This is a genomic window from Candidatus Cloacimonadota bacterium (assembly GCA_019429305.1).
GTDB lineage: Bacteria > Cloacimonadota > Cloacimonadia > Cloacimonadales > JAJBBL01 > JAHYIR01.
Genome location: JAHYIR010000010.1, coordinates 1 through 55,363 on the forward strand (window position 1 = coordinate 1; position 55,363 = coordinate 55,363).

Consider the following 55,363-nt stretch of genomic DNA (forward strand, 5'->3'; position numbering starts at 1 on the left):
CTAGTGGGGAATTTAATACAGCAATTGGAACTAATGCTCTTTATACTTCTAATGGTTATGGTAATACAGCCATTGGGAATGCAACACTTTTTGAGAATGAAACAGGCAACTACAACACAGCTGCAGGTATGTGGTCAATGTATGAGAATATCAATGGTAATTATAACACAGCCCATGGAGTTTCCGCTGGAGATTGGCGTACCAATATTACTTATGGTACTTTTGTTGGTGCAGATGCATATGCCAGCGCAAATAGCTTAACGAATGTTGCCGGTTACGGCTATAATGCAAGACCTACAGCCAGTAATCAGGTTCGTATTGGTAACAGTTCTGTTAGTTCCATTGGTGGCTGGGCTGGTTGGACTAATCTATGGGATAGCAGATACAGTAGAAATATAGAGGATGATGTAGTTGGCTTAGAATTTATTACTAAATTGCGTCCGGTGACTTATCAGCTTGATGTGCATGGATTGGCTAATGAACTGGATGAAGACTGCCGTCGTGATGCAGATGGAAACAGCTACATTGATACCCCCGGTATTAAAGACCAACAGGGAAGATCAGAAAAAAGTACCATCCGTTATAGCGGCTTTGTTGCTGAAGAAGTGGAAAGAGCCGCCCGGGAAAGTGGATTCGATTTCAGTGGTGTTGACGTTCCTAAGAACGATAGTGATTTCTATGGTTTGCGTTATGCTGAATTTGTTGTACCTCTTGTCAAAGCTGTTCAGGAACAGCAGGAGATAATTGATAGACAACAGAGACAGATTGATGAGTTACTACATCGAATAATGATTCTGGAAAGCAGGGGTAACTAATAGGGAGTAAAGAATGAAAAAGACAACCTTATTGTTCTTAATAGTTATGTTCTCAATCTTTCTATTAGCTGATAACCCAACCAGTGAGAACTATGTTTTAAAAGCTCATACTCTGTCGAGTGGTTCGGCTTTTAACAATGCACCTTCCTCTGTAAACTATATCCTGCAGGGATCTGTATTGGGAATCATAAGCGGAGATGTGGCAACCAGTGCTAACTACAGTCTGCTTCCAGGCTATTATTTGGGAATAGATGACTTAGGTGAACTATTGACACCAACAATCGTGAATATTTGGGTCTCATCGGGAAACTTCTTTATGGAATGGAGCGAGATACCTAGAGCAAATTCCTATAAAATATATGCCTCTGATGATCCATATAGCTTAGATTGGGGAGCACCTATAGCAGTTGTCGGTGTTACATCATACTCTGAACCTGTCAGTGTGATGAGAAGGTTTTATAGAATTGTAGCTTCCACAGAATTACTACCCAGTAGAGGATTACTTAGAGAAACAAGAAGATAAAAGCAAATAAATCAGGTATGAGTAATAAAAACTCTAGATAGTGCTAGCCATCTAAGAATTGGGAGGTTATTTTAAAAGAGTAGAATTGATATTAATCAAATAATTTGACATCTGCATATACTTACCATAAGTAGTATATTTACTTATAGTTAAAGGAGAGGTCTATGCGGATATATATATCACTCGATATGGAAGGAATGCCCGGAACGTGGAACTGGGAGCAGGAAAAGAGAGACCGGAACAGCGTCAAAAAAGCCATTTACAATCACACCAAAGATGTTATAGAAGCAATTTTAGGAAGCGTCGAGAATAGTAAAATCAGCGAGATAATAATAGCTGACAGTCACGGGATGGGAGATAATCTTGATTATGAAATTACTGCACTTGACAAGAGAATTAGTTTGGTGTCCGGTTCTCCCCGTCCTTTTTATATGATGCCCGCCTTCGATAAAGATATTAGTGCCGTTATCTTTCTTGGTTATCATGCCGGTTCCGGAGCTGCTCACGGTAACATGGACCATACCTATTCCAATAGCCGGGTTCACAGACTTTGGATCAATGATATTCCAATGAATGAAGCTTTTATCAATGCGGCTTATGCCGGTCATTATGATATCCCGGTGGTTTTGATAACAGGTGATCAGACGTTGAAAGAAGAACTACAGAATACACCACTCTCGGAAGCAGAATATGTTGTTACTAAACAATCGATCGCAAAATTTGCTGCTATGAACTACTCAATGCTGAAAGTACAGGAAGAGTTAAAAGAAAAGGTTAAGATCGCTTTGCAAAAAATCGAACAACCTCTTCAAAGATATAAATTCACATCGCCTATTACACTCAAGATTCTTTTTAACAGCTCTTCCATGGCTGATGTAGCAGCTTTAGTACCATGTACTACCCGTCTTGACGGGAGAACAATCGCTTTTACTCATAATGATTATGCGGTTGTCTTTGAAACAATAGTAGCTTTGACAACTATTGCTTATACCGTAAATCCATGATTTGATTAGTTAGTAATGATATGAAAACTGTTCTATTGATTTTGGTAGCAATCTTAGTTGTAATATTTATTACCCTTGTTCAGGCGTGTTCTGATAACCCTCTGGCTAATTATCCTGATATTGACCGGCTTGATAAACTACCTCCCGATATTATCAAAAGAACTCCTAAAATAGATCACCACCCCCCTATCCTGCATTCCAGTGATTATGAGGAACCAGTACCTTTAGGTGCAGGAGTTAACACATCAGGGGCTGAGGATTCTCCATATATTTTACCAGACGGTAATACTCTCTATTTCTTCTTCACACCGGATGTAAGAGTGCCGCCGGAACAACAAATATTAGATCAAGTTTCTGGTGTTTGGATCTCATATAAAATTAACGGTGAATGGCAATCTGCAGAAAGGGTTTGGTTGCAAAAGCCCGGAAAATTGGCTTTAGACGGCGCCGTTGCTATCCAAGATGATGAAATGTGGTTTGCCTCAGCAAGAGAAGGTTATACCGGAGTTAATATGTTCACTGCAGAGTTGGTAAATGACAGATGGGTCAATTGGACTTAATGTGGGGATCGACTTATGAAAGAGATCCAAATAGGCGAAGTACATATTCATAATGATGATCTCTATTTCCATTCAGATAGACCGGGTGGGTTTGGTCTTTATGATATTTGGATGACTACCAGAAGCGAAGGTGAATGGTCAGATCCGATTAATATCGAAGCCGTTAACACACCTGCCAATGAAAGCCTCCCTTTTGTAACAACAGATGGTAATGAACTCTGGTTTACCAGAACCTACTTGGGTACTCCCGCTATCTTTCGTTCAATCAAACAGGGTGATGATTGGGGTACACCTGAATTGGTAATATCACAATTTGCGGGAGAACCTACACTTGATGAAGTGGGTAATATCTACTTCGTGCATCATTTTTATGAGTATGGAGTAATGATAGAAGCTGACATATATGTTGCATACAAAAAATAGGAGATAGATATGTGGAAAATGATCAACCGTATCCTCTTCTTTTTATCACTATTTGTATTATATATCATCTTCAAAGAACTGCTTTTCCTGATCCATTATACCCAATCAATCCATCCCTATCTCATGTATGTAATCCTGGGAATATTTACGCTATTATTCATATTCCTAGTAGTTCTCCCTTTAGTTAGAATTTTTGCCATTTCCAAGATTTATGTAGTGACTGATAAACTGCATAAGACACCTGAATTACGACGTAAAAGAATAGAAAACTTTCGCAAGAACAATTATTTATTACAAATAGGTTATGATGTTGATTCAATTCAAGATAGCGAAGAGAGTTATGAACAGGTTATTGCTACGCTTAGTAAACAATGCGACCTGATCAGACGAAAATATGTCTTAAGAATCTTTCTCTCCACAGGTCTTTCTCAAAACGGTTTCTTAGATGCTTTTTTCATTCTTTCGGGTAGTATTAGCATGATCAAAGAGATATTTGTGCTTTACCATGGCAGAGTACCCGATAGAGAGTTGTTTAGTATACTCAAGAAAGTCTATTATTCAATGGCAATAGGTGGTTCAGGTTTAGTTGAATTTGCTGTTGAAGAATTTATGAGCAAGATGGCAGGAGATTTTCTGAAGAGCGTTCCCTTTGTGAATAAGATTTTTACTTCTTTAGCAGACGGCTATGTGAATGCAGCAATTTTTACTTGGGTTTCATTAGTAACTGAAAACTATTGCAAGAAGATTTATATATCATCTGATAGAGATTTATATCCGTCTTCAAAGTTCTTTTATGATACTTTCAGAAACATTGTTTCTGAAGCTATGGGGTTGGTAAAGAAGCGGGTCTTTGCAGGGAAAGCAACTCCTGATGACTTTAAAGAGAATAAAAGACGAAATATACTACATAAAATTCTGGGAATTAACCCTATTGTTTCCTAAGTAATTATGTAGCGAGTTCTAAGATTGATCTTTCTTTAACTTCTTTGCTTTTTTTTAATTTCTTATGGAATTAGACCATACATAGTAATATCTAACATAGTATTTTTGAATTTAATCATATCTACTTCATAATCACTTATAACCCAGATTCGAGCAATGTAGTCTAATATACAATGTGTGTAATAAGCTAATGCTCCGCTATCTACTTCCCTTATAAAACCTTTATCAATGGCTGTTCTACAGATATCCTGTATATACGCCATAAAATAGCGAAAACTCTGAAAAGTAGGATCTTGTAATGAGATTCGTGGTAATCGAAAATTATTACTGACTATATAGGCTATTATTTCTGGTCTTTTTTGGAAAACAGTTATAGCAGCATCAAATATACCATAAAACCTTGCTAGAGGGTTATCTATTTTTTTTAGTATAGCATCAATTTCTGCTAACATTATATCAATAGCTAAGTTATATGTCTCTATAAATAGATCTGTTTTATTGTGAAAATATAAATAGATAGTTCCATCACCAATACCTACGCTTTTAGCTATGTTTGAAATGGTAGTATTATCTAAACCATATTTTGAAAACATTTCGAAAGCTGTTTCAATAATTCGTTTCTTTAATGCTTCTCGTTTCGGAGAGAGTTCTTTTGTGTGTATGATCATATCACCTCTTCACTTACTATAGACTATATGTTGTTGATTATAAACTTTGGTGTTTGTCAATAAATGATTTCAATTTTTGATATAACTGTCATATTTCTAACAAAGATGGATAAAGCAACAAAGTAATTCTGCTACTCGTTTGTTTGCTTAACAACATTATATGGGTTATATTTTTATATAGATAAGGTTTTTGGAGGTAAGTCAATGATAGTACCTAAACCACTAAACGAAAAGATTTTATACTATCGTAAAGGTAGTAGAGAAAGAGAACTGTTAGTCAGTGAATTAAATAGAATTAGAAATGAGTTTGTTGATATACCAGCATTTATTGGTACTAAAGAGATCAGAACAGGAAAGATCTCTAACATAATTGAACCACATAATCATTCTCACAAAATTGGGCAATTTCATACTGTAGATAGAAAAGAAATTGAACAGGCAATGAAAGTAGTCCAAAATGCTTGGATTGAGTGGTCTTCGTTCCCTTATCAACATCGTGCAGCCATTTTTTTAAGAGCTGCTGAACTACTTAGCGTTAAATACCGTCATCAATTCAATGCTATAGTTATGTTAAGTCTGAGTAAAAATGTCCATCAGGCAGAGATAGATACTGCTGAATTAATTGACTTCTGGAGATTCAATCCTTACTATGCTGAGCAAATTTGGCGTAAGCATACTCTCATATCTCCACAGGGTGAATGGAATTACCTTGATCCAAGACCTTTAGAAGGTTTCATCTTCGCTATTACACCTTTTAACTTTGCCTCTATAGCCGGAAATCTACCAACGGCTCCGGCTATATTAGGAAATACGGTAATATGGAAACCAGCCAGTAATGCTGTCTATCCGGCATATTTCATAATGAAAATTCTAAAAGAAGCCGGATTACCCGATGGAGTGATTAACATGATTCCTGGATCAGGCAATGAAGTTGGTGATATAGTCTTAGAGAGCCCGAGTCTATCAGGAATACATTTCACCGGTAGTACAAAAGTATTTAATCACATCTGGAAAACGATAGGCAGCAATATCGATAAGTATAGAACTTATCCCCGTATAGTAGGTGAGACAGGAGGTAAAGATTTCATCTTTGTTCATAAATCTGCTAATATAGATAGTCTTATCACAGCAGTCGTTAGAGGAGCTTTTGAATATCAGGGACAGAAATGTTCTGCTGCCTCAAGAATGTATATCCCGGAGAGTGTCTGGGAAGAATTTAAAGAAAAACTGATAACAACATTGGATTCGGTAAAAACAGGAACTCCTCTTGATTTTCACAACTTTCACAATGCTGTAATTGATAAGAAGAGTTTTCAAAAGATAGTTAGTTATATTGAAGATGTGAAGCAAAGCAAAGTCACTGAGATCATTTTTGGTGGCAATTTTGATGATAAAAAAGGCTATTTTATTGAACCTACGGTAGTAAGAACTACAGACCCTAATTATATTACAATGCGAGAAGAGATCTTCGGTCCTTTATTGACAATCTTTGTCTATCCTGATGATGAATACAAAAAGACTCTTTACTTATGTGAATCTACTTCGGAGTATGGTTTAACCGGTTCAATATTTTCTAATGATCAACAGAGCATAATACTAGCAGAAAAAATACTAAGGCATAGTGCCGGTAATTTTTATATAAATGATAAACCGACAGGTGCTGTTGTCGGTCAACAACCTTTTGGCGGCAGCAGAAAGTCTGGAACAAATGACAAGGCAGGATCAATAGCTAATCTTCTTCGGTGGATTTCGATGAGATCAGTAAAAGTTAACTATCTTCCTCCAATAGATTATAAGTATCCTTTTATGGAGTAAACTTCATTATAATCGGATAGAAGACTTTACTACAGTAATGGCACCGAGACCGATTAATCTTAGATAATTCATCAACTTAGTACTATACTTTATTATTCCTTTGTATATACTCTTTAATAAAAGAGATCTCTGCTTTCCTATCAGGAAGCAAGTTATTCACCTTATATTTCCATAGTTCATCAAGAAGGCGACCAATTACTTTGCTTTCAGGTATACCTAAGGAAATGAGATCATTACCTTTTAACTCTGTACTTACAAAACGTGTTTTTGTTAAATACTGGACAAACTTTTCTTTTATCTCCGGTTTATTTGAATATGCTGTGAGATAAATTACCGATGGGAGATTATAATTCTTTAACAATAAACCAAACTCACCACTATCTCGTAATTTCTCGATATTGGGAAGATAGTTTTCTATGAAATATACAGTTTTTCTAATACTGTCGGTGAACAGATTCGAATATTTTAGCTGTCGTGCTATCTTAAGCTTAATCCGGAGACTTACATCTTCAAAAAGAGCCAGATGATAGCAGATCCATGTTTCTAACTCTTCTGTTGGAAAACTATTAGTAAACCAAATAGATAGCTCGTAAACTCGCTGACATATCTCTCTTTTCATTGTGGTAAAGACAAGATTTATATTGATATCCTTGAGTATGCCCAACTCCTCTAAACGCATAAAGAAAGTACCTGCTGACCCTTTTTTACATGATATGACCAATTCTGTTCTTATCCTTTCAACAGAAACATTTTTTAAACTCTTCAGTTTCAAGCTGCTGGTTAAAAGATGTAGAGTTTTAGTCTCTATGTTAAAACCAAATCGCTGTTCAAAACGAACTGCCCTAAGAATCCTTATCGGATCTTCAATAAAACTCATATTGTTCAAGACTTTTAAGACTCCCAGTCTTATATCTCTTCTTCCACCGAAATAATCTAATAAGAATCCAAATTGTTTCGGATTAATACAAACAGCCAAGCTATTTATTGTGAAATCACGACGATATAGATCATTTCTTATACTGGAATATTCCACTTCTGGTAAACTACCAGAACCTGCATAAAACTCTGTTCGAGCAGTGGCAACATCTATCTTGCGACTATTCTTTAAAATCACATAAGCAGTCCCAAATTGAGGGAAAGGTCTGTATCTCTTGCCGAATTTTTTGGTATATTCTTGAGCAAATAGCAATCCATCTCCCTCAACTACAATATCTATATCGTAGTTATAGCGTTGCATGATAAGATCCCTAACGAAACCACCGACTACATACGCCTTCATCCCTAAAGATTCTGCTACATGTCCTGCTTGTTTTAACAGGGTAATGATTTCTTCGTCCAGATTCTTCAGTATCAACCCTTTGATATTATCAAAATCAGTAGGGATCTCCTGCTGTTGGAAATGAAAATGGAAATGATAATGTAATAGATCACTACGGGTAATTATACCACGTACTATACCTTGTTCATTAACAACAGGTATCCTGCCAATATTGAAATCAACCATTGTTTTGTAAACCGTATAAATAGATTCATTATCTTTAACTGTAATAACATTCGTTGACATAGAATTTTCTACTGACATTTTACCCATGTTGTGATGTATGGCACGACTAACATCCTTTTTTGTTAATACCCCTTGAATCTTTCCTTTATCACCAATGACTAGAGTGCTGTAATTTTTGTTCAAAAGAAAATCTCGGGCTTCATATACCGTCATTTCCGTTTTTACAATGTCAACCGGGACAGTCATAATATCTCCTGCAGTACCATAATCTAAGACCTGATTCTCCACTAACTCGATGATAGATTTCTTCACATTTTGACCATCTTCTCTTATCATCGAAGCAAAAGCTGCAGATTTATGACCACCACCACCCATTGATTGCATTAATCTGTCTAAGTAAATAAAATCATAATCATTTCTGGCAATAACCTGTACTTTGTCTTCACGATAGCAAATACAAAAGATAAGTTTAAGATTTCGGCTCGCCTTTACTGTCTGTAGAAGATACGCAATATCATCCTGAAATCCTTCTGTCTCTATCTCAATGAAAGAGATCTCAATACCTTTGATTGATATAGTTTCACAGATAGCTAACATATGATTGATTAATTCCAACTGTCTGGCTGTAAACTCCTTTGGCAAGAATTCACGAATGAGATTGAGAGAAGCTCCTAAGGAGAACAGATATGATACTGCTGCAAAATCTTTTGCAGTAATATTAGCATTAGTAAAATTCCCTGTATCTTCATAGATTCCCAAAGCAAATATTGAGGCATAAAAGGGACTGATCTGAATGCCGGCATTTTTTAAGAAATCCAGCATTATGGTTGTACAAGCACCTGTATTGTCAAAATGCATATAATCGCCAATTATATCTGTTTGAGAATCAGGGTGATGATCATAACATATTACAGTTACTCTCTTCCGCTTCTGTTCACTTTCGGTTAGATATTGACCAAACTTACTCATCCTGGTTACATCTCTATTATCAACTGAGATAATCTTTGTCACTTCTTCCGGATTGACGTTTTTTTCCTTTAAGAGATCAAATTTGTTATGATAACGTTCTAAGAAGCTTTTCAAATTAACCTCTACTGATCCGGTCAAACAGAGTTTTGCCTCTGGATAAAGAAGTGAAGCTGCTAACATAGAAGCAAACCCGTCAAAATCACAATTTGTATGGCTGATGATTATTTCCATAAAGCAACTATTTATAGTCAGATAAGCTATTCAGATGAAATTTCTTGTTATAATGGTTACTCAAATGAATCAAGAAAACATTCTTGATCTCATCAATAATCTCTTGGGAAATAGTTTTTTCTTTAGTCTGTTTCAAACTGTAGATATTACACAAAGCATAAGAGGTTTCCTGTTTTAGTTGAATAAGACTCTTGTATTGAAGTGGTTTGTAACAGTTTGCACATAAAAAACCGTCTTGTTGTGGATAAAAATAGGTAAACTCTTTTGTCATGCAATTACTGCAACACATCTCTATAGATATCCCCAGAAGAGAAAAAAACTTCAGAACAAATCTTGAAAATATCAGAAAGTAATGATATTCGGATTTTGTTAGGTAGTTAAGAAAATCAACTAACAACTCATAAAAATCTATGCTTTCTCCAATCAGAAACTCACATTGCAATAGTAATTCTCCCGCCGCATTGACAAGTAGTGTGTTCTGATAATCTACTCCATAAAGATATGATTTAACTATATTAGCAGAGCGGAGTGTATATATTTGAGTTTTCTGTGTTTTATATAACTCCATTTGAACCTGAGAAAAGGGTTCCAAAATACCTGTTAAGCTACTCTTTTCTTTATATACTCCTGAAGCAATGATACTGATAATACCAAAATCTTTAGTCAAGCACCGACAAAGAACAGAGTTTTCCTTATAGGGCTGTCTCTTCAACAAGATACCCTCAGTATGAAAAAAATTGGTATTTTCACTAACCATCTGCTCTACCTCAATATAATCTTAAGGTAGTGTTATCAGCTATGCTGTCCAGATATTTCTTAAAAGGCGGCTTGTAGTTTAGTTTCTAAATAGGTTGTTCCTTTAAAGACAGCGGATCGTTCGTTTTATTAAATACCTTGAAAATCAAAATAAGAATGATAACTGCAGGAACAGCAGTCCACCAAGTAATCATATCATCTTTAATTATGTACTGGATACCGGGAATATAATCTCCATATCTGGCGACTATAAGAGCAAGTGCATTATTGGCAGTATGGGCTAAAATAGGAATAAAGATGCTTCTTGTCCTTAAGAGAGTATATCCAAGCCAGAATCCAAGTATAGCTACCGGAATGAATCTAAACATATCTAGATGTAACACAGCAAAAAGTATTCCGCTGGCTAATATACTGTTCCAGACCCCTTTCTCACGAAATGCTTTGATAAAATATCCTCGAAACATCACTTCTTCAGTTATACCTGGTAATAGAGCAATCACAAATAATGAATACCAAAATGTTCTCCCCTCAAGGAAAAATAGCTGCTGAAAACTCTCGAGGTAGTGTTCAGGAAAAGGATAGATGATATTGATGATTTGAGCAAGGAGATTAACTAAGATAAAAATGGGAATTGATATGAGAAGAATTGTGATATAATTTAGTGGTTTTGTTCCTCTTATACTCAAAGTTTCTTTCATATCAAGCTTTCCGAACCTTATGACAATGAGAATAGGAAGGAATACTAGGAAAATTAAAGTTCTGATCAGTCCCTGTTCTAAATCTCGAATTTGCCAACTCAAGCCAACATAATAAAATAGTAACAGAATAACAATAAAGAATAGCATGGCAAAGCCAGGTGAGAGTACTTTCCAACCCCCTTTTTTCCCGCCTGTGATAAGAGAATCTTCTGTTGTTCTAAACAAAACCTCTTCTTTATAAAATAATCTTATAGAGAAAGCAACGGCTAAAACTACCAAGATACAAGTCGATATTAAGGTAGATAGATAAAGAGCAATATTTAGATCTCCGAGCATGATCTCTTTTATCATGAGAGATACATTGATCACTGGAATCAATGTCATCCCAAAAGTAGTATCTATTGCCGGCAAAGCACTAACAAGAGATAAGAGCATTGCTACTATCATCAATGGTTGGGTATAGCTATAGCTCTCTTTCATGTTGCGTGAATAAGTAGAAAATGAGAAGACTATTGCGGCAAAGAAAATGATCATGGGAACCATTAGTATAAGAATAAGGAAGAGACTGCCAAAAGGTATTTGGATAGCCACAGTCTGAGCAGCTTGAGATACAAGATGACGAAAAGAAAAGAAGATACTCGCTAAATTCAACAAAACAGTGATTAAAGAAATACTAATAACTGCAGAAAACTTACCGAGTACTAATTCGCTTCTTTTGGCTGCACTAACCAGTATCGTTTCCAGCGTTCCTCTCTCCTTTTCGCCAGCTACAAGATCAACAGCTGCTACTGATGCTCCACTAATTGATATCAAAATAAGAAAGTAAGGTAGAATACGAGCTAATATCATTCCTAAAGTTTGTTGTTCAGTCGCTACATCTTCTGCTTCTATTTCAATCACTTTAAGAATATCTTCTGAGATATTGATGGCTCGTAGTCTACTGCCGATCATATCTTTCTCAAGGTCTCTCAAAACCCTGCTTATTATACTATAAGCCAGTTCACTCTTTTCATCTACTCGGTTATAGGTTATCTTTGCATTTAGATATGTAAAGTCATCACTAATATCTTCAGAATCAAGAGTTACTAGTGCTTGGATGAGTTTCTCATTAAAAAGTTGTTCATAACTCTCTACTGGTTGCAATATCTGCAATCTTGGTGTCTCTTCAAGTTTATCATAAACCAATTGAGAGTATTCATCTTGAGCATTATCAATAATATAGATTATGACTTCTTGTTCATGTAGTTTAACCGTTTGGCGAGATAACAGAGTATTGAAACCTATCATAAGGACAGGGTATAGGATGATCGGTATTACTATTGATGAAATTATTGTTCTTCTATCTCTGAAAAGGTCAAGCATCTCTTTACGATAGACAATAAAGATCTTTTTAATACTCATCTGCTTTAACCTCTTCATCGAGAATTTTGGATGCATTGACATAATGTACGAAGATATCATCAAGATCAGTTAATCCCGTCTTCTCTCGCATGTTTTCTATTGTACCTTCAGCTAATAGTCGACCTTGATGGATCAATTCAATTTTATCTGCAATACGTTCGGCTTCTCGCATAATATGGGTCGAAAATAGGATACACTTCCCCTCTTCTTTACATTTATAGATAAAAGATACGATTGTTCTTGCAGTTAGAATATCAAGTCCTGCAGTCGGTTCATCGAAGATCATGATTGGTGGATTATGAATGATAGAGCGGCAGATAGATACTTTTTGCTTCATACCAGTTGAAAGAACATCTACTTTCCGGTCTAAAAAGTCATGCATATCAAGAAGTTCCGCCATTTCGGCAATTCGGCTTTTGATATCATTCAAAGGAACATCATAGAGTTTGCCAAAGTAAGTAATGATCTCTCGGGGAGTTAAACGGTTATACAATCCTGTATCTCCTGACAAGAAACCAATAACGTTTCTTACTTTGTCAGGATTATCTCTAATACTATATCCTTCAAGTAATGCATCTCCCTCATCTGCCTGTAAAACTGTGGAGAGCATCCTCAACATCGTCGTTTTACCGGCTCCGTTAACTCCCAGCAGAGATACGATTTGTCCCTTTTCAGCAACGAAAGAAAAATTGTCGACAGCCCGAAAGCTGCTTCCGTTTTTCTTCTTGAATATCTTAGTTAGTCCTTCAACCTTAATCATTCTTTATCTTATGGATGCAGTTTTATTTACCACCCGGTATAAAGTTGGTTTTATCATTGATCAATCTTATGAAACCGGCTATTAGTTTTGCCGTATCATCAAGATCTTTCAGAGATATTACTTCATTGGGAGAATGCATATAACGGTTTGGAATACAGACCAGACCGGTAGCAACACCAGCTCTGGTCACCTGAATTGCATTGGCATCTGTTCCCGTAGCTCTTGACTCCACTTCGATCTGGAATTTTATCTTTTCCTTTTTAGCTGCCTCTTTTAAAAGATCAAAGACCTTGGGATTGATATTTGGTCCTACTGCAATTACCGGTCCTTTACCTATAGCAATATCACCGATCTTCTTTTTGTCGGTATCGGGATGATCTGAACTAGTTGTGACATCGATTGCTATACCCACATCCGGATCTATACCAAAGGCACTTGTTCTTGCACCCCGCATTCCAATCTCTTCCTGAACTGCAGAAACAGAATAGAGGTTAGTTACTATATCCTCTTGGGCTAAATAATGTAAAATAGCTCCAGCAACAAAGACACCAACTTTATTGTCAGTTGCTTTTGTTGTGATTACATCTTTATGGAGCGTTTCCAAACCAGGTGAGAAGGTCACAATATCTCCAACTTCAATTCTTTTCTCTGCTTCTTTTTTATTTGGTGCACCGATATCAATCCATAAATCGGAAAGCTTGGTTCCTTTTTTCAAATCCTCATCAGACATTAGATGTATTGCTTTCTTACCAAAAATACCACGTACTATCCCTTTTGCTCCGTAGATATTTACTCTTAAACCGGGTAAAAGATTGGCATCAATACCACCAACCGGTCTGACATAAACAAAACCTTCGTTATCGATATAATTCACCATAAAACCGATTTCATCAACATGACCACAGATCATGGTTTTCAATTTACCTTTTCCTTTACGTAAAGCGATTACATTGCCATGTACGTCAGTTTTGATGTCATTGGTATATTTCTTAACAAAACGACGGTAAACGTCCTGTGCCGGTTGTTCAAATCCTGAAGGACTGGGTGCCTCTACTAGATCAGTGAAAAATTTGCGTAGTTCTTTCTCCATACTCAACTCCTGTTATTATAAAATAGTTTAATACTTATTACTTTCAGTTTAGCAATTATTTACTTTACCGGCTGCAAAGGGATTGACAGTTTTATATGGTTTTTCTTCTTCCTGTTTTGGTTTTGGGTAATCAATCGGAACAGCACAAAGGAATTTCAAAGTGGTTTGACCTGCATTACGGAACTGATGTTTCATATCAGGGTCTGCATATATAACATCGTCTTTTTTGAATGGATATTCCTTCTCCTCTGTAACAAAGACCCCTTCTCCTTCAAGAACATAAACCTCATGTTCAAAACTGTGTGAGTGATAGGGTGTAAAGCCACCTACTTCCACCTCAAATAATCTCAGGGCAAAATTAGGGGCACTATCCTTTTGCGAAATCAACCAGCGGATTTTTGTACCTTTAGCTCCTTCGACATTAACGTCTTCTAAGGTAACTTCTTTATGTGATACTACCTTCATCTCCTCCTCCTTATATTTTAAATTTCATGTATTAAAATGGCTGAGAGGGCAGGAATCGAACCTGCCACAGACGGTTTTATCCGCCCGCTACTGGTTTTGCAGACCAGCCGAGACACCAGTCCCATCCTCTCGATCTATACTTTATTTTTAGAATGATTCAACATAAGCCACATCAACAAACGCATTCTCTATCTTCTGCTTGTGTTTAAGCTCCATATTGGCAAGATTATAGCACATATCTTTGACCTGTTCATCTATAGTTCGTTTTGCTAAGTCTTGATAAAATTCTGCTGCCTGCTGTTCCTTCTTCATTGCTAAGGCAAAGGCATCTGCTGGTTTCATATCAATTGATAGTGGAGGTAATTCAGTCTCTTCGGCTAATTTGAAATCGTGTTCCGGTGCCTTGATCTCAAAGTGCTTTTCCGGATTGGCACGAAAAGACTCCAACAGATTACGGTGTCCCTGCTCTTCTGCTGCCAATTCACTAAAAATCGTGGTTAATCCTCTGTTCTCGAAAGAAGCTGCAACTTTGCTGTAAAACTCAAATGCCTCTATTTCCCTATGAATAGCCAGATCAATCAGGCCAAGGAATTGCTCTTTATCCATTCTATGACTCCTATATTTTTTTTGAAGTATACTTTTTCACCCTTGATATTAAGCAAGTTTTTTCTTGCTTCTACGAAACTTCTCTCTCTGTTCCTTATCCATCTTTTCTGAAGCATACTGAAATATTAAGCGAGGAGCAGTCTTTTTCCATTTGAGGAGGAACTTCTCAACCGTTGCCGGTTGTTTTTTCCATGCTTCTCTGAGAAACCAACCCAATCCCTGTTGTACAGGTCTTTCAGTATCCATCATCATAATATCAATATAATTCAACAATGGTGATAAATCTTTCTGAACTTTTAATAGCGCTATCATACTCACTGGAACTGCTCGTCTTGTCCATTTAGAGCTTGATTTTTTCCACTGTGAAAAATCCTTGATAGTGATGTTATTATCGATCAGCATTTTCCCTAGTAACTCAGAACAGGTAATGTCTGTATGAGCCCAATTTAATATCCACTTATCGAACCAGATTTGAAGTTGATGAAATACTTTACGATCAAATTCTAATAGCAATTGAGAATTAGGATAAGGTTTTTTCTTGGCTAATTTACTTTCTCTCTTTCTTAATGCTGAAATAAAAGATATAGCTAAACTCCCCTCTTCATATTTGCCAGAAGCAAAAAGTTCATTACCAAGAGACAACACCTCATCCAAATCACTAATCAGAATATACTTATCAAGCATAGTCTTAAGTAATGAATTAAACACTTCTGTACAGATTCCATAAGAATCATATCCTTCCTTAAAAAACTTAGAATATTTCTCGATCAGTTTCTTGTCACTCTTTAGTTTGAGATAATCTCTTATCTCTTTTATCACTATACTTTGTTTCATTAGTGACCTCAAATTGTTTGATGCTTTTCCATATGATTTCCGAACACCAATTCTAGGCAATATTTTTTCACTAAGATCTATCTCAAAAAACCTTGCCAAAAAGATCTATCTCAAACAGTGGTAACATTTAAATCAAATAAGTGTTAAACTGGAGCTTTTATGAACAAACAAGTAACAATTTTATTACTAATGCTTTTCACAATATCTTTCTCCTTACTTTGGTCAGACAATACTATAGTTCTTTGGGAGAAAGCAAGAGCAATAGTAGAAGCCAATTATAACATAGTTCCGGGGATAACACATCATCAGATGGTCACTACTGATGATAAATCTGGCAAGATCCTCCAAAGTAGCGATGTAATGATCTCACACCAGCTTAACGATGAAGGTGAGATAGTTAGCTTTATTTTAGAACAAGCAATTGAAGGTGAGGATTCTAACCATCCAGACAATGATAAAATGGTTAAGGGGTTATTGGAAAGAGACCTTTCTCCTAAGAGAGAGGGGATTTTTTTCACTGAAATTGGAAAGAATCTACAAGTCATTGAGACAGATATCAGGAAAGAGATTAATGGATACAATTGTAGAGAATATGAGATAAAGTACACTACTCATGATGAAGATAAAAAAGAGATAACTTTTACCGGTTCGGTTTGGTTAGAAGAAAACAGTGGTGCTCCGATCTACAATATGTTTGATATGGATAAAACACCCCCCTTAGTTAGAGAGCTGACCATTGAAAGATGGTTTCATTTTGACGAAGACAGCAAACAATGGTTTTTAAAAGAAATGAAATCTACTGCTGCCGTAAGATTCCTTTTAAAGAGAATGACCAATATAACAAGTATGCTCTACTCTAACCATTGGTATTACCCTGTTGAGGAAACAGAAAATTGATCTACGATGTTCACATTATAAACTCATTTACCGGAACAAACTCAGAGGGTAACCCAGCCGGAGTAGTAATTACTGCTGAAGAATTACCAGCTACTATAATGCAAGAGATTGCCAGCAGAATGAGTCTATCGGAAACTGCTTTTATCTTTCCCTTGCCACATAAAAAAAACGAGTATAAAATTCGTTGGTTTACCCCTGTCCTGGAAGTACCACTTTGCGGACATGCTACTTTAGCGGCAGCAGCTTTTCTCTATAAGAAGCAATTATTTAAGTCCAGCGTCGTTTTTCATTCTCTTAGTGGTTTATTGAGAGTAATGAGAGAGGGACATAGATTTATCCTTGATTTTCCCCTCGATATTCCCGTTGAATATAAACTGCCAGATAAGCTGTTTATGGCTATGGGTATTGATAGCTATGTTTCATGTGTAATTGGTAAGCTGACAGGCTATATCCTGATCCAACTTCAATCTGAAAGAAAAGTTGCAGAAATCTGCCCTAATTATCCGTTATTAAAAGCAATTAATCCTTCAGAAGCAAAAGGGATTACGGTAACTGCCACTGCTGATAATCCTGAACTTGACTTCGTATCGAGATTTTTTGATCCTTGGGCTGGTATTATGGAAGATCCTGTTACCGGTTCGGCACATACTCTTTTAGGTCCATATTGGTCCGCAATATTGGGTAAAAAGAAGATGGTCGCTAAGCAGATCTCCCCTCGTGGCGGTATTCTTTATCTGGAAATGAGAAACAGAGAGCGTATCTATATTGCAGGTAATGCAAAAATTGTCGGACAGGAAACTATCTCAGTTATTTAATCCCAGTACCAATATCTGAGTAACGATCAAGACCACTATATACAACAGCTCATAATTCATGTTGATATAGAGGAATTTTGTATCGAGACACGATAAGAACTTAAGACGATTATATACAGTTTTTGCAATCAAAACCATCAGTAATATCATCAAGAGATCTATGCCTAAAAAATACCCAGCATTAATATAGGGAAAGGGATTGATCAGATAAAGCAAGATAATAAGCAAAGGAAAGAAAATATAGAATAGTCTATTTATCTTGATCTTAGTTGTTGCCATATATCGGAATTTAAGAAAACTCCCCAACATCAATGCCATTGCCATATATGTTATTAACTTATAGAAATTGCTTTGCACCATGAAGTTGTATTTAATGAAATAGGGGATTGAAGGGAAAAATCCCACAGTAAAGATAATAGACACAAAAATAAGTAGTATAGTCCTATAATTTCCGTAAACAGTGAACTTATTTATCAACAGATCATCGTAAACGAGAAACATATATGATTTATAGACAGCATGCACGATTAAATAGAAAAGAGCCAGGTAATAAGCACCACTTGCCAGTAATAACCCTATAAAACCAATAGTGAAGACAGTGCTGCCAGCAATACATCTCTTAAAGTCGGGCTCGAAGAATAGTATCAGTGCTGGTATCAGCATTGTAAGAATCGATAATATCTTAATAAAGGTCAAAAAATTATCGTAACCAAGACTCTGTGCCGGCAAGATAACAAAATACAACAGACCAAAGATTCCTGAAAAGATAGTGAAAGAACTCAAAAAAGCTGATACAACAGAATTAGTAGCTGAATGACAGGTTGCTACCCACCCTGACACCGGAAAGAACGCTGCTTTGATAAAGAAGGCAATACTGAAAAGAAGAAATACAAAGTGGATATTATTCGGATTGTATTCCCCTAATTGAAAGAGAAAAGAATAACTAAAATAACTGCCGGAAGCATAGAGCAGAATTATCCCGGCTAAGAAAATTGCTGAACTGGCTGCTCCGAATATCATGTATTTGATTGATGCGTAGTACTTTTTGCTAACAGATATTAATACATAAGCAGCCATGATCATTACTTCATAAAAGATGTAGAAATTGAAAATGTCACCCGTTACAATAATACCACTGCATCCTGCCATGTAGAATAGAAAGATAGAGCGAATATTAAAATCAGTGAACTTTCTATAGTGAAAGATCGTGAAGAAAGAAGGAATAAGAAAAGCTATCAAAAAGAAAACACGGTATTGATCAAAAGAAAACTCTATAGCATGCTTCCATTCACTCAGGGACACGGAATATAAACCATCATACCCTCTGAAATAGGTAACTAGATATAATCCTGTCATTAGTTGCAGCACTGCATTGACCAAGATCATAACAGATGAGATATCTCTTTTGAACAAGTATTTAGCTGATAGTGATATTGCTATCAAGATCAGAGGAATTAGAGGGAAAAGAATCAAGAAAAATTTAACGTTCATGGAGCTGAGAAACCTCTATTGTATGATACTTATAGAATACTTTAACTGTAATAGCTATAGCCAGTGAGTTAAAACAAACTCCGATAACTATTGCCGTCAGCATAAGCGCTTGTGGTATCGGATCAACATAATTAGCTACAGTGTCGGTAATAATCGGAGCGACTGCTCTTTCCTGATAACCGGTTGTTAAGAAAGTGAGTATTACAGTACTCTCAATAATATTAAGACACATAATCTTTTTTATTAGATTGTCAGAAACAATCAAACCATAAACAGCTATTATCAATATCAGGAGAATCATATTTTGTCTCTGATAAATTTCATTCCCAAAACAGTCATTACTACTACCATAACTTCCAAAAACGTATCAAATAAACGAGGTCCTAAGTATATTGCCGTTACTATATTCTTAATGTTCATGATCCTCGTCATCTCGGCAAAGTCTATTACTTCGGAATGAAAGATCAGCTCCACCATATTCAAATAGATATAAAAGTATATAAAAATGACCGTTAAAAAGAGCCCTACAAGAAGCTTTGTCTTACTCCTCATCTTCCCTCCATTCAATGAAGTTACGGAAGATCAGAATAATTGAAGCAGATACTTCAATAAAGATAGCAAAATTGAGTAACCAAAGAAAGAAGTTGGCAAAGATAAGCGAACCAGTGTTAATAAAATACAACCCTCCAAAAAGGTAGCCACTGATCTTTAAACCGACTAACATTGTCAATATGATCAGAATTACCCCACAATACTCGAAAATTGTATAAAAGAAGTCACTAAGTATTTTCTTTTCATAACACATTTCGAAGATAATGATGATAGTCCCAAATATAACACCTGCCTGAAAACCACCTCCGGGACTTATCGGACCGTAAGAGAAAAGGAAGAAACTAAAGACAATAATAAAGGGAAATAACTTACTGATTGTAGTCTTTAATATTTCCGAATCTCTTATATCAATCATTATTTTATCATTTGGGTTCTGTTATTGGGGGTTTTGTCCAAGAAAAAGATTACAAGGAATTGTGAATAGACATCCTATATCTTTATTTTCAAAATCGATCTCTTCATCTCTACAGACTTTAATGAACCTTTCAACTGTCTCTCCATCGGGAACGTAGCAGATAATAGTGCGATTATAGACCGACTCCCTCCCAAAAAGGAGATTAAAATCTGAAAAGAGTGGTATTTTTCTAGCTGCTATATTCTCAATTGATTCTCCATCCACAACTGTCGATTGAAAAAGTTCGAACTCGATCAAGAGAGAGAGTATTTTTTTCACCAGAGATTCATCTTTAAGGATTATGATCATTACATACATAAGCTCTCCTTAATACTCTTCAAAATCTCTGATAAATTCGATGATCCCTTTTTTATTTCCCGGTCTAAATACTTTAGCTGCTCCTTTACTCGATAAAAGACGGGTTAAATGAGCCATTAAACTCAGATATGTCTGACATTTATTCTCGGGTATTATAATACAAAACAACGCCAGTAACTCTTTATTCTTAGGGAATTTGATCTTCTCTCCAAAAACTCCGATAGCGATTTTTATATCATCTACTGCGTCAAGTCTGATATGAGTTAATGCAAAACCTTTAGTTAAATCAAGATTCTTGCCGTTTTTCTTCACTCCAAGTAAACTAAAAGCTTTTGCTTTGATCTCTTGGTCTTGATCTTCTAAACAATGATCTATTAAAGCCCGGTTAACTTTTGTATCGTCATATTCCTGAAATTCAAGAATGTCTTCTTCATTGAAATATGAAAGCAGTTTTACCATCTATCTTCTCCTCGTTTTCTTTATTGCTACCAGATATACAACTGTTGCCAATCCCGTACCCAAAGCAGCTTCTGTTATAGCAACATCGGGTGCTCTTAAAGTTAGATATTTCAATGCTAAAAGCATACTAAATAGTGAAAGAAAGATCAAAGAATGCAGCAGCTTCTTAGAAAACACGACAAAGATAGTTGCTAATAACATAAAAATATGAATAAAACTCAGACTATAACTCATTCTTGATCCTCCTGATCAATATTTCTTCCCTGCAGATGAAAAACTGCCAAGGAATGTGCTATAATTGGAGCTGTAAAAAAGAGAAAGATCATGATCAAGCCCATTCTCAATAAAAAATCGAGTTCCAAAGAATAAAACATAAACCCGATAAGAATATTTATTGCTCCGGTAACTCCACACTTTGTTGAGGAATGGATTCTTAATAGAAAGTTTGGCAGTATGATCATTCCCAAGATACCAAAAAACATTATGATCAACCCAATAACTATAAAGAAATAAGCTATCACCATCCCCCCCCTATTCCTCTGACTCTAAACTTAAACTTCTTTTATCCGATACAGGTACATAAATATGACTGAATTTAATGATCGCCAATATCTCTGAAAAAGAGAGTAGGGCATAAACTAAAGCGATATCAAGATAAAAACTCTGACCATATATCAATGAATGATAAGACATAATGAGTATTATCAAGACAGCTATGACATTCAAAGCCAATAATCTGTCCTCTAATAATGGTCCTCTTATCAAACGATATAAAACCGGTGGTATCATCAAGAGCAAGACATAAAGAACCCAACTCATCCGAAAATCCTCTGTAATATCCGTTCAAAATCTTGCTTAATTATTCTTCCCGCTTCGATGTTATGGTCACTCTTCTTATCAAACCAATGAACAAAGATATGGCTGCTATTTAACCAGATAGACAGAGTCCCGGGGATCATGGAAATAGTATTTGCCAAAAATGCTTTGCCAATACTCGATCGGAGTCTAATTCTTATTCTTACTATACCCGGATTATACCTGCCACTTATCATCCGATAGATCAGCTCGAAGCTGGCCAGATAGCTCTGAATTATTAAAAAAAAGACATAGATTATTACGAACTCAACCCTAATTAATAAATCACTCCGATAGAAATGCTCTTTCTCAAAAAAGACCGAGTAAGAATAGAGGGCAGCTAAAACAGAAAACAACAATCCTGCCAACAAGGAGAGAAAATGTACTTCTCTGCTCAATAATAACCAGAGAAAGAAGCAGAGTAATATTAAAATCACTGCTCTACCGTATTTCATATAGAAAGAAAGCTTATCCATTACAGCCCGAACCCCTTAATCTCCAGTCCTTATAATTGTTCTATGGTTTCCATAAGATATTCTTTTGCTTTCTAATATAGTTTTGTCAAGAAATATAGGTATCAAAAGCAGCTAAAACATTGTCCACTAATACATGCGAATAGAAAATAATAAACACGAATAAAAGAGTGGAATGGTGGAATGGTGAAAATGTCATAAGGAAAAATGCAATGTAGGGCGACCGGTGGTCGCTCTATTTCATTGTAAAATTTAATGCAAGAGGTTCACAGGTAAGATGCTAGTGTTGCTCTGTCAGACAATCTGACTGTGATTAGAAGACATCAGCAGAATCAATCATGAATAAACTGTTAAGATAATCAAAAAAAAATTGCTTTCAACTAGTTAGAAACTACCTTCAACCATTAGGGAGCACACGAGTCGGCCGTATCCGACTCGTGTGCTCCCTAATGGTAGAAGAGAGAAAAAAGGGACAATAGAAATATCTTATATATAGGATTGGTCTGTTCGGCTATAGAAACATTATTGAAGAGTCTCTTCAGTTCGTTATAAACGGATAGCAGCTAACTTGAGAAAACCTCAGATATCTATCCGATAATTTAATGCTTTACAACTCCAGAGAACAAAAAAAAGTATCATTATGTAGTGGAGTGTCGTTAAGAATTTAAAGATGCTTAACTACTGATATCTAACATCGATTTTGTGGTGATTAGATCTAATTGTTATTAAAATAAACAAGATAGATAGGAAAAAAATGGGAAAAAGATGGAAAACAACTGAGCCGTTAACAGAAGAACAAAAAGCTCAAAAGCTAGCTATAATACAGCACTTCAAGTGCCCTTCAGTTATAGCCGGATTATTAGTTCAGCGAGGTATGACTGATATTGAGATAATAGAGACCTTTTTCGAACCCTCATTAGATAATACATACGATCCGAAGTTATTTAATGATATGGGTAAAGCAGTATCTCGAGTCATCAAGGCAATCAATGATAAAGAACAAATTACGATCTATGGTGATTATGATGTTGATGGGACCACCTCGACAGCATTACTTTTTCTAGGTCTGAAAAGACTCGGAGGGATAGTCAACTTTTACATCCCTCACAGAATGGTAGATGGTTATGGGTTATCTCTTTCCGGCATTGAGCAGATATACAATGATGGAACGAAATTGATCATCAGTGTCGATTGCGGTATTAATGCAGTTGAAGAGGTAGAACAAATCAACAGATACGGGATGGAGATTATCATAACAGATCATCACAACCCCAAAGAAGACATCCCTGCTGCTTTTGCTATCATTAATCCGAAACTACCCAATTGTCAGTATCCCTTTAAAGAACTTGCCGGTGTTGGAGTTGCCTATAAACTACTTATTGGAGTATATCGGGAATTGGGTAAAGATACTCCGGAAGAGATTCACCGGTTTCTTGACTTAGTTGCTCTCGGCACAATTGCCGATATTGTACCGTTAACCGATGAAAACAGAATATTTGCCGGTTTAGGGTTGAACCGTTTGATCCAGAAAAAGAACAAAGGTATCAACTCACTGATAGATATAGCCGGTCTTTCACACAAAGAACTCACAACTTCTGATATTATTTTTGGTATCGCCCCCCGCATTAATGCTGCCGGTAGAATGGGAAGTGCCTTACGGGCTGTTGAATTATTGGTCTGCTGTGAATCGGAAAGATGTATAGAGCTGGCTCAAATCATTGAAAGAGAAAATTCTCTCCGTCAGAATGAAGATCAAAAAACCTTTCAAGAAGCATGTGAGATCATTGAAAAAAAATATAAGAATCTCGATGAAGCGACCTGTCTGGTTGTCTCTTCTGATAACTGGCATCCCGGAGTTATAGGGATCGTAGCCTCTAAGCTTGTTGAAAAATACTATCGTCCGACACTGATGATATCTTTTAATGAAGGAGTCGGCAGCGGTTCTGGGCGAAGTATCCCGGATTTTGATCTCTTTGAGACACTAAGGAGTTTGGAACATTTACTGGATAGTTTTGGAGGGCATCGTTATGCTGCCGGATTTACTATCCTCGCTGAATATCTTGATAAATTTGAAAACCAGTTACACTTGTATGCCCAAGAGCGATTAACCAAAGAGCTGCTGATACCACCACTGAAAATCGACAAAGATATTGAGTTGTACGAGATCAATGATAATCTGATCTTATGGTTAAATAAATTTGCTCCCTATGGAACGGGGAATATACGCCCGGTTTGGCGAACCGAGAATGTAACTATCGATGGTTACCCTTATAATGTCGGAAGAAATCATCTTAAGATCAGAGTTAAAAAGGATGGTTGCACTTTAGATATGATCGGATTTAATCTGGGAGATTATCTTCCCTTCTTGCGAAAGAACTCTGTGATTGACATTGCCTATTCTTTTGAACAGATCATGTGGCAGGACAAAGTTAGCATTCAGGGACGATTGAAAGATATCAAGATAAAAAATTCTCCAGCAACTAAACAGAACGTTTATAAGAGATAAAATAATAATAGTAATGTTCGAGGCGCAGATATAAGAAGGTGCGAAAAGATGAGTGGACGAGGTAGTGAGATATCCGGGCTTTTGCAACGTCACAGAATTAAGTGTATGAAAATGGTGTGAGAAATTAGGGGTTATTAGATGTACAAAAATCTTTGTCCCAGAGTAAAAAAATCCAAAAACTTTTCTTTTTGTAAGAGAGTAAGAACAAACCGACAATTTCTGATTATTGCTACCATTTCTCTCCTATCTCTCATTCTAACACTCGGTAGTTGGGGTTGTAGTTATAGTGCTGATCGGCAAATCAGAAGAATTCCTCAGGAAATGCGGGAAATTTTAACACTAAGTCTCCCCTTCACACCTGTTAAGATCGCCTATTCTTCACTTGATAACTCACTTTACGTTATGGAACCGGAAACTAATATGATCCGCATATATCGAGATGGCAAATACATCAATGCTGTTGGTGGTTTAGGGTTTTCCGACAGTAACTTCAACCGCTTGAGTGATATAACTGTCTCTCCTCATGGCAGATTGTTAGCATTAGATAGTTTTCAGAAGCAGATAAAGAGATTCGATAGTAACGGGATGTGGATCGAGAATTTTCATTTGAAAAATATCGGTGAACCTGTATTGTTCGATGTCTCTCATGACGGGATGGTCTTTGTTTATGACCGAACCTCTAATGAGATAGTTATTCTAGACGAGAAAATGGAAAATATTGTCTATCGGTTTGGTAAGTTTGTGTTTCGTGAACCTGTACAATTGCATAGTACCTTTACTCACGTGACGGTCTATGATAGAAGCTTGAATACAACCTTTATCTTCGATAATTTTGGCAAGCTTACGGAAGAGTTGTCCGGCTATTGGCAAATCGATCGGTTTAATAACAAGTATCGTCTTGATGTTAACAAAATATCACATCCCGCTACTAATAAGGAATTTCTACTCTATCATAAACCATGGAGTTCTTTCTATGTAAAGAGCGGAATAATCGGTTTGATTACTGATAGAGAGATAAAAATCTCAGAAATGACATATGAAAGATACCAATAATCCTGCTAATATATTTACTTTTTTCAGAGACAGACTATTCTGGCAACCGGCTCTTGCTGCACTATTGCTCGGATTAAGCCGTTATCCTCTAAAACTCAATTTTCTGGCTTTCTTTGCTTTTTTACCGCTTCTCTTCCTCTTGCAGCAGGCAAGTTCATTGAGATTGAAAAAAATTGTCAAGATTGCTCTCTCTTTCAGTACTGTATATACATTGGTTGCCCTTTACTGGATAAGTGTAGTTACATTACCGGGATTTATCGGGCTTTTTATCCTTTTCGGATTTTACTTTATCCTGCTCTTCTTTGTTGTTGGAAGGATCTATAAGGTCTTGCCTCGTTTAAGATTTGTTGGTTTGATAACCTGTTGGTTATCATTCGAATGGCTACAGAATTTTGGTGAATTAAGATTCCCGTGGTTCAATCTCGGTTATTCATTAGCTGATTATACTTCGTTAATCCAGATCTCTGAAATCGGTGGAATCTATCTGCTCTCTCTGTTAATTCTGATTATCAATATCTTGCTTTTTAAAATTCTTATCTCCTTTCCTACCCATAAGACTCTTCTCTATATCATTACTCTGCTAATAGTTTTATCTATTTGGATTGGTTGGGGAAATTATCGGCTACATAATCTGAAGTTGATAGAAGATGACTTTAACGCCTCTATCGTTCAGGTCAGCATTCCACAATACATTAAATGGGATGAAGCTTTCTATGATTCGACATTAGCTTTATACAGAGAATATACTTTAAAAGCTGCTGAAGAGGAACCTGATCTGATTATCCTGCCGGAGTCTGCTATTCCCGATTATGTCCTGAATTTTAGCAGGCCACTCACTTACGTGAAAAATCTGGTACGGGATACAGGAATCGATCTCTTTTTGGGATTACCTCATTATGAGATAGATAGTGATAGTGGGGAATACGAATACAAATTTTATAATGCAACTACACTATTTTATAAAGACGGCAGAATTCATCAACCCTATTATAAAATAATCCTTGTTCCTGTAGGAGAGAGAATACCCTTTATGGATTATATCCCACCACTAAGAAATCTGCAGTTAGGGCAAGCAAACTGGGAATACGGTGAGGATCTTGTACATTTTGAAGTTCAGAAGGAAGATAAGAAATATCGTTTTTCATCATTGATCTGTTTCGAGATTGCCTTTCCTCATTTGACAAGTCAATTAGCTGCCGATGATGTTGATTTTATGGTCAATGTTACTAACGATGCTTGGTTTAAAAAGACTGTCGGACCTTATCAGCACGGGATGATGACTGTTATTCGCGCAGTCGAGACAAGAACCCAGATATATCGAGCAGCAAATACTGGGATCTCTATGATCGTTGATCCCCGAGGAGTGATCAGGCAAAGAACAAGATTATATGAACAGACGGTTATTAATGATAAACTATACCTTTATCCCGAACAAACTATTTATGTTAGGTATATGAGGAACTATCCTGCCCTGTTTGTTTTCTTATCAAGTTTACTGTTCATTATTACAATTCTCTGTGGTATTTCGATCAAACGAACTTAACGAGAAAAAAAATTATGCGAGATCTGTTAAAATGAAAAAGTATTACTACACTATCGGTGAAGTTTGTAACTTGCTCGATCTAAAACCGCATGTATTGCGTTATTGGGAATCGGAGTTCAGGCAATTGAATCCCCATAGAACTCAAGGGGGAAGCAGGCGTTATACAACAGAACAAATTGAGTTAATAAAAATAATCAAGGACTTACTATATATCCAAAAATTTACTATCAAAGGGGTCAAAAAGAAGCTTTCCCAGATCAAATATAACGAGAAGTACAAGTCACCAGTTAAAGTCAAAGCAATGAACGATGAATACAAGGAAGAGCTGGTGACTTACCTGCAAGATTTGAAGAGTTTGTTGAAAGCAAAGAAAGAGAAAGAAAAAGAAAACTAATCTTTATTACAAGTAAACTAACAATTTTCAAACCGGTTAACAATCTAAGAAATATCAGGGATGGACAACTATGAAAGATTTTTCAAAATTGATTACTTATTGTTCCAGATATTAGTTTCAGTAAATGGAGACTCTACTCTGTTCTGAAATATCTTCCGATTGACTCAACAATTCTAAGACTGAACGGAATCGAAATTCATATCATCAAAATTTCACTTTAGGCAAGTTGATACAACATTGGAGAGACACGAAACTTCAGGTCAAAATTATTGACAAAAAAAGCTGAGAATAATTCATAACATGATGTATTGTTAACGAAAGTTGGCTGCATAACCTTGATAAAAAAAGACGGAGAAATAATGAGAATACTTATAACGGGTGGAGCCGGATTTATCGGTTCACACTTAGCAGAAAAATTGCTGAAACAGGGGCATACTGTATCTGTTTTGGATAATCTTTCTACTGGAAAGCTATCGAATATTAGTCATTTAAAGGGAAATAGCAACTTTATATACACAATTGATACAATCCTTCATAGGAAAATTCTTGAGCAATTGATCAAGAACTGCGATCAGGTATTTCATTTAGCAGCTGCTGTTGGTGTTAAATATATCATAGATAATCCCTTGTTATCTTTGCAAACGAATATCATCGGAACAGAAAATGTTCTGGAGTTGGCCAATAAATATAAGAAAAAGGTACTCGTAACTTCAACATCAGAAATATACGGTAAAAGTGAAAAAGTCCCTTTTAAAGAAGAGGATGATAGATTATTGGGCTCGACCCACATATCGCGATGGAGTTACAGCTCTTCTAAAGCGATTGATGAGTTTCTTGCTCTGGCTTATTATCGGGAAAAGAAACTCCCTGTCGTTATCGTCAGGTGTTTCAACACTGTCGGTCCTAGACAGTCCAGTCAATACGGAATGGTTCTGCCTAAATTTGTTAAGAATGCTCTCTTGGATCATCCTTTAACTATCTATGGTGATGGTAAACAATCTAGATGCTTTGCAGATGTAGAGGATGTAGTTAACGGAATAATCAAACTGATGAGCGAAAAGAAAGCTGAAGGTCAAATATTTAACATCGGGAGTACTGAAGAGATAACTATAGAAGAACTCGCTCAAAAGATAAAGAAAATGACCGGTAGTAAATCCAAGATAGAGTATATTAAATATGATGATGCCTACGAGGAAGGATTTGAAGATATGAGAAGGCGAGTTCCGGACTTAACGAAAATCAAAGAAATGATCGCTTATGAACCAAAACACAAACTAAAAGATATCTTAAATAGGGTTATCAAATATTATGAAGAATAATAACTTATTACTTATTTCATTCTTTTTGCTTACTATCTCATTTCTCTCTGCAAGAGAATCAGTAGATTTTCCAGAAGAGTATATTGTCCGACCCGGTGATGTATTCACCATCCAGATCATTAGTCTCCAGACACAGGACATTCTTGTACCTGTAACTGTTACAGGGCACCTTACTCTCTATCCTATTACTTCCCCGATTAAGGTTGCAGGACATTCTCTAAAAGATGTTCAGGGAATGGTTACAAGTGAGATAAGAAGATTTTTCCCTAATGCAAAGATAAATGTCGATCTTTACTCAATTATTCCATATTCTGTTCATATCTTTGGAGCAGTTACCAAACCGGGTGAATATGTAGTTGATACACTCATGACTCTATATCAATCACTACAATTAGCCGGTGACTTGAGTCCGGCAGCAAGTAAAAGGATTAAGATAACACGAAACGAACAGATTAAGATTTATGATCTTAATCGATATTTTGCCTTAGGTGACCTTTCAGAGAATCCTCTTGTGTTTAGTGATGATCTTATCAGAGTAGATTTTGCTAATGAATTTGCTAAATTATATGTCGTAACCGACTCAGTTAATTATGTAGAATACTTCGAGATGGAAACTGAAAAACAGGTTGCTGAACTTCTGCCGCTTATTAAGAAAAAATACTCTCATAGTGATTACGAAAAAATCTTTTTGCGTCGAGATGGAATTCTGAAACAGGTAGAACACAATTACTATATTCGGGCAGGAGACAATATTTATCTACACCCTGAAGAGAGCTTTATATACGTTAGAGGTAATGTTGCCAGACCAAGTAAATTCACATATTACCCCGGTAAAAATCCCGAATATTACATTTCACTATCCGGAGGAGTCAGTCGTACAGGTTCGCAAAGGAGAATATTTATCGTATCCAAGGATGGTGATAAAACTAGATATCGGGGGCAAGAAATTAATGAAGGAGATTCGATCATAATTCCTTTAGCAACCCGGACATGGTTAACCGATTATCTAACCCCTATTAGCGCAATTATATCAATGACAGCTACTATAATAGTACTAACTAGATAAATACAATTAAGTGTCTACTAACACAATAATTAGGAGTCTCAATTAATGAAAGTTCCTCTACTTGATCTAAACGCCCACTATGAACCTTTAATGGATAAGATCCGCTGTAAACTCGAAGAGGTCTTCTCTACTCACCAGTATATCTTAGGTCCTCAAGTAAAAGCTTTCGAGCTTATGATGCAGGATTATCTTGATGCTAATTATGCCATCGGATGTGCATCAGGAACTGATGCCCTAATACTCGCTCTACAAGCTCTGCATATCAGACCAGGAGATGAAGTTATAACTACTCCATTTACTTTCTTTGCTACTGCCAGTTCTATTGCCAGAGTAAGCGCCAAACCGGTCTTTGTCGATATTCTGCCCGAAACCTTTAACATCGATCCTTCTCTTATTGAAGCGGCAATTACAAATAAAACAAAAGCAATCATACCGGTTCATCTCTTTGGTCAAAGTGCTGAAATGGATAAGATATCTGAAATTGCCAAAAGACACAATTTGGCTATAATTGAAGACAATGCTCAAGGAATTGGAGCACTTTATGATGGAGTAAAGGTTGGAACTATAGGTGATATCGGCACTCTTTCTTTCTTTCCGAGTAAAAATCTCGGATGTATGGGTGACGGAGGTATGTGTTTAACAAATAATGAAGAATTAGCCAATAATTTAAGACAATTAAGAGTACATGGTGAGAATCCCAAGTATTACCATAAATGGATAGGACTTAACAGCCGTCTTGACTCTGTTCAGGCAGCAATTCTGGCAGTAAAACTGCCGCATCTGGAAGAGTGGTCTGAACTGAGAAGAGAAAATGCTACATATTATTACAAACATTTACAAGGTGTAAAGCAAATTAAACTCCCAGTTATTCATCCCAAAGCAAAATCAATATATAATCAATTTACTATCATAGCAGAACAGAGAGATAAACTGTTAGAGAGATTGTCCGGAGCAGGTATTGGTTGCGCAATCTACTATCCGTTGCCATTACATCTTCAAGAATGTTTTGCCTATCTAAACGGTCAAATAGGTGACTGCCCTAATGCTGAAGAATTGGCTCAAAAAGTTCTTTCAATTCCCATATATCCCGAACTGAGTAATGATCAGCAAGATTTTGTGATTGAAACTATAAAAGAGTTTTACCGGGATCAAAAATAGATCTTTAAGGAGTATGTAATGAATCTAATAGTCTGTATTAAACAAGTTCCAAATACAACTGAGATAAAGATAGATCCGACAAATAATACACTTATCCGCGAAGGTGTTGAAAGTATTATAAACCCCTTTGATCTATACGCAATAGAAGAGGCGATTAGACTCAAAGAAAAGTTTGGCGGGAAAGTTACTGCTTTGAGTATGGGACCACCTCAAGTTGAAAATGCTCTAAGGGAAGCTGTCTCTATGGGTGTAGATGAAATAATTCTTTTATCAGACAGAAGATTCGCTGGTGCTGATACTTGGGCTACCAGTCTGACATTAGCAGCAGCAATAAATAAAATTGCTCAATATGACTTGATCCTCTTCGGTCAGCAGGCAATTGATGGAGATACAGCTCAGGTTGGTCCCGGTGTTGCTACCCATTTATCTTTACCACAGACCTGTTTTGTCAGAAAGATCAATAAAATTGAGAACCAAGTTATTACTGCAGAACGGCTCATGGAAGATGGTTTTGATACCGTGGAAATGAATCTTCCTGCCGTTGTTTCGGTCGTTAAAGAGATCAACGTCCCGCGATTGCCCTCTCTTCGCGGCAAGAGAATTGCTAAAACAACTCCTCTGGCTATTTGGGATGCCGATGATCTTAATCTACCCGCTGAAGAAATTGGTCTGAACGGTTCCCCAACACAAGTAGTGAAGATATTCTCACCTCATCTCGAAAAAGATGGGGAAAAACATGAAGTCTCTACTGATGAAGCTGTTGAGATCTTGTATCGAAAAATTATGCAACTTAAAAATCAGTAAGGGGAAAAACCTTTTGTTAATTCCATTTATTATAAGTCAATAGGATGATACAAATAATATGCTAAGTGCTCTTTCCTTTCCTAATATAGATCCTGTCTTGTTTTCCATAGGTAGTTTGCAAGTTCGGTGGTATGGCTTGTTTTATATCATTGCTTTTGTTATCGGTTATATCTTTATTAAAAAAAATCTCCGAAAGAAAGAGGTTAATATAACCAACGAGCAGTATGATACAATGCTCTTTAATACCCTCTTAGGGGTGATTATTGGTGGTAGATTAGGTTATGTACTCTTTTATAACCTCTCCGAATATCTGCAACATCCTTTGAAAATCTTTGCTGTTTGGGAAGGGGGAATGTCTTTTCATGGTGGCGCAATAGCAGTTCTCCTTTTAGGATACTTTTTTGTGAAAAGAAATCGGCTCAGATTCTACCCATTAGCTGATGCAGTTGTGCCTTTTGCTGCTTTAGGATTGGGATTGGGGAGGATCGGCAATTTCATTAATGCAGAGTTATATGGAAGAGTAACAAATGTCCCCTGGGCAATGATTTTTCCCGGTTCTGATGGACTGCCCAGGCATCCGTCACAGCTTTATCAAGCGTTTTTTGAAGGTTTGTTGTTGTTTGTTATTCTACAATTTCTTTATACTAAGAGATTAAAAGAGGGATTTGTCTTTTGGACTTTTATAGCTCTGTATGGGGTTTTTCGGTTCTTTATCGAATTCTATAGAGAACCTGATCCTCAATTAGGATTTGTCATCTTGGATTTTACCATGGGGCAAGTCTTATGTTTCCTAATGATCATAACAGCTTCTATCGGCTTTTATAATCTCTATAAACCGAAAGTGGCTAAGAAATAGATATGGAAAAGAAAGACTACCTAATAAGTAAAATCCGGATCATTGTCAGCTCTTTACTATTAATTCTCATTTTATCAGGTTGTTCCCTATTTATTCCGAGAAGAGTTCCTAAAGAAGAATTACTCCTTGCTCATCTTCAAAGCTGGGAAAGATTTCAATTGGATGGTATCGCAGAAATATCGGTCAGTCAGTTTCGCTTAAGAAAGAACATTTTTGTAATTAAAACACATGAAACTCTCAATATTTCATTATTTGACAGTGGTCTCTTTGGATTGCGACCTACTCCCTTTTTAAGCATTGAAATCGATTCTTTAGTTTCCTTGAATTTACCAGCTGGAATAGATCTAATGATGGAAGATATTCCAACAGAAAGCGATTTCTTAACAGTAAAAAAGTTCAATGATCTGCTTGAAACCCTAAAGAATAATTCGAGAATAATCGTTAGAGATGGCAGATTTGAGCTGAATAATGTCGAGTTTGTTTTTAACGATAAAATGCAGATTAACCTTCTGCAGTATATAGATGATGAGAGCGAAATTAGGGTTCAATTTCAATATAAAAGAGACGATCAATTGGATCGGATCAACTTATTTGTCGATAATAACAGGTTAGTCGAGATTATTGTCGATAGCATCAGATATGGTTAATACAGAGGTAAGATAAATGATAAAGCGTTATAGTTTGCCTGATATGTCAAAGATTTGGGAACTGTCCAATAAATACCAGTGTTGGTTAGATGTTGAGTTGGCTGTTTGTAAAGCACTTTATGAGATGGGATTAATCCCTGAGGAAGACTATCAGCAGATTGAATCAAAGGCAGATTTTGATGAAGACCGTATTACCGAATTAGAGAACATAACTAAACATGATATAATTGCTTTTCTCAATAATCTGCAGGAAAATATTGGACCTGCTTCTAGATGGATTCATTATGGTTTAACGTCTTCTGATATTCTTGATACAGCTACTTCATTACAGCTTAAACAGGCAGGAGAGATGATCCTCAGAGATTTGATCAATCTCTCGGAAATTCTCAAAATTAAGGCAAAAGAGCATAGAAATACTCTCTGTATAGGAAGAACTCATGGTATTCATGCCGAACCCACTACTTTCGGTTTAAAATTTGCCCTTTGGTTTGATGAGATGCAAAGAAATTTACACAGGATGGAACATGCTATTATAGATATCTCTGTGGGAAAAATCTCAGGAGCTGTTGGTAATTATGCACATCTTGAACCGGAAGTAGAGAGTAAAGCTTGTTCTTTCTTGGAACTAAAACCAGCAAATATCACTACTCAAGTAATTTCGCGAGACTCTTATGCTCAATATATGTCAACTTTAGCTATTATTGGGACTACTATTGAAAAAATTGCCTTGGAAATCAGACATTTACAGAGAACTGAGGTTAGTGAAGTTGCAGAGAATTTCACCAAAGGTCAGCAAGGTTCCTCAGCAATGCCTCATAAAAAGAATCCGATTGTTAGTGAACAATTATGCGGGTTAGCCAGAATATTGAGAAGCAATTTAATAGCTGCTTTAGAGAATAATGCACTCTGGCATGAACGAGATATCAGTCATTCCTCAGTTGAAAGAATTATTCTGCCCGACTCTACTATCCTGATTGACTATATGTTGAACAAAACAGCAGATTTAATCGAAAATCTTGTTGTCTATCCTGAAAAAATGCTGGAAAATCTGGAAATCACTGATGGACAGTTTTTTTCTCAATCACTTTTACTTAAGCTAATAGAAAAAGGACACAGCAGGGAAAAGGCATATAAAATAATACAAGATTTAGCTTTTAAGAGTAGAGAATCAGAAAAATCTTTCCGAGAAACTGCTCTTACAGAAAGCTTCCTGAAGGATATGTTTACTGAGAACGATATAAAAGAGATTTTTTCCCTGAACAGATATACTGAACACATTAACTATATTTTCAATAAGCTTGGAATTAATTAATGACTGATTATAATCCACCAGAAGTTTTAATTTCAATAACCAAGATCAAATATCAAAAAGCTATTATACCAATTCTGATTGTCCTCGGAGTATTTATTATAGAATTGACTTCACCAATTCAGATTCTTCGATACATCTCTCTACTGGCATTTATCTATTATCTTTACTTGATAATTATTTATAGAATTAATAAATCTGTTGGTGAAACAGAGGATAAGCAAGTTCTTTCACCGATTCATGGTAAAGTAGTTAAGATAGAGAACCATGATAATGAGATTATCGTTATAATCCTTAAGAACTTCTATCAACCAGCAGATATAAGGTTTTCGTCAGATAATGAACGAGAAAGGATTGAGGATGATAAGAAAACTGATGAAGGTGTCGATAAAAGGGATAATTTATCACTATCAAATCAAGATTCATCAATAAAGTGGACTCTAAATGGAAAAAGCATCTATTATTTTCCGAGAGCATTGAAAAGAAAGAGTGTTCTTGCCGGTATCATTACGGGAAAAGGAATCTGTCACTTTCAACTAACTCAAGATTATTCTATTTTGGTAAAATTAGGCCAAAAAGTAGAAGCAGGCATTACGGCTATTGGTGCAATAGAATGAAAAGCATTAAGTATTTAATACCTAATTTTTTTACTAGTTTGAGTCTTTTATCTGCATTGATTGCTATTCATTACATATCCATAGGCGAGTTTATTTTAGCTCCTTGGTTGATAATGTTCTCTATGATATGTGACTTTTTAGACGGCAAATTTGCCCGTATTTTAGATGCGGCAACACCATTTGGTGCTCTTTTTGATACAATGTCTGATTTTGTAGCGTTTGGTATTGCACCTGCATTTCTTATTTATCAAGTCTCTTTGTATCGTATACCTTTTTTAGGAGCGCTAGTAACGATCATATTTGTCTTCTCTGGCTGTTTCAGATTAGTTAGATTTTCATTAAGAAACAACGATATACATAAAAAGTCTTCATTTATTGGCTTACCAATACCTATTGCTGCCGGTTTTATCTCTTCATCTGTAATTTTAAGTCTTCGGACTTGGAATCAGATACCGGATGATAACATTTTTATGATTATTGTCTTCTTAATCTCAATACTGATGATCAGCAGGATAGAATATTTAACAATAGAACAGGATACCTTATATCGTAAAAATTTTCGGTTTCTATTCGCTTTGTTTCTCATTTCCGCTGTTGTGACTTTTAAGTACTTCTATATTGCCATTCTTTTCTGGATAACTTCCTATATTCTTTTTTGCCTTCTGAGGCATATTTTTGTTTTTATCTTAAATAAACAACGTTTTTTAAAAAGAAACACAGGATAAATAAACTATGAAAGCTAAAGTATTTGTGACTTTAAAGCCGAGTGTTCTAGATCCTCAAGGCAAAACAGTTATGCACTCACTCCATTCACTTGGATATGAAAAAATAACTGATGTCAGAGTTAGTAAATACATCGAAATTTCTTATGAGGGGCATGATCGGAAATCTTTTGCCGAAGAGCTGGAGATCATCTGTAATAAAGTTTTGGCTAATCCCAATATTGAAGTATATCATTACGATATAGAAGACTAAGATAAGATATGGTTAAATATAGCATTATTACTTTCCCCGGCTCCAATTGTGATCATGATAGTTATTATATTGCCTTAAAGAGAAACAACAAAGTAAATTTGATTTGGCATAAAGATACAGATCTGCAGAATCCTGATATAGTTATCCTGCCGGGTGGGTTCTCTTACGGAGACTATCTACGCTGTGGCATTATAGCTCGTTTCTCTCCGATTATCAACGAAGTAGTTAAGTTCGCTCAGAGAGGGGGGTTAGTCCTTGGTATCTGTAATGGATTTCAAATACTTACTGAATGTGGTCTCTTACCCGGCGCTTTGATGATGAACAGAGATCTAAAGTTCATCTGTCAACACCAATATATCTCCGTTTCTAATAATAAAACCCCTTTCACTCACTTGTTAATAAAAGGAAATACAATTGATATTCCAATAGCACATAAAGAGGGTAACTACTTCATCGATAACGAAGGATTAAAAGAGTTGGAGGATAATGAGCAGATCGTATTTCAGTATTCTGACAAATATGGTAATATTTCTGCTTCCTTCAACCCAAACGGTTCTATCAAAAATATAGCAGGAATAATAAATAAAACGGGTAATGTCCTCGGAATGATGCCTCACCCTGAAAGAAATGCTGAAGATTTCAGCGGATCAGAAGATGGTTCCAAAATATTCGCTTCTCTCGAACAATCCTTTCTCTCTTCTCATTGATCTGATATTTCCCAAAATTTGCTTTACTTGTTTATCCAGAATTGAAGATGATGATAATTTTCTCTGCCAAGGATGTAAAAAAGAACTGCAGTTATTGCCAGATTCATGCTGTCCGGTATGCGGTTCTCTCAACACTTTGACAAAAGAGAACTGTGTGTTCTGCCAATCTGAAAAAGTCTATTTTGACCGATGTCGTTCTATTTTCCCTTATAATGATGTCGTTAGAACGTTAATACACGAGCTAAAATACAACGATATGACTAATATTGCAGGATATCTGGCAGAGCATGCCATCAAATACCTTCGCAGCAAAAATCCTTTCTCACAAATTGATTATGTATGCCCTGTACCGTTACACCCCACGAGAAGAAGAGAACGTGGATATAATCAAGCGGCATTTATAGCAAAAAAACTAGCTAGTCACTTCGGTTGGGATTACAAACCAGATGTTATTAAGAGAGTTAAGTTCACTGAAAGTCAAGCTAATTTGACTCCTAAGCAGAGAAAAGAGAACGTTAACAGGGCATTTTCTATTGACAGAAACTTTATACTTTATGAAGTTAATATCTTGATTATTGATGATGTGTTTACAACCGGTGCAACAGTAAACTCGATCTGTCAGCTACTTAGACAACATCGAGTAAATAATATCTATGTACTCACCGTTGCCCGTGCTTAATCAGATTGAAGAGTATTATGATAGTAGAAATTGACAGAGAAAGAGCAATAGAATTAATTGAAAAATGTGCCAGATTTATCGCAGAGAGACATCTTGGTGCTGCAGCTATAATGGCAATTGAGTCATTAAAGCCGCTGAATTTTATTGGAAGCCAATTGCTTTACACAATTTCTCCCTTTGCTGAGGTTTTTTTTGATCCTAAAGAGTATCAAGAAATTGCAGCTCTCTTAGAACAGAGGGAATATGTTGAACTGTTAATCAGAAGGATAGACGAATTAGATGATGAAATGCATCGAGAAGAACGGGAAAAGAAAAGGATGCTTAGAAAGCGAAAAAGGACAAAGAGAAAAGAAAAGTTTGCTGAGTTTAAGAAAAAGATTTTGAAAAAGAAAGAATAAATAGAAATCAGGGGGAAGAATGAGTAACGATAAATTAACGAGAATACTAGCTACAGATTGCGGTAGTACTACAACAAAAGCAATCCTGATAGAGTATGTTGATGGTGAGTACCGCCAGACAGTTCGTGGTGAAGCTCCAACAACTGTGGAAGCACCTCTTAATGATGTTACAAAAGGTGTACTTAATGCTGTTAATGAGGTAGAAGAGTTAGCACGACTTAAGTATAATAATCCCAACATCTCTTTTATTGAAAACGAAAAGATCATCATTCCAAAAGAAGGAGATCGAGGTGTTGATGCTTATGTATCCACCAGTAGCGCCGGTGGTGGCTTACAAATGATGGTAACTGGTGTAGTGGCTAAAATGACCGGTGAAAGCGCCGAAAGAGCTGCACTCGGAGCTGGTGCTATAGTTATGGATTTAATCGCCAGCAACGACAAACGACCTAATTATGAAAAAATTGAACGCATTCGTCATCTTAGACCTGACATGATCCTTCTGGGTGGTGGTGTAGATGGTGGAACAACCAAGCATGTTGCTGAGTTAGCAGAATTAATAGCTGCTGCTGATCCCAGACCGAGACTCGGCTCCAGCTACAAGTTACCCATTATCTATGCAGGAAACAATGCTGCTGCTGATATAGTCAGAGAGACCTTAGCCGACAAAGTTGATCTGATCATTACTGATAATATCCGACCAACCCTTGAACAAGAGAATTTGGGACCTGCTCGTGACAAGATTCATGATCTCTTTATGGAACACGTAATGGCTCAAGCGCCAGGATACAGTAAATTGATGACTTGGACTGTCGGTCCTATTGAAGGTCAATTAAAGAACATCCCGATAATGCCTACTCCTGCAGCAGTGGGAAATATCATGCAAACTATTGCTAAAGTTGAGAACATAGAAGTGCTGGGTGTTGATATCGGTGGTGCTACAACCGACGTATTTTCAGTCTTTACAGAAGAGTTCGTTTTTAATAGGACTGTTAGTGCTAACCTCGGCTTGAGTTATAGTATTTCTAACGTTCTTGCTTCAACTGGTCTAAGCAATATTTTACGTTGGGTACCCTTCGATATTGATGACTCAGATCTAAGAAATATGATCAAAAATAAAATGATCAGACCCACTACAATACCACAATTGTTAGAAGAATTAGTACTGGAGCAAGCTATTGCCAAAGAAGCCCTGAGACTTGCTTTCTTACAGCACAAGGAATTCGCTGTTACTCTCAAAGGAACACAGAAAACACGTAGCATATCGGAAGCTTTTGAACAATCGGTATCAGGAGAGACAATAGTTAACATGATGACTTTGGATATCTTGGTGGGTAGTGGTGGAGTACTATCACATGCTCCCAGAAGAAATCAAACAGCTATGATGTTGTTAGATGCTTTCTTACCTGAAGGTATAACTAAACTAGCTGTTGATAGTATCTTTATGATGCCTCAATTGGGCGTTTTGGCTGAGATAAGTGAAAAAGCTGCTGCTGAAGTATTCAAAAAGGATTGCTTGATTCATCTTGGAACAAGTGTTGCTCCTGTTGGAGTAACTAAGATCGGTCAATCAGTACTAGCTGCAAAAATTGAACTTCCTGATGGTTCTGTTTTCGAAGAAGATATTCCTTTTGGAGAGCTACGACTAATTCCTTTGGGTGTGGATGAGACAGCTAAGGCGACACTTAAACCGAAGAAAGGATTTGATCTCGGTAAAGGAAAGAATCAAGAAGTCATTGCTGATCTGACAGGAGGAGTAGTCGGTATTGTTATCGATACTAGAGGTCGACCATTACAACTACCATCAGATAATGCTCTACGAGTAAGTCTACTCAAGAAATGGATGAAAGAACTTAAAGCTTATCCTGAAGAAATATTAGCGTAGGAGGAGAAATGGCACAAGCATACTCAGCGGGATTAACCGTAACAGAAAATATTATACTCAGAAAAGAGAGAATATTACCCCTTAAGGGGGAAGTATTAGTTAAAAAGGGTGATAAAGTAAAAGCAAACGATCTGGTTGCACAGACATTTTTACCGGGTAAAGTTATTCCCTTGAAACTTGCTAATAAACTTGGTGTTTTACCATCTTTTCTACCACAGTATATGAAGGTACAACCGGGTGAAATATTAAAGAAAGGACAAATATTAGCCGAAACGAAAGGATTTTTAGGGCTCTTCAAATCCTCTGTCCGTTCTCCTATCGAAGGTGAATTGGAAAGCATCTCCCAACATACCGGTCAGGCATTATTGCGTGAACCGAAAATTCCTATTCAGGTAAAAGCGTTTATTGATGGTATTATTGTGGATGTAATCGAAAATGAAGGTGTAGTCATTGAAAATAAATCTGCCTATGTTCAAGGTATTTTTGGACTAGGTCATGAAATAAATGGTGAAATTAAGATGCTTATTCCCTCACCTGACGCAGTTATTGATGACAAAGATATTACCGAAGAATGCCGTGACAAGATAATCGTTACGGGAGCAGTGTTAACTATTGCTCTGATAGAAAAGGCAAAAACTGTTGGAGTAAAAGGAATTATTACTGCCGGAATTGAGGATCAGGATATCAAGAAACTTCTTGGATACGACATCGGTGTAGCTATTACTGGTCATGAGAATATCGGTTTAACTATTGTTGTTACTGAAGGATTCGGCAAAATTAGTATGGCAAGAAAGACATTCGAATTATTGAAAAAGTTTGAGGGATATATGGCTTCGATCCATGGTATGACTCAGATCAGAGCAGGAGTAATCAGACCTGAGATCATTATACCATTAGAGTTTGAAGAAAGAGACCTCAAAGAAGTTAAAGTAAAGGTATCAACTTTAGAGATTGGTGGAATGATAAGAATAATTCGACAACCAAACTTTGGTAAAATTGGACGAATTACGGCTCTTCCAGAAAAGTTATTTACTGTGGAAAGCGAGACCAAGGTCCGTATCTTGGAAGCAGAATTGGAAGATGGCAAAAAAGTTACCTTGCCACGAGCCAATGTCGAAGTAATAGAAGTATAAACAATTTATAGCTAATAGGAGTAGATATATGACAGAGATAATTTTAATACAAGCCAGACAAATACTTGATTCAAGGGGTAATCCAACAATAGAAACTGATATATATCTCGATTGCGGGATAATAGGCAGAGCAGCTGTGCCAAGTGGAGCTTCAACAGGAGATTATGAAGCTGTTGAATTACGAGACGGTGATAATCATTATTATGGTGGAAAAGGGGTTCTCAAAGCAGTTAAAAATGTCAATGAGATCATAGGTCCTGAATTAATAGGTTTTGATGTTACAGATCAAGTTTTTATTGATAAAAAAATGATCGAGCTTGATGGTACTGAAAATAAAGGGAAACTAGGAGCAAATGCCATACTTAGTGTTTCTATGGCAGCAGCCAGGGCAGCAGCACAAGTTTTCGATACACCCTTGTTTAGATATATTGGTGGCACTAATGCTTGTAGATTACCTGTACCAATGGCAAACATACTTAATGGCGGCTCTCACGCTGATAATAATGTTGACCTACAAGAGTTCATGATAATGCCTTTGGGGGCGAAGACCTTTAGCCAAGCATTGCAGATAAATACAGAAATTTTTCATACTCTAAAAAGCATCTTGAAGAAACAAGGATATTCTACTTCGGTAGGTGACGAAGGTGGATTTGCTCCTAATCTAAAATCAAATGAAGAAGCAATTGAAGTCATCATGAAAGCTATTGAAGCTAGTGGATACAGGTCCGGTGAAGATGTATATATTACATTAGATCCGGCAGCTTCGGAGTTTTTCGATCAGGGAAAGTATCATCTTAAAAGTGAGTCGAGAAGTCTAACATCTGAAGAGATGGTTGATTATTATGCAAACCTTTGTGCTAAATATCCGATTATTTCTATAGAAGACGGTCTAGCTGAAGATGATTGGAATGGCTGGAAGCTATTAAATCAGAAGTTAGGCAGTAGAATACAAATCGTCGGAGACGACTTGTTCGTTACCAATAAAGTAAGGTTAGCGGAGGGTATAAAAAAGAATTGCGCTAACTCTATTTTGATAAAACTCAATCAAATTGGTACACTAACTGAAACATTAGAAACAATTGAGATGGCAAAATCTGCAGGATATACTACTGTTATCTCACACCGCAGCGGAGAAACCTGTGATACTTTTATTGCTGATTTAGCGGTTGCTGTCAATTCAGGACAGATTAAGACCGGTTCCCTATGCCGTAGTGAAAGGATTGCCAAGTATAATCAATTGCTTCGGATAGAAGAGCATTTAGGTGCCACAGCTCTCTTTTCAGGAAGAGACATCTTCTATAATCTTATAGAAAGAAAATAGAATTCCATGATTAAATAAAAAAGGGGCATATATGCCCCTTTTTTATATCCTTAAAACAGTGATTGCCTTATAATACTCCCTTATTTCATTCGTCTTGAAGTTTAATCGAAACAAGCAGTTTATTCTTCTCAAAACCTATAACTTTTACTGTTTTGCCACTATCAATGTGCTCTTCGCTTTTACTATAAGCAGGCCATTCATTGCTTCCAATCTTAACATAACCACTTTTTTTCTTTGTAATACCCTTGGTAAGAATTCCCTTCTTATTTAACAGGTTATTAACGTTCGTTTTACCGCTAGTGTAAACAAATACCTTTTTACTGATCTTCCTTAACCAAAGATATAACAAGAAAGTGAGTACAACAAAAATGAGAATAAGAATAAAACTGGTAGGAAATCTAATAGATAGCAACCCAATTAAAATAGCCCCCAGCCCCAAACTCAGGAAAACGAAATGAGGATAGTAGATCTCGATCATCAAGAATAATACTGCAAAAGTAAACCAAATCATTGCATAGATCATCTATTCTCTTATAGCTGGATAATTCTGAAAAACGAAAGCTCTATCTATTATCTTCATTAGGAGGAGTTGACTCTGTTTTTTCGCCCTCTTCCAATGGTTTATATTTTCGTTTTCTCTTTATTCGTCCATCACGACTCGAACCCTGGTTTCTGTTGATATAGCTATGATATCGGTAGTGATAATGAGAATCTTTATTTAAAGATCTGATTCCGAGAGTAACGAATAATTTGTCGAGCAATATCATTCCTAAATAAAGCAATACAACAATGATTGTTATTACGATGAAACTGATAACTGTCCACAAAGCAAAATAGATATACTTCATTAAACTGCCTGTGGTGTGTGGTGGGTCTATTCTACTGATGACGGCTAAAACCAGATGCTTTTGTTGTAGTTGTTGAGTTCTTATGTGATCTAATTGGTAAAGACTGTCAATAACCGTTTGGATGCTCCTTATCTGTCCCTGTATCTCCCCTATTTCTCGTGTAGTCAAATAAGGATTGTTTAATCTCTCACGATATCGCTGTAATAAATATCTGTTTTGTTCTATACGACTTGTGACATCGATAGCTGATAGAGCAATATCATCAATGGTTTCTGTCTTTTCTGTTTGTAAACCGGGTAAATCTCGAAACCTGGATAAAACATAGTTAAAGTTCTCTTCAGGTATCTCAATTACAGACACTATGCTTACATTACTCGATTCATGATAGAGGTTTAAAACACCTTCTGAAGCGATAACTTCATTGAATAACTTAGCTGCTGCGGGAAAGTTATTTACAGCAAAATTCACAACTGTCTTTCTGGAATGATAAGAATCATTAAAAACTCTTTCTGCTCTTCTTAGCTCAACTTCTCTTGGTTCAATCCCTGTTTTTCCAATATTTGATTGCCGAATCCCTAATATTATGGATATAAAAATAATACCAAAGATTATAAATCTCTTAAAACTCGAGCTCAACATTATCATGTGTTATACTCCTTCAATCTTTGTTCAGTAGCTCTTCAGCATGCTTCATCGCAGTCTCTGATTTACTGCCTGCCAACATCCTGGCTATTTCTTCTCTTCTTTCTTCCTGAGTCAATTTTGCTATTTCAATGAAGGATTTTTCTGATCCAGTATTTTTTTCAATCATGTAGTGTTCATTTGCATAAGCAGCTATCTGAGGAAGATGTGTAATACAAAGAACCTGATGATATTTACCTACTTCTGAGATAAATTCACCTAATTCATTAGCTGTTCTACCACCAATTCCACTATCTATTTCATCGAATATCAACGAGTAAGTATCAAGTCTTCCTGCTAATATCTTCTTGATTACCAGCAATAGTCGTGATAACTCACCACCAGAAATAGCATTCTTTAAAGGTTGCAATTGCACACCTTTATTAGCCGAAAACAGAAACTCAATCTTGTCTTTTCCAGTCGCATCTAAACAATGCAATACATCCTCATTCTTATCATCTATAACAATTTCATCAAATGCCACCTGAAAGTCTCCCTCAGGTATTGCCAAGTGACTAATATTTTTTAATATTATATTTCTTAACTGCTGGGAAACTCTTTTTCTGTCAAGTGATAAATCTTCAGCTTTGGCGTGAAGTTCCTTGGATATTGATGCTATTTCGACTTGCAGATACTCGATTTCCTGAGTATGAGATGCATAATTCTCCAATTCCTGCTTCATCTGGGAAAGATATAATAACAACTGGGAAATATCCATTTTGTACTTACTTTTTATCCGCAAGATATTACTCATTCGTTGTTCCAGTTGTTTCATCTTGTTTTCATCGAGATCAATAGCATCTTTAATAATTCTCAGTTCTCTCCGAACATCATTTAGTATCTGGAGAATACTGCTAAAAGATAAAACCACATTTTTAATACTTTCACTATCCTCTTTGAACCTGTCTAAACGTTGGGTATAGATATTAAACTGATCAAAGATGGAGTTTTCACTTTCATAAAATTGTTGTTGTATCTCCTGACAATAATTCAAGATATCCTCAGAATGAGTAAGTAAATCGAGTTCTTGCTTTAACTCTTTTTCTTCGTCTATCTGAAGATCCAACTCCTCTAACTCAGCTATTTGATATTCATATAGCCTCTGTTTCTCTGCATACTGCCTTTCTGTTGTTTCTAATTCTTGCAGTCTTTTCTGTTTGTTCCTTATATCATCATAAATCTTACGATAGGAATTTCGCTTTGTTTTCAAATTTCCAAAAGTATCGAGAATCTCAAGTTGATACTGTTCTGAAAAGAGTTTTATCTGATCGCGTTGGCTATGAAAATCAATCAGAGCATCTCGAAACTCCTTAATAGTTCCTATAGTTACTCTCTTTCCGTTCAGATAACTTCTTGAACTATTATCGGTAAGTATTTCTCTAGCTATGATTAAAGACCTTTCCTCATTATCTAAGTATCCTTCCGATATTAAATCTTCAATAATTTCCGAATCTTGTTGACTAAGATCGAATTCCGCTTCCAGATATATTGGTTCTTGATTGTTATAAAATATACCCGGTCGTCCTTTCTGTCCTAAAATCAAGGCAAAAGCTCCTACTATGACAGATTTCCCTGCTCCGGTCTCTCCAGTAAGTACATTCAATCCCTTACCAAACTCTACTTCGATCTCCTTGACTAAGATAAAATTCTTAATTCGTAAACTCTTGATCATATCTTACCCATATGTAATTTCTTCCGTAAAGTTTGATAAAAATTCTTTCCAGTTAAGGTTATAAAACTTACCTTTTCCTGGGCCGCCTTGACTATAACGTCATCGCCATCGAAGAGTGAATGAACATTCTTGCCATCTAATTGCAGCATTGTCTCATTAAAAACCCTGGTCATTCTAAAACGCAATTCAACATTGGCAGGAAATACCATCGGGCGAACAGATAACACATGAGGACAAAGAGGGGCAACAATGAAAACCTCCATCTCCGGGGTCAGGATAGGTCCGCCAGCAGATAAAGAATAAGCTGTCGAACCTGTTGGTGTTGAAGCGATCATACCATCACAGCGAGTCTCAACTACAAAATCTCCGTCACAATAAAACCTCATTTCAATCAAGCGAGAGACTAACCCTTTGTAGATTACAGCGTCATTGAGGGCATATCCTCGGTAGATTATTCTGCTGTTTTTCTTTATCTCAGCTACCAAAAGCATTCTTTGATAAATTCGATAATCTCTGGTGATCAGCTTCCCGATATATTTTTTAAACTCTTTGATAGAAAAATCGGAGAGAAATCCGAGTTTGCCCATATTTACACCTAATATTGGTGCTCTACTTTCCAATGCAAAATCTACCGCTCCTAAGATGGTACCGTCACCACCAAACACTAAAATAGCATCAAGATTCATTCCTTTTCGGTACTGTTTTACATATTGAGGGAGATAAACTGTTTCCTCCAAAATCGTATAGAGCTCTATGTCCTTACTATTTAAGTAATTGTCTATCATCTCGACTATGAACTCTCTGTTTTCTTTGACTCCGTTCGTATAAATCCCTATTTTCTTCATCAACTTTTCCCCTAATCCTAATCTAAAGATGATAATATTTTAAGATATGATTGATATCTCTCTTCTGGTAGTATTCCTTCATGCTTTGCTTCTAACACTCGGCATCCTTCTTCTCTAATATGCTGGCAATTACTAAACCTGCACTCTATTGTCCAATCAGCAAACCCGGGAAAAATTCTCGGGATCCTATCCTTTTCATTTTTATGAAGTCCAAAAGTTTTAATACCTGGAGTGTCAATTAAATATCCACCAAAAGACCAAGGAATTAAACTACTGCTACTCGTTGTATGTTTCCCCTTAAAAGATGCCTTACTAATTTCAGATGTTTTTAACTTCAGGGAAGGATCAATCCTATTTATAATTGAAGATTTACCAGTTCCGGATGATCCTGAAAAAACTGAATCTTTATGATGAATCACTTCTTTTAATTCTTCTATCCCATCTCCTGTCTCAGCAGAACAATAGATTACCTTAATCTGCATATTGAAGTAATACTGGCATTGACCCTTAATCAATTCTAAATCGTCTGCTATATCTATTTTATTGATACATATGACCGGTTTGATGGCAGATAAGCGGGCCGCACAAAGATACCGATCAACCAAATTCAGATTGATCGGTGGTTCCGAACAGGATGTGGTAATAATTACCTGATCAATATTTGAAGCTATTAACACTTCCAGTTGTTTATTTCCTTTATCTATAAATCTTTTTAAGGAATTTTTCCGATCATCTATCTCTTCAATTCGGGGATGTTTGGCAACATCTACACGGACATAGTCACCTACTACTACGATGTTTCGGTTATTGAAATCTACTATCTTTAATCTGCCGGTGAGAGGACAGATTATTTCTTCGTGAGAAAGCTTTACTCGATAGTAATTTTTTGAGTAGATCTCCAAAACCCTTCCTCTTTTAAGTACAGTATTAGATTTCTTACTTTTACGTTCTTTTACTCTTAATCTTTTACCCGGTTTAGGAAGAATTTCCTTATCCTTATCATATTCTGTTTCTAATAATTCATCTTCTTTTTGCTTAGGATCTTCTTTTTCTTTTATTTCTTCCATAAAACCTCTGTATCTATGCCGATAACAACTATCCATAATGTCAAGAACTACTTTTCTCTGGTAATCGAAGCTATTCAAATTTTAATCTTATTCCTGTGTTTCAGATTATTTTTCGATTTCATCCAATAACTCATTTTATTTACCAATTCTATAATTCTCATCAATCATTAGGAAGCACACGAGTCGGATAGGGCCGACTCGTGTGCTTCCTATTGATTCCTTATTGATATACTTAGCTTCGGATAAATGTTTAATTTCAACTAAATCTCAATTCATAAGTATGTTAGATCTAATGTACTATATTATCTCCTCAAACTGACTTTTCTGCTTGACTACCATTGCTATTTGAAGAATAAGAATTCAGCAACAAAGAGGAAGTTGAGATATGATGAGCAAATTTATACTGAGAAGAATTATCCAGTTGATATTCCTACTATTATCAATCTATATTGTTATGACAGCAGTAAATTTCATATCACATCGTTATTGTCCCTATGCTGTTATATGTTTTGGCTTAAGAGGTCTTAATCCAGAAGTTGGTTTTTTCTTTATTACTGCAATAATTGGAGGTTTGATAATTTTATTATCAACTCTTTTTATTGGCAGGAGATTTTGTGGTTATGTTTGCCCTCTCGGAACAGTTATCGAATATCTTAACTATCTTAATCCGTTCAGAAAAAAAGTACTAAGAAAAAGAGTCCCCCCCAATGTTGAGAAGAGCTTGCGACTGGGAAAATATTTGATTTTAATTGGTACTGCTCTGTTTGCTTTTTTTCTCTGGGGTTATCTGTATTACCAAATCTGTCCGGTTATGTTAGCAACCGGCTCAGTAAACTTTACACCTTGGGGAATCATTATAACTGCAGTCATAATTATTGGTAGCATTTTTGTAATGAGATTCTGGTGCAGGTATCTCTGCCCTTATGGTGCTTTGATGAACTGTTTTCAATTTATAGGCAAAAAGTTCGGTATCAAAAGATCAATGATATACCGAAATCTGGAGGTTTGTAATGATTGCCGTTGTTGTGAGTACAATTGCCAGATGAATATCGATATAACAGATGCTGAGTACATTGAAGATCTGAACTGTATTTTTTGTCTGAATTGCATCAAAGCCTGCCCTAAGGATATGTGTCTAACCTTAGACAGCAATAAGAATTTTCAATAGGTTAACTCTTTGATCTGACTTCTTTAACCACCTCATCGATCACTGATTTGATAATCTGCATATCGGGTCGAGGGATTATATTCTGTTCTGAAAGTAAGTCGTAGGTTGCTCTTGCTTTCTTTATATCTGTATCAGCTCTCTTAAATATCTCATCATCGGTAATTATCCTTCCGGCGACCCCTTCTTCGATAGCTTTTCGGGCTACTGCTAAAGCTTCCAGAGGGAATACATCCGTTTCTGTCATTTTGGGAATAATGTTTTCCGGAGTTATGCCTCTCTTTTCTGCATATTCTGCAAGTGATTGAGCAGCTGCTATTGCCATACCGTCTGTTATCTTGCTGGCTCTAACAATCAGCGCACCTTTTAGAATACCAGGAAAACCGAGTGAGTTATTGATCTGATTAGGGAAATCTCCCCTCCCGGTAGCAACTATATAGGCCCCTGCTTGCTTAGCTGCATATGGATATATTTCTGGTATTGGATTGGCACAGGCAAAGACGATGGGCTTATTATTCATTGATTTGATCCATTTTGGTTCTACGGCATCTGGACCGGGTTTGGATAAAGCAATAAGAACATCTGCATCCTTAACAGCATTTTCGATTTCAGTAACATTGTTGGGATTTGTAGTTAGGCAGATCTCCCATTTTCTATATAATGTTTCATCTCGTTCAATGTCATTTCGCTTGTTAGATAAAGCACCTTTGGCATCGAACATAATGATCTTCTGAGGATCAACTCCTGCAGTTACTGTTATTCGTGCTATGGCAGTATTAGATGCTCCGGCACCGAGAAAAACTGTTTTTATCTCCCCCATTTTCTTATTAACGAGTTTGAGAGCATTGATTAGTCCTGCTAAAGTTACAGAGGCAGTACCTTGAGCATCATCATGCCAGACAGGAATATCACATTCTTCCCTTAGAGTATCTAAAACCTTGTAACAATTGGGTTGAGAGATATCCTCCAGATTTACTGCTCCAAAACTATGTTGTACCATCTTAACAAAATCGATCATTTTATAAGGATTGTTATTACCTTTAACATCCCTACTGTCGATACATAAAGGAATAGCATCAATTCCACCCAACATCTTCATTAAGAGAGCTTTACCCTCCATTACACCTAAACCACCGGGTGGTGTACAATCACCGTCTCCTAATACTCTCGTAGAATCAGATACGATAGCTACGGTATTACCTCTATTAGTCAAATCATAAGAGAGTTCGTTATCGTCTCTGATTGCAGTTGAAACTGCCGAGACACCGGGTGTGTACCAGATATTGAACCAGTTAAACCCATACAAACCAACTTTAGGTATTATTTCAGTCTTTCCATTATAGAACTTATGTAATACCAAAGAGAGTTTCTTTAAGAGCAATGTTTTACCTTTAGCTAATTCCTCTTCTGAAAAATTATCCGGGAAAAACCTCTCTAAGTTTTCCAGATTTAAAGTTAAAAAATCATTATTCATACAATCAATCTCCACATTATCATAAATTATCTGAAGAGTTTATCCCCAAAAGAATCTACAGCAACATAACATGGGAACTCAGAAACTCTGAGTTCATATATTCCCTCTAATCCAAGTTCAGGATAAGCTAATAATCTATATTTTGTTATTCTTTTCGCTAGATACACTCCAGCTCCCCCTACCGCACAAAAATAAACTGCTTGATACTCTCTAAATAAATCTATTACCTCTTGACTTCTTCTACCCTTACCAATGAATCCCTTAACTCCAGCTTTTAAAAGTTGAAGTGTGTATCTGTCCATACGTTCACTTGTGGTTGGACCGGCAGAAATAATCTTGCCGGATTTTTCCGAAAAGACAGGTCCACAATAGTATATGATGCTATCTTTAAGGTTGAAGGGTAACTCTTTGTTATCATTCAATAAATCAATTAGCTTCTGATGAGCTTTGTCACGAGCAGTATAAACAATCCCGCTCAACAAGACTTTATCACCAATTCTTAAACCCGCTATTTTTTCTTCGTTTAACGGGGTTGTAATCGCTATTTCTCTCAATTGGTTATCCTTTAATAGATCTTTAAATTATTATCATTTTACAGCGGTGGGAATGACACTGTAAATTGATGGCAACCGGCAATGAAGCAGTATGACATGGATACTGGATTATAGTAACCCTTAAAGCTGTTGTTTTGCCACCCAAACCCATAGGACCTATTCCGAGATTGTTAACGGCAGTCAGTATTTCTGCTTCAAGCTCCGTTAACCTGCTATCAGGATTATCTTCCATAATCGGTCTTAGCAACGCCTTTTTTGCTAATATCGGAACATAATCAAAGGACCCACCAATACCGATTCCTATCAAGAGAGGTGGACAGGGATTTCCTCCTCCTCTTCTGACAGTATCCAGTACGAATTCTATTAGTTGATTTTTATCTGATAGAGGATGGAACATCTTTAAACGACTCATATTCTCAGCCCCTGCTCCTTTTGGCAGAAAATAGACCTTGATCCTATCTCCGGGTACAAAATCCCAATGTATTATCGGTGGCAGATTATCACCGGTATTACTCCTGGCAAAAAGTGGTTCTCTAACCACAGATTTTCTAAAAGATTCTTCCTGATAGATCTCTCTAAAAGCTTCATTAATTAGTTTGGTTGCACTTCCACCTTCGACTAAAATCTCTTCTCCCATTTCTATAAAAAACATGCCAATTCCAGTATCTTGACAGAGTGGTTGTGAATTTACTTTTGCTAACTGGGCATTTTCAATAATTGTTTGCAATATATCTCTTGCAATAATACTAACTTCATCTTTATAGCTGTTTTCCAGTAACTTAACTAATCCCGTATCCAACTCATAATGGGCAGAACTACAGATATCTTTTATTGCTTGCTTAAAGGTTATCCTATCAACTACTCTCATAATTATATAACTATCTCATAATGCTAATATAATGGTTCTTTTTTTTCTTTCTTATATACTATCTAATGTCAATGAAAATCACTAATTATTTTCAACTCTGAAAACTTTCCCATAAATTGCAACATTTTTGAACATCAATAGTAAGTCTATAAGCAAAAAACCAAAAATAAGCAAATTTTACTTAACTTTTTACTTGACAAGATTATTTTTTTTCTTTTTTAGGTTCATAGAGATAGTTAGTCTATTATTTTACTGTGGGGAGGCGATTAGTGAACGGCGAAGAGATATTATCGATTATTAATTTTGATAATCTTTTGAAACTCGGTTTTGCTGTTATTGATGCAAGATATTGTGATTACGAAGTATCGAAAGAGAAATATAAATTTGTTGTTATTCGTGTCAATGGAGATAGAGACTCCTTCTATTTTGAAATGTTCAAGAAGTACATCCCTGATTTTAAGACAGACAAGAATATTTATGAATTATGGAGTAGTATTTTGTCCCATAAAATTAATATGAGCAAGGTTCTTAACCGAGATATATCAATAAAAGTAGCCCTCTTTGATTTTTTAGCTGCCAATTAATTCTATTTACTTGATGTATCAACATTTTTGGAGTAATTATGATTGTTTCTAAATCTAAATTCAACAGTGTATTGCAGAGCCCTGCATCCGAGAAGAATTTATACTTAATGCCGTTATTTACAAATCAAAAATTTACTACAGCAGCGCCGGAAAACTTACATAAATCATATCATCCCGATGTATCAATTTCCAATCTTATCTTAAATATCAGGTCTATAAATCTACTAAAACAGGCAAACATATCTACTATCGGACAACTTTTATTAACTCCTTACGGGTTTCTTCTCAAGTTTCGTAACTGTGGGATTCACACAATTCATTTTCTGCAAAACGAACTCAAGAAATATATAATCGACAAAGAGATTGATTATAGCAGTAATTGGCATGATCTGGAATCGATGTTGATCAATGTGATAGAATTAAAAAACAGAAATTTTATTATTTTTAAGGACCGTTTAGGGATTGGTTTACATAAACCTATGACTCTAGAAGAATGTGGAGATAAATTTGGTATTACAAGAGAGGCAGTAAGGCAGATTATGACCCGTATTGATGAAATAATACTCCATCCTGAAACTGAGTTTAAATTACGTCCCTTCTGGATTACTGTTGATAAACTGCTAAAGAAAAGAGAGGTCTGGACATCTGAAGAATTAGCAAAAAAAATACGAGAAAATCTGCTATGGAAGAAGAAACCGGAAACACATGCCTTAGAAAATTTTCTCTCTATAAAGGATGATAAATATACTGTTACCCATAACGGTCTTATTGGATTCCATGACTCAAAATGTCTTAATTGTCCTAAGATAGATGGTTTTCTACCTGATATAATGAAGGGAAGGTCTGAAATTTCTTACTCTGAAGCAACTGAAAAGTTTATCGAAAAGTTTGAAGATTTTTGTCCTTTGGTTAAAAGCTATCCCAGAAAAGTTATTGATGCCTTAGTAAGATTACATCTTTATCAACAACTTAGAAGTTATCGACAGTATCAGATGCGCAATAATAAGATTATTGATATTTTAACCTATGTTCCTAAACGTAGAAGACGCATATAGTTCATCTTAAGTATCATTATTTTATTCAGGCAGCGTATCCCAAAAACCATTAAAATAAGACCAAGTTACCTCTTCATTATTATAGTATATAGTTAGAACACGTTCTTTCAAAGTAGGATGTTCAAACAACCAAGATAAATACTCTTCACTAAATTGATAATAATTGGGAGTATCCGGAGCAATCTTCGATCCTAACCAGACGATCTCTGTATCTTCTACTAAGCGGTTTAACTTATCTACAGTACGTCTTACAGGTTCTCGATCATAGTCTCCTAATACAAAGTAGTACGGTTTATTATCGACATCTCTTTTGCTATCCAGGTATTCTGTCAATTCTGCTAATTCCTCTGAAAATCGTTCCCATTTTTGAGGATAGTTTTCCAAAACGAATATCTTTTCTATTTCTGTTGCTACTTCTGCTTTTATAGTACTGATGTACAGTCGTGTCAAATCATTATTGATTCTATAACCTATCTGAAGCTGATATACACCTGGTTTCAAGATAACGGATAAATTACCATCGGGATTAACTTCCGGTTGATCTTCATAAGGAAAGAACAACCCATTTTGCAAGAAAGTCACTGTGTATTGTTCCTCATTAATAGATAAAGGATAATTGTTTTCATCAACTGTTAAGATAGTTAGCTTTGCAAACTCTTCGGCATTTTCTTCTCTTGTCGATGAATGAAATGAATTGTCTCGAAGATTGTAATATCGCCATTGTCCGTGATAAAAGATATTTACAATATCAGGAATTCTGTTATAAGAAGCTGGTATGTAGTTAGCTCTTAATACCGAACAGATCAACATTTTGTATTGATATGTAGTCAAATAAGTTAAATTCATAGCCAGATCATAAGGGATCAACGATTGTATTGCAAGTTCACTATCTACAACATAATTGTCATTGATATGATCTACTATATCAACTATTCGCTGATCAATATCCCCCTCTTTCCACTTTATCATACTCTCCTTCATCTCTGTTTTCGGTAGCTCTTCAAACATGACTGTCGGGGAAAGAAGATTGACCATTATCTCATCAGCATAATCAAGATGTCTCATATCCAAATATGCATTATAAAGCTTTTGTAATTGGTCATGATCGGCTTGCCAGAGAAACTTTTCATCGATCTTGGTTAATAAAACTAAAAAATGAGATGATAAGGGGTAGTTATCTTCATAAAAGAGTAGAAAGTTGTCTTTGTTGTTACGGTATTTTGTCCATACATCCAGCAAGAGTGAATCTGCTTGTTCATAAGGAAAGACTAAGCTTTGATATTCAGCAACAATATTGTTATAGTATTCTTCAAAACCTTTTAAATATTTACTCCATTCTTCTCGTTGCTCTCTTGTTGGTAATTTTGGATCAGGATAGTGAAGGGCTGTTTTCACTGAAACATCCTGCTCATAGCTTAGTACTATCTCTGTCTGGTAATCTTCCTGTTGAGCTGGGATCTCCTGAAGAGCAAAAAGTGTGTCCTTGGTTGCTGAAATAAAAACTGAACCTCTACCAATAACCAATTCTAACTCTCCATGATCATCTGTCTCTGTCGTATGTATAGACCTTAACATACCCCAATTATAGACCATAACAGCAATTTGGGTTTGAGTAATGACTTCTCCGGTGATATCAATAGTTCTTAAGCTAACTTTCCTAGATTGAATGTAGTCGGAGTCATAGTTGGTTGTAGAATTGATCAGCGAATAATACCGATCTTCTCTTAATACAATATCATTTTCAGCAGGGAATGCAGCAGTTGCCATAATCATTATTGCTTTTGCTGCACTGGCTGAAAACCAAG

60 protein-coding genes and 1 tRNA gene are annotated in these 55,363 nt (G+C 36.1%); 32 read left to right on the forward strand and 29 right to left on the reverse strand.

What is annotated here, in order from left to right; genetic code table 11:
• The 6 genes from K0B81_05555 to K0B81_05580 form a co-directional block, all read left to right on the forward strand.
• On the forward strand, positions 1-815 hold an 815-nt coding region (locus K0B81_05555), incomplete at its 5' end, for a tail fiber domain-containing protein (GenBank protein ID MBW6516067.1).
• A 13-nt stretch (positions 816-828) separates the two neighbouring features.
• Positions 829-1,338: a hypothetical protein gene (locus tag K0B81_05560; GenBank protein ID MBW6516068.1), complete on the forward strand. Its 510-nt coding sequence runs from the start codon at positions 829-831 to the stop codon at positions 1,336-1,338.
• Between the two features lie 164 nt (positions 1,339-1,502).
• The gene (locus K0B81_05565) at positions 1,503-2,342 is read left to right on the forward strand and encodes a M55 family metallopeptidase (protein MBW6516069.1); all 840 of its coding nucleotides are present in this window, start codon (positions 1,503-1,505) and stop codon (positions 2,340-2,342) included.
• Positions 2,343-2,362: 20 nt separating this feature from the next.
• A complete protein-coding gene (locus K0B81_05570) occupies positions 2,363-2,902 on the forward strand; it encodes a hypothetical protein (GenBank protein MBW6516070.1) in 540 nt (179 codons plus the stop codon).
• Positions 2,903-2,917: 15 nt separating this feature from the next.
• Positions 2,918-3,325 (forward strand): hypothetical protein, encoded by a 408-nt coding sequence (locus tag K0B81_05575; GenBank protein ID MBW6516071.1) that lies wholly within the window; start codon positions 2,918-2,920, stop codon positions 3,323-3,325.
• A gap of 9 nt (positions 3,326-3,334) precedes the next feature.
• Positions 3,335-4,267: a hypothetical protein gene (locus tag K0B81_05580; GenBank protein ID MBW6516072.1), complete on the forward strand. Its 933-nt coding sequence runs from the start codon at positions 3,335-3,337 to the stop codon at positions 4,265-4,267.
• A 62-nt stretch (positions 4,268-4,329) separates the two neighbouring features.
• Here the strand turns inward: K0B81_05580 and K0B81_05585 are convergent, their stop codons facing one another.
• A complete protein-coding gene (locus K0B81_05585) occupies positions 4,330-4,935 on the reverse strand; it encodes a TetR/AcrR family transcriptional regulator (GenBank protein MBW6516073.1) in 606 nt (201 codons plus the stop codon).
• A 204-nt stretch (positions 4,936-5,139) separates the two neighbouring features.
• Between K0B81_05585 and pruA the strand changes: the two genes are divergently transcribed.
• Positions 5,140-6,750 (forward strand): L-glutamate gamma-semialdehyde dehydrogenase, encoded by a 1,611-nt coding sequence (pruA, locus tag K0B81_05590; GenBank protein ID MBW6516074.1) that lies wholly within the window; start codon positions 5,140-5,142, stop codon positions 6,748-6,750.
• Between the two features lie 82 nt (positions 6,751-6,832).
• On the opposite strand, the gene K0B81_05595 is transcribed toward pruA, so the two are convergent.
• From K0B81_05595 to K0B81_05635, 9 genes are all read right to left on the reverse strand, one after another.
• On the reverse strand, positions 6,833-9,454 hold the full coding sequence (locus K0B81_05595) for a CBS domain-containing protein (protein MBW6516075.1): 2,622 nt from the start codon (positions 9,452-9,454) through the stop codon (positions 6,833-6,835).
• A 7-nt stretch (positions 9,455-9,461) separates the two neighbouring features.
• Complete coding sequence (gene recO, locus K0B81_05600) at positions 9,462-10,211, reverse strand: DNA repair protein RecO (GenBank protein ID MBW6516076.1); 750 nt, start codon at positions 10,209-10,211, stop codon at positions 9,462-9,464.
• An 85-nt stretch (positions 10,212-10,296) separates the two neighbouring features.
• Positions 10,297-12,309 carry an ABC transporter permease gene (locus K0B81_05605; GenBank protein MBW6516077.1) on the reverse strand — a complete coding sequence of 671 codons (2,013 nt, stop codon included), beginning with the start codon at positions 12,307-12,309 and terminating at the stop codon, positions 10,297-10,299.
• Positions 12,299-13,069, reverse strand: coding sequence for an ATP-binding cassette domain-containing protein (locus K0B81_05610; GenBank protein MBW6516078.1), 771 nt, complete (start codon positions 13,067-13,069; stop codon positions 12,299-12,301). Before K0B81_05610 ends, K0B81_05605 begins: the two co-directional genes overlap by 11 nt.
• A 22-nt stretch (positions 13,070-13,091) precedes the next feature.
• Positions 13,092-14,159 (reverse strand): M42 family metallopeptidase, encoded by a 1,068-nt coding sequence (locus K0B81_05615; GenBank protein MBW6516079.1) that lies wholly within the window; start codon positions 14,157-14,159, stop codon positions 13,092-13,094.
• Between the two features lie 48 nt (positions 14,160-14,207).
• Positions 14,208-14,624: a cupin domain-containing protein gene (locus K0B81_05620; protein MBW6516080.1), complete on the reverse strand. Its 417-nt coding sequence runs from the start codon at positions 14,622-14,624 to the stop codon at positions 14,208-14,210.
• 37 nt (positions 14,625-14,661) lie between these two features.
• Positions 14,662-14,755, reverse strand: a tRNA-OTHER gene (locus K0B81_05625).
• Positions 14,756-14,771: 16 nt separating this feature from the next.
• The gene (locus K0B81_05630) at positions 14,772-15,230 is read right to left on the reverse strand and encodes a ferritin family protein (protein ID MBW6516081.1); all 459 of its coding nucleotides are present in this window, start codon (positions 15,228-15,230) and stop codon (positions 14,772-14,774) included.
• A gap of 48 nt (positions 15,231-15,278) precedes the next feature.
• Positions 15,279-16,064: a DNA alkylation repair protein gene (locus K0B81_05635; protein MBW6516082.1), complete on the reverse strand. Its 786-nt coding sequence runs from the start codon at positions 16,062-16,064 to the stop codon at positions 15,279-15,281.
• 159 nt (positions 16,065-16,223) lie between these two features.
• On the opposite strand from K0B81_05635, the gene K0B81_05640 reads away from it, so the two are divergent.
• The gene (locus K0B81_05640) at positions 16,224-16,961 is read left to right on the forward strand and encodes a hypothetical protein (protein ID MBW6516083.1); all 738 of its coding nucleotides are present in this window, start codon (positions 16,224-16,226) and stop codon (positions 16,959-16,961) included.
• Entirely contained in the window at positions 16,958-17,776 is an 819-nt protein-coding gene (locus K0B81_05645) for a PhzF family phenazine biosynthesis protein (protein MBW6516084.1), read from the forward strand. Before K0B81_05640 ends, K0B81_05645 begins: the two co-directional genes overlap by 4 nt.
• Here the strand turns inward: K0B81_05645 and K0B81_05650 are convergent.
• The 10 genes from K0B81_05650 to K0B81_05695 are packed head-to-tail and all read right to left on the reverse strand — an operon-like array spanning position 17,765 to position 22,381.
• Complete coding sequence (locus K0B81_05650; protein MBW6516085.1) at positions 17,765-19,267, reverse strand: hypothetical protein; 1,503 nt, start codon at positions 19,265-19,267, stop codon at positions 17,765-17,767. The two genes, K0B81_05645 and K0B81_05650, sit on opposite strands and share 12 nt — an antisense overlap.
• Positions 19,257-19,568 carry a cation:proton antiporter subunit C gene (locus K0B81_05655; GenBank protein MBW6516086.1) on the reverse strand — a complete coding sequence of 104 codons (312 nt, stop codon included), beginning with the start codon at positions 19,566-19,568 and terminating at the stop codon, positions 19,257-19,259. The genes K0B81_05650 and K0B81_05655 overlap by 11 nt, the downstream gene beginning before the upstream one ends.
• Positions 19,565-19,819, reverse strand: a complete 255-nt coding sequence (locus K0B81_05660) for a hypothetical protein (GenBank protein MBW6516087.1) — start codon at positions 19,817-19,819, stop codon at positions 19,565-19,567. Before K0B81_05660 ends, K0B81_05655 begins: the two co-directional genes overlap by 4 nt.
• On the reverse strand, positions 19,809-20,234 hold the full coding sequence (locus K0B81_05665; GenBank protein MBW6516088.1) for an MnhB domain-containing protein: 426 nt from the start codon (positions 20,232-20,234) through the stop codon (positions 19,809-19,811). Before K0B81_05665 ends, K0B81_05660 begins: the two co-directional genes overlap by 11 nt.
• Before the next feature lie 21 nt (positions 20,235-20,255).
• On the reverse strand, positions 20,256-20,591 hold the full coding sequence (locus tag K0B81_05670) for a hypothetical protein (protein MBW6516089.1): 336 nt from the start codon (positions 20,589-20,591) through the stop codon (positions 20,256-20,258).
• Positions 20,592-20,600: 9 nt separating this feature from the next.
• Entirely contained in the window at positions 20,601-21,050 is a 450-nt protein-coding gene (locus tag K0B81_05675; protein ID MBW6516090.1) for a PTS sugar transporter subunit IIA, read from the reverse strand.
• Positions 21,051-21,284 (reverse strand): DUF4040 domain-containing protein, encoded by a 234-nt coding sequence (locus K0B81_05680; GenBank protein MBW6516091.1) that lies wholly within the window; start codon positions 21,282-21,284, stop codon positions 21,051-21,053. It abuts the gene before it with no gap.
• The gene (locus K0B81_05685) at positions 21,281-21,574 is read right to left on the reverse strand and encodes a monovalent cation/H(+) antiporter subunit G (protein MBW6516092.1); all 294 of its coding nucleotides are present in this window, start codon (positions 21,572-21,574) and stop codon (positions 21,281-21,283) included. The genes K0B81_05680 and K0B81_05685 overlap by 4 nt, the downstream gene beginning before the upstream one ends.
• Before the next feature lie 7 nt (positions 21,575-21,581).
• Entirely contained in the window at positions 21,582-21,869 is a 288-nt protein-coding gene (locus K0B81_05690) for a hypothetical protein (GenBank protein ID MBW6516093.1), read from the reverse strand.
• Complete coding sequence (locus K0B81_05695) at positions 21,866-22,381, reverse strand: Na+/H+ antiporter subunit E (protein MBW6516094.1); 516 nt, start codon at positions 22,379-22,381, stop codon at positions 21,866-21,868. Before K0B81_05695 ends, K0B81_05690 begins: the two co-directional genes overlap by 4 nt.
• A 751-nt stretch (positions 22,382-23,132) precedes the next feature.
• Here K0B81_05695 and recJ point away from each other — a divergent pair.
• From recJ to eno, 20 genes are all read left to right on the forward strand, one after another.
• On the forward strand, positions 23,133-24,884 hold the full coding sequence (recJ, locus tag K0B81_05700; protein MBW6516095.1) for a single-stranded-DNA-specific exonuclease RecJ: 1,752 nt from the start codon (positions 23,133-23,135) through the stop codon (positions 24,882-24,884).
• Positions 24,885-25,022: 138 nt separating this feature from the next.
• Positions 25,023-25,937, forward strand: a complete 915-nt coding sequence (locus tag K0B81_05705) for a hypothetical protein (protein ID MBW6516096.1) — start codon at positions 25,023-25,025, stop codon at positions 25,935-25,937.
• On the forward strand, positions 25,921-27,480 hold the full coding sequence (gene lnt, locus K0B81_05710; protein ID MBW6516097.1) for an apolipoprotein N-acyltransferase: 1,560 nt from the start codon (positions 25,921-25,923) through the stop codon (positions 27,478-27,480). The genes K0B81_05705 and lnt overlap by 17 nt, the downstream gene beginning before the upstream one ends.
• A 31-nt stretch (positions 27,481-27,511) precedes the next feature.
• Positions 27,512-27,874: a MerR family transcriptional regulator gene (locus K0B81_05715; protein ID MBW6516098.1), complete on the forward strand. Its 363-nt coding sequence runs from the start codon at positions 27,512-27,514 to the stop codon at positions 27,872-27,874.
• Positions 27,875-28,233: 359 nt separating this feature from the next.
• Positions 28,234-29,193: a GDP-mannose 4,6-dehydratase gene (locus K0B81_05720; GenBank protein ID MBW6516099.1), complete on the forward strand. Its 960-nt coding sequence runs from the start codon at positions 28,234-28,236 to the stop codon at positions 29,191-29,193.
• Positions 29,183-30,259, forward strand: coding sequence for an SLBB domain-containing protein (locus K0B81_05725; protein ID MBW6516100.1), 1,077 nt, complete (start codon positions 29,183-29,185; stop codon positions 30,257-30,259). Before K0B81_05720 ends, K0B81_05725 begins: the two co-directional genes overlap by 11 nt.
• Before the next feature lie 45 nt (positions 30,260-30,304).
• Positions 30,305-31,417: a DegT/DnrJ/EryC1/StrS family aminotransferase gene (locus K0B81_05730; GenBank protein ID MBW6516101.1), complete on the forward strand. Its 1,113-nt coding sequence runs from the start codon at positions 30,305-30,307 to the stop codon at positions 31,415-31,417.
• Between the two features lie 18 nt (positions 31,418-31,435).
• Positions 31,436-32,221 carry an electron transfer flavoprotein subunit beta/FixA family protein gene (locus K0B81_05735; protein ID MBW6516102.1) on the forward strand — a complete coding sequence of 262 codons (786 nt, stop codon included), beginning with the start codon at positions 31,436-31,438 and terminating at the stop codon, positions 32,219-32,221.
• Between the two features lie 58 nt (positions 32,222-32,279).
• Positions 32,280-33,077, forward strand: a complete 798-nt coding sequence (lgt, locus tag K0B81_05740; protein ID MBW6516103.1) for a prolipoprotein diacylglyceryl transferase — start codon at positions 32,280-32,282, stop codon at positions 33,075-33,077.
• Positions 33,078-33,079: 2 nt separating this feature from the next.
• Positions 33,080-33,724, forward strand: a complete 645-nt coding sequence (locus K0B81_05745; GenBank protein MBW6516104.1) for a hypothetical protein — start codon at positions 33,080-33,082, stop codon at positions 33,722-33,724.
• A 16-nt stretch (positions 33,725-33,740) separates the two neighbouring features.
• The gene (gene purB, locus K0B81_05750; protein MBW6516105.1) at positions 33,741-35,036 is read left to right on the forward strand and encodes an adenylosuccinate lyase; all 1,296 of its coding nucleotides are present in this window, start codon (positions 33,741-33,743) and stop codon (positions 35,034-35,036) included.
• Entirely contained in the window at positions 35,036-35,650 is a 615-nt protein-coding gene (locus tag K0B81_05755) for a hypothetical protein (GenBank protein MBW6516106.1), read from the forward strand. Before purB ends, K0B81_05755 begins: the two co-directional genes overlap by 1 nt.
• Positions 35,647-36,375, forward strand: coding sequence for a CDP-diacylglycerol--serine O-phosphatidyltransferase (gene pssA, locus K0B81_05760; GenBank protein ID MBW6516107.1), 729 nt, complete (start codon positions 35,647-35,649; stop codon positions 36,373-36,375). Before K0B81_05755 ends, pssA begins: the two co-directional genes overlap by 4 nt.
• A 7-nt stretch (positions 36,376-36,382) precedes the next feature.
• The gene (gene purS / locus K0B81_05765) at positions 36,383-36,625 is read left to right on the forward strand and encodes a phosphoribosylformylglycinamidine synthase subunit PurS (GenBank protein MBW6516108.1); all 243 of its coding nucleotides are present in this window, start codon (positions 36,383-36,385) and stop codon (positions 36,623-36,625) included.
• A gap of 8 nt (positions 36,626-36,633) precedes the next feature.
• Positions 36,634-37,332, forward strand: a complete 699-nt coding sequence (purQ, locus tag K0B81_05770) for a phosphoribosylformylglycinamidine synthase subunit PurQ (GenBank protein MBW6516109.1) — start codon at positions 36,634-36,636, stop codon at positions 37,330-37,332.
• On the forward strand, positions 37,280-38,011 hold the full coding sequence (locus K0B81_05775) for a ComF family protein (GenBank protein ID MBW6516110.1): 732 nt from the start codon (positions 37,280-37,282) through the stop codon (positions 38,009-38,011). Before purQ ends, K0B81_05775 begins: the two co-directional genes overlap by 53 nt.
• 17 nt (positions 38,012-38,028) lie before the next feature.
• The gene (locus K0B81_05780) at positions 38,029-38,409 is read left to right on the forward strand and encodes a hypothetical protein (protein ID MBW6516111.1); all 381 of its coding nucleotides are present in this window, start codon (positions 38,029-38,031) and stop codon (positions 38,407-38,409) included.
• 19 nt (positions 38,410-38,428) lie between these two features.
• Positions 38,429-40,291, forward strand: a complete 1,863-nt coding sequence (locus K0B81_05785; protein MBW6516112.1) for a glutamate mutase L — start codon at positions 38,429-38,431, stop codon at positions 40,289-40,291.
• Between the two features lie 8 nt (positions 40,292-40,299).
• The gene (locus K0B81_05790) at positions 40,300-41,424 is read left to right on the forward strand and encodes a hypothetical protein (protein ID MBW6516113.1); all 1,125 of its coding nucleotides are present in this window, start codon (positions 40,300-40,302) and stop codon (positions 41,422-41,424) included.
• A gap of 28 nt (positions 41,425-41,452) precedes the next feature.
• Positions 41,453-42,745: a phosphopyruvate hydratase gene (gene eno / locus K0B81_05795; protein ID MBW6516114.1), complete on the forward strand. Its 1,293-nt coding sequence runs from the start codon at positions 41,453-41,455 to the stop codon at positions 42,743-42,745.
• 85 nt (positions 42,746-42,830) lie between these two features.
• Here the strand turns inward: eno and K0B81_05800 are convergent, their stop codons facing one another.
• Genes K0B81_05800 through rsgA form a run of 5 tightly spaced genes read right to left on the reverse strand, consistent with a single transcriptional unit; the run spans position 42,831 to position 47,858 of the window.
• Positions 42,831-43,268 (reverse strand): NfeD family protein, encoded by a 438-nt coding sequence (locus tag K0B81_05800; GenBank protein MBW6516115.1) that lies wholly within the window; start codon positions 43,266-43,268, stop codon positions 42,831-42,833.
• A 40-nt stretch (positions 43,269-43,308) separates the two neighbouring features.
• Positions 43,309-44,238, reverse strand: coding sequence for a DUF4349 domain-containing protein (locus K0B81_05805; protein ID MBW6516116.1), 930 nt, complete (start codon positions 44,236-44,238; stop codon positions 43,309-43,311).
• Positions 44,239-44,251: 13 nt separating this feature from the next.
• Entirely contained in the window at positions 44,252-45,946 is a 1,695-nt protein-coding gene (recN, locus tag K0B81_05810) for a DNA repair protein RecN (GenBank protein MBW6516117.1), read from the reverse strand.
• Positions 45,943-46,791 carry an NAD(+)/NADH kinase gene (locus tag K0B81_05815; GenBank protein MBW6516118.1) on the reverse strand — a complete coding sequence of 283 codons (849 nt, stop codon included), beginning with the start codon at positions 46,789-46,791 and terminating at the stop codon, positions 45,943-45,945. The genes recN and K0B81_05815 overlap by 4 nt, the downstream gene beginning before the upstream one ends.
• 17 nt (positions 46,792-46,808) lie before the next feature.
• Positions 46,809-47,858 carry a ribosome small subunit-dependent GTPase A gene (gene rsgA / locus K0B81_05820; protein MBW6516119.1) on the reverse strand — a complete coding sequence of 350 codons (1,050 nt, stop codon included), beginning with the start codon at positions 47,856-47,858 and terminating at the stop codon, positions 46,809-46,811.
• A 385-nt stretch (positions 47,859-48,243) separates the two neighbouring features.
• On the opposite strand from rsgA, the gene K0B81_05825 reads away from it, so the two are divergent.
• On the forward strand, positions 48,244-49,026 hold the full coding sequence (locus tag K0B81_05825) for a 4Fe-4S binding protein (protein ID MBW6516120.1): 783 nt from the start codon (positions 48,244-48,246) through the stop codon (positions 49,024-49,026).
• A gap of 1 nt (position 49,027) precedes the next feature.
• Here K0B81_05825 and K0B81_05830 read toward each other — a convergent pair whose 3' ends face one another.
• The 3 genes from K0B81_05830 to K0B81_05840 are packed head-to-tail and all read right to left on the reverse strand — an operon-like array spanning position 49,028 to position 51,919.
• A complete protein-coding gene (locus K0B81_05830) occupies positions 49,028-50,497 on the reverse strand; it encodes an NADP-dependent malic enzyme (GenBank protein MBW6516121.1) in 1,470 nt (489 codons plus the stop codon).
• Between the two features lie 26 nt (positions 50,498-50,523).
• Positions 50,524-51,051 carry a FumA C-terminus/TtdB family hydratase beta subunit gene (locus K0B81_05835; protein MBW6516122.1) on the reverse strand — a complete coding sequence of 176 codons (528 nt, stop codon included), beginning with the start codon at positions 51,049-51,051 and terminating at the stop codon, positions 50,524-50,526.
• Between the two features lie 22 nt (positions 51,052-51,073).
• Positions 51,074-51,919, reverse strand: coding sequence for a fumarate hydratase (locus K0B81_05840; protein MBW6516123.1), 846 nt, complete (start codon positions 51,917-51,919; stop codon positions 51,074-51,076).
• A gap of 269 nt (positions 51,920-52,188) precedes the next feature.
• On the opposite strand from K0B81_05840, the gene K0B81_05845 reads away from it, so the two are divergent.
• Both K0B81_05845 and K0B81_05850 read left to right on the forward strand, forming a co-directional pair.
• A complete protein-coding gene (locus tag K0B81_05845) occupies positions 52,189-52,503 on the forward strand; it encodes a hypothetical protein (GenBank protein MBW6516124.1) in 315 nt (104 codons plus the stop codon).
• Between the two features lie 38 nt (positions 52,504-52,541).
• On the forward strand, positions 52,542-53,558 hold the full coding sequence (locus K0B81_05850) for a hypothetical protein (GenBank protein ID MBW6516125.1): 1,017 nt from the start codon (positions 52,542-52,544) through the stop codon (positions 53,556-53,558).
• Positions 53,559-53,579: 21 nt separating this feature from the next.
• On the opposite strand, the gene K0B81_05855 is transcribed toward K0B81_05850, so the two are convergent.
• The coding region (locus K0B81_05855) for a hypothetical protein (GenBank protein ID MBW6516126.1) at positions 53,580-55,363 on the reverse strand (1,784 nt) is incomplete at its 5' end.

Coding starts and splice junctions, on each gene's coding strand:
- K0B81_05560 (MBW6516068.1), top strand. CDS start 829: ATGAAAAAGACAACCTTATTGTTCTTAATAGTTATGTTCTCAATCTTT.
- K0B81_05565 (MBW6516069.1), top strand. CDS start 1,503: ATGCGGATATATATATCACTCGATATGGAAGGAATGCCCGGAACGTGG.
- K0B81_05570 (MBW6516070.1), top strand. CDS start 2,363: ATGAAAACTGTTCTATTGATTTTGGTAGCAATCTTAGTTGTAATATTT.
- K0B81_05575 (MBW6516071.1), top strand. CDS start 2,918: ATGAAAGAGATCCAAATAGGCGAAGTACATATTCATAATGATGATCTC.
- K0B81_05580 (MBW6516072.1), top strand. CDS start 3,335: ATGTGGAAAATGATCAACCGTATCCTCTTCTTTTTATCACTATTTGTA.
- K0B81_05585 (MBW6516073.1), bottom strand. CDS start 4,935: ATGATCATACACACAAAAGAACTCTCTCCGAAACGAGAAGCATTAAAG.
- pruA (MBW6516074.1), top strand. CDS start 5,140: ATGATAGTACCTAAACCACTAAACGAAAAGATTTTATACTATCGTAAA.
- K0B81_05595 (MBW6516075.1), bottom strand. CDS start 9,454: ATGGAAATAATCATCAGCCATACAAATTGTGATTTTGACGGGTTTGCT.
- recO (MBW6516076.1), bottom strand. CDS start 10,211: ATGGTTAGTGAAAATACCAATTTTTTTCATACTGAGGGTATCTTGTTG.
- K0B81_05605 (MBW6516077.1), bottom strand. CDS start 12,309: ATGAGTATTAAAAAGATCTTTATTGTCTATCGTAAAGAGATGCTTGAC.
- K0B81_05610 (MBW6516078.1), bottom strand. CDS start 13,069: ATGATTAAGGTTGAAGGACTAACTAAGATATTCAAGAAGAAAAACGGA.
- K0B81_05615 (MBW6516079.1), bottom strand. CDS start 14,159: ATGGAGAAAGAACTACGCAAATTTTTCACTGATCTAGTAGAGGCACCC.
- K0B81_05620 (MBW6516080.1), bottom strand. CDS start 14,624: ATGAAGGTAGTATCACATAAAGAAGTTACCTTAGAAGACGTTAATGTC.
- K0B81_05630 (MBW6516081.1), bottom strand. CDS start 15,230: ATGGATAAAGAGCAATTCCTTGGCCTGATTGATCTGGCTATTCATAGG.
- K0B81_05635 (MBW6516082.1), bottom strand. CDS start 16,064: ATGAAACAAAGTATAGTGATAAAAGAGATAAGAGATTATCTCAAACTA.
- K0B81_05640 (MBW6516083.1), top strand. CDS start 16,224: ATGAACAAACAAGTAACAATTTTATTACTAATGCTTTTCACAATATCT.
- K0B81_05650 (MBW6516085.1), bottom strand. CDS start 19,267: ATGAACGTTAAATTTTTCTTGATTCTTTTCCCTCTAATTCCTCTGATC.
- K0B81_05655 (MBW6516086.1), bottom strand. CDS start 19,568: ATGATTCTCCTGATATTGATAATAGCTGTTTATGGTTTGATTGTTTCT.
- K0B81_05660 (MBW6516087.1), bottom strand. CDS start 19,819: ATGAGGAGTAAGACAAAGCTTCTTGTAGGGCTCTTTTTAACGGTCATT.
- K0B81_05665 (MBW6516088.1), bottom strand. CDS start 20,234: ATGATTGATATAAGAGATTCGGAAATATTAAAGACTACAATCAGTAAG.
- K0B81_05670 (MBW6516089.1), bottom strand. CDS start 20,591: ATGTATGTAATGATCATAATCCTTAAAGATGAATCTCTGGTGAAAAAA.
- K0B81_05675 (MBW6516090.1), bottom strand. CDS start 21,050: ATGGTAAAACTGCTTTCATATTTCAATGAAGAAGACATTCTTGAATTT.
- K0B81_05680 (MBW6516091.1), bottom strand. CDS start 21,284: ATGAGTTATAGTCTGAGTTTTATTCATATTTTTATGTTATTAGCAACT.
- K0B81_05685 (MBW6516092.1), bottom strand. CDS start 21,574: ATGGTGATAGCTTATTTCTTTATAGTTATTGGGTTGATCATAATGTTT.
- K0B81_05690 (MBW6516093.1), bottom strand. CDS start 21,869: ATGAGTTGGGTTCTTTATGTCTTGCTCTTGATGATACCACCGGTTTTA.
- K0B81_05695 (MBW6516094.1), bottom strand. CDS start 22,381: ATGGATAAGCTTTCTTTCTATATGAAATACGGTAGAGCAGTGATTTTA.
- recJ (MBW6516095.1), top strand. CDS start 23,133: ATGGGAAAAAGATGGAAAACAACTGAGCCGTTAACAGAAGAACAAAAA.
- K0B81_05705 (MBW6516096.1), top strand. CDS start 25,023: ATGTACAAAAATCTTTGTCCCAGAGTAAAAAAATCCAAAAACTTTTCT.
- lnt (MBW6516097.1), top strand. CDS start 25,921: ATGAAAGATACCAATAATCCTGCTAATATATTTACTTTTTTCAGAGAC.
- K0B81_05715 (MBW6516098.1), top strand. CDS start 27,512: ATGAAAAAGTATTACTACACTATCGGTGAAGTTTGTAACTTGCTCGAT.
- K0B81_05720 (MBW6516099.1), top strand. CDS start 28,234: ATGAGAATACTTATAACGGGTGGAGCCGGATTTATCGGTTCACACTTA.
- K0B81_05725 (MBW6516100.1), top strand. CDS start 29,183: ATGAAGAATAATAACTTATTACTTATTTCATTCTTTTTGCTTACTATC.
- K0B81_05730 (MBW6516101.1), top strand. CDS start 30,305: ATGAAAGTTCCTCTACTTGATCTAAACGCCCACTATGAACCTTTAATG.
- K0B81_05735 (MBW6516102.1), top strand. CDS start 31,436: ATGAATCTAATAGTCTGTATTAAACAAGTTCCAAATACAACTGAGATA.
- lgt (MBW6516103.1), top strand. CDS start 32,280: ATGCTAAGTGCTCTTTCCTTTCCTAATATAGATCCTGTCTTGTTTTCC.
- K0B81_05745 (MBW6516104.1), top strand. CDS start 33,080: ATGGAAAAGAAAGACTACCTAATAAGTAAAATCCGGATCATTGTCAGC.
- purB (MBW6516105.1), top strand. CDS start 33,741: ATGATAAAGCGTTATAGTTTGCCTGATATGTCAAAGATTTGGGAACTG.
- K0B81_05755 (MBW6516106.1), top strand. CDS start 35,036: ATGACTGATTATAATCCACCAGAAGTTTTAATTTCAATAACCAAGATC.
- pssA (MBW6516107.1), top strand. CDS start 35,647: ATGAAAAGCATTAAGTATTTAATACCTAATTTTTTTACTAGTTTGAGT.
- purS (MBW6516108.1), top strand. CDS start 36,383: ATGAAAGCTAAAGTATTTGTGACTTTAAAGCCGAGTGTTCTAGATCCT.
- purQ (MBW6516109.1), top strand. CDS start 36,634: ATGGTTAAATATAGCATTATTACTTTCCCCGGCTCCAATTGTGATCAT.
- K0B81_05775 (MBW6516110.1), top strand. CDS start 37,280: ATGGTTCCAAAATATTCGCTTCTCTCGAACAATCCTTTCTCTCTTCTC.
- K0B81_05780 (MBW6516111.1), top strand. CDS start 38,029: ATGATAGTAGAAATTGACAGAGAAAGAGCAATAGAATTAATTGAAAAA.
- K0B81_05785 (MBW6516112.1), top strand. CDS start 38,429: ATGAGTAACGATAAATTAACGAGAATACTAGCTACAGATTGCGGTAGT.
- K0B81_05790 (MBW6516113.1), top strand. CDS start 40,300: ATGGCACAAGCATACTCAGCGGGATTAACCGTAACAGAAAATATTATA.
- eno (MBW6516114.1), top strand. CDS start 41,453: ATGACAGAGATAATTTTAATACAAGCCAGACAAATACTTGATTCAAGG.
- K0B81_05800 (MBW6516115.1), bottom strand. CDS start 43,268: ATGATCTATGCAATGATTTGGTTTACTTTTGCAGTATTATTCTTGATG.
- K0B81_05805 (MBW6516116.1), bottom strand. CDS start 44,238: ATGATAATGTTGAGCTCGAGTTTTAAGAGATTTATAATCTTTGGTATT.
- recN (MBW6516117.1), bottom strand. CDS start 45,946: ATGATCAAGAGTTTACGAATTAAGAATTTTATCTTAGTCAAGGAGATC.
- K0B81_05815 (MBW6516118.1), bottom strand. CDS start 46,791: ATGAAGAAAATAGGGATTTATACGAACGGAGTCAAAGAAAACAGAGAG.
- rsgA (MBW6516119.1), bottom strand. CDS start 47,858: ATGGAAGAAATAAAAGAAAAAGAAGATCCTAAGCAAAAAGAAGATGAA.
- K0B81_05825 (MBW6516120.1), top strand. CDS start 48,244: ATGATGAGCAAATTTATACTGAGAAGAATTATCCAGTTGATATTCCTA.
- K0B81_05830 (MBW6516121.1), bottom strand. CDS start 50,497: ATGAATAATGATTTTTTAACTTTAAATCTGGAAAACTTAGAGAGGTTT.
- K0B81_05840 (MBW6516123.1), bottom strand. CDS start 51,919: ATGAGAGTAGTTGATAGGATAACCTTTAAGCAAGCAATAAAAGATATC.
- K0B81_05850 (MBW6516125.1), top strand. CDS start 52,542: ATGATTGTTTCTAAATCTAAATTCAACAGTGTATTGCAGAGCCCTGCA.